Origin of the sequence: Bradyrhizobium arachidis, assembly GCF_015291705.1 — a bacterium.
Taxonomy (GTDB): Bacteria; Pseudomonadota; Alphaproteobacteria; order Rhizobiales; family Xanthobacteraceae; genus Bradyrhizobium; species Bradyrhizobium arachidis.
In genome coordinates this window covers 9285386-9341587 of sequence record NZ_CP030050.1, presented here as the reverse complement: position 1 = coordinate 9341587, position 56202 = coordinate 9285386, and the positions used below count along the sequence as shown (strand labels likewise).

Annotated in this window: 55 protein-coding genes, 1 tRNA gene and 1 pseudogene (2 of these 57 only partly in view); 21 read left to right on the top strand and 36 right to left on the bottom strand. The window is 63.0% G+C overall.

Annotated features, from left to right (window positions below; genetic code table 11):
- From WN72_RS44140 to WN72_RS44120, 5 genes are all read left to right on the top strand, one after another.
- On the top strand, positions 1–1188 hold the 3' portion of the coding sequence (locus tag WN72_RS44140; RefSeq protein WP_027562038.1) for a type I secretion system permease/ATPase. It extends 558 nt beyond the left edge of the window; only the last 1188 of its 1746 coding nucleotides appear in the window; its start codon lies off the left edge, out of view; its stop codon occupies positions 1186–1188.
- Positions 1185–2519 (top strand): HlyD family type I secretion periplasmic adaptor subunit, encoded by a 1335-nt coding sequence (locus WN72_RS44135; RefSeq protein WP_092219702.1) that lies wholly within the window; start codon positions 1185–1187, stop codon positions 2517–2519. The genes WN72_RS44140 and WN72_RS44135 overlap by 4 nt, the downstream gene beginning before the upstream one ends.
- Positions 2520–2818: 299 nt before the next feature.
- Positions 2819–4288, top strand: a complete 1470-nt coding sequence (locus tag WN72_RS44130) for an AMP nucleosidase (protein ID WP_092219700.1) — start codon at positions 2819–2821, stop codon at positions 4286–4288.
- A gap of 120 nt (positions 4289–4408) precedes the next feature.
- Positions 4409–5014, top strand: a complete 606-nt coding sequence (locus WN72_RS44125) for a tetratricopeptide repeat protein (protein ID WP_092219698.1) — start codon at positions 4409–4411, stop codon at positions 5012–5014.
- A 104-nt stretch (positions 5015–5118) separates the two neighbouring features.
- Positions 5119–5394, top strand: coding sequence for a DUF1488 family protein (locus WN72_RS44120; RefSeq protein ID WP_027562042.1), 276 nt, complete (start codon positions 5119–5121; stop codon positions 5392–5394).
- Positions 5395–5590: 196 nt separating this feature from the next.
- Here WN72_RS44120 and WN72_RS44115 read toward each other — a convergent pair whose 3' ends face one another.
- On the bottom strand, positions 5591–6073 hold the full coding sequence (locus WN72_RS44115; protein ID WP_092219696.1) for a CinA family protein: 483 nt from the start codon (positions 6071–6073) through the stop codon (positions 5591–5593).
- 142 nt (positions 6074–6215) lie between these two features.
- On the opposite strand from WN72_RS44115, the gene WN72_RS44110 reads away from it, so the two are divergent.
- Genes WN72_RS44110 through WN72_RS44100 form a run of 3 tightly spaced genes read left to right on the top strand, consistent with a single transcriptional unit; the run spans position 6216 to position 8821 of the window.
- Entirely contained in the window at positions 6216–7274 is a 1059-nt protein-coding gene (locus tag WN72_RS44110; protein ID WP_092219694.1) for an amidohydrolase family protein, read from the top strand.
- A gap of 24 nt (positions 7275–7298) precedes the next feature.
- On the top strand, positions 7299–8408 hold the full coding sequence (locus WN72_RS44105) for an amidohydrolase family protein (RefSeq protein ID WP_092219691.1): 1110 nt from the start codon (positions 7299–7301) through the stop codon (positions 8406–8408).
- The gene (locus tag WN72_RS44100; RefSeq protein ID WP_092219689.1) at positions 8408–8821 is read left to right on the top strand and encodes a Rieske (2Fe-2S) protein; all 414 of its coding nucleotides are present in this window, start codon (positions 8408–8410) and stop codon (positions 8819–8821) included. Before WN72_RS44105 ends, WN72_RS44100 begins: the two co-directional genes overlap by 1 nt.
- A gap of 163 nt (positions 8822–8984) precedes the next feature.
- On the opposite strand, the gene tcuC is transcribed toward WN72_RS44100, so the two are convergent.
- Both tcuC and WN72_RS44090 read right to left on the bottom strand, forming a co-directional pair.
- Positions 8985–10310, bottom strand: coding sequence for an MFS transporter (gene tcuC / locus WN72_RS44095; protein ID WP_027562047.1), 1326 nt, complete (start codon positions 10308–10310; stop codon positions 8985–8987).
- 144 nt (positions 10311–10454) lie between these two features.
- The gene (locus WN72_RS44090; protein WP_092219687.1) at positions 10455–11351 is read right to left on the bottom strand and encodes a transcriptional regulator GcvA; all 897 of its coding nucleotides are present in this window, start codon (positions 11349–11351) and stop codon (positions 10455–10457) included.
- Between the two features lie 110 nt (positions 11352–11461).
- Here WN72_RS44090 and WN72_RS44085 point away from each other — a divergent pair, with 110 nt between their 5' ends.
- Entirely contained in the window at positions 11462–11665 is a 204-nt protein-coding gene (locus WN72_RS44085) for a DUF1127 domain-containing protein (RefSeq protein ID WP_027562049.1), read from the top strand.
- 78 nt (positions 11666–11743) lie between these two features.
- Positions 11744–12367 carry a GNAT family N-acetyltransferase gene (locus WN72_RS44080; RefSeq protein ID WP_092219685.1) on the top strand — a complete coding sequence of 208 codons (624 nt, stop codon included), beginning with the start codon at positions 11744–11746 and terminating at the stop codon, positions 12365–12367.
- A gap of 64 nt (positions 12368–12431) precedes the next feature.
- Here the strand turns inward: WN72_RS44080 and WN72_RS44075 are convergent, their stop codons facing one another.
- A complete protein-coding gene (locus WN72_RS44075) occupies positions 12432–13262 on the bottom strand; it encodes an oxidoreductase (RefSeq protein WP_092219683.1) in 831 nt (276 codons plus the stop codon).
- A 119-nt stretch (positions 13263–13381) separates the two neighbouring features.
- Here WN72_RS44075 and WN72_RS44070 point away from each other — a divergent pair, with 119 nt between their 5' ends.
- Entirely contained in the window at positions 13382–14272 is an 891-nt protein-coding gene (locus WN72_RS44070) for a LysR family transcriptional regulator (RefSeq protein WP_092219681.1), read from the top strand.
- A 216-nt stretch (positions 14273–14488) separates the two neighbouring features.
- Here the strand turns inward: WN72_RS44070 and WN72_RS44065 are convergent, their stop codons facing one another.
- Positions 14489–15319, bottom strand: a complete 831-nt coding sequence (locus WN72_RS44065) for an enoyl-CoA hydratase (protein ID WP_092219679.1) — start codon at positions 15317–15319, stop codon at positions 14489–14491.
- Positions 15320–15433: 114 nt separating this feature from the next.
- Entirely contained in the window at positions 15434–16135 is a 702-nt protein-coding gene (locus WN72_RS44060) for an SDR family NAD(P)-dependent oxidoreductase (protein ID WP_027562054.1), read from the bottom strand.
- Between the two features lie 222 nt (positions 16136–16357).
- Between WN72_RS44060 and WN72_RS44055 the strand changes: the two genes are divergently transcribed.
- Entirely contained in the window at positions 16358–18142 is a 1785-nt protein-coding gene (locus WN72_RS44055) for an acyl-CoA dehydrogenase family protein (protein ID WP_092219677.1), read from the top strand.
- Positions 18143–18186: 44 nt separating this feature from the next.
- Positions 18187–19275, top strand: a complete 1089-nt coding sequence (locus tag WN72_RS44050; protein WP_092219675.1) for a Zn-dependent alcohol dehydrogenase — start codon at positions 18187–18189, stop codon at positions 19273–19275.
- A 62-nt stretch (positions 19276–19337) separates the two neighbouring features.
- On the opposite strand, the gene WN72_RS44045 is transcribed toward WN72_RS44050, so the two are convergent.
- From WN72_RS44045 to WN72_RS44015, 7 genes are all read right to left on the bottom strand, one after another.
- Complete coding sequence (locus tag WN72_RS44045; RefSeq protein WP_092219720.1) at positions 19338–20810, bottom strand: amidase; 1473 nt, start codon at positions 20808–20810, stop codon at positions 19338–19340.
- A gap of 155 nt (positions 20811–20965) precedes the next feature.
- Positions 20966–21937: an iron exporter MbfA gene (mbfA, locus tag WN72_RS44040; protein WP_092219673.1), complete on the bottom strand. Its 972-nt coding sequence runs from the start codon at positions 21935–21937 to the stop codon at positions 20966–20968.
- A gap of 66 nt (positions 21938–22003) precedes the next feature.
- The gene (locus WN72_RS44035) at positions 22004–23152 is read right to left on the bottom strand and encodes an alpha/beta hydrolase (protein WP_167381134.1); all 1149 of its coding nucleotides are present in this window, start codon (positions 23150–23152) and stop codon (positions 22004–22006) included.
- 120 nt (positions 23153–23272) lie between these two features.
- On the bottom strand, positions 23273–24142 hold the full coding sequence (locus WN72_RS44030; protein WP_092219669.1) for an MBL fold metallo-hydrolase: 870 nt from the start codon (positions 24140–24142) through the stop codon (positions 23273–23275).
- A 90-nt stretch (positions 24143–24232) separates the two neighbouring features.
- Positions 24233–24844 (bottom strand): glutathione S-transferase family protein, encoded by a 612-nt coding sequence (locus tag WN72_RS44025; RefSeq protein ID WP_027562061.1) that lies wholly within the window; start codon positions 24842–24844, stop codon positions 24233–24235.
- A gap of 183 nt (positions 24845–25027) precedes the next feature.
- Complete coding sequence (locus tag WN72_RS44020) at positions 25028–25870, bottom strand: fumarylacetoacetate hydrolase family protein (RefSeq protein ID WP_092219667.1); 843 nt, start codon at positions 25868–25870, stop codon at positions 25028–25030.
- Positions 25871–26093: 223 nt separating this feature from the next.
- Positions 26094–26945, bottom strand: a complete 852-nt coding sequence (locus WN72_RS44015) for an MBL fold metallo-hydrolase (protein WP_027562063.1) — start codon at positions 26943–26945, stop codon at positions 26094–26096.
- Between the two features lie 138 nt (positions 26946–27083).
- Here WN72_RS44015 and WN72_RS44010 point away from each other — a divergent pair, with 138 nt between their 5' ends.
- Complete coding sequence (locus WN72_RS44010) at positions 27084–27560, top strand: DUF3775 domain-containing protein (RefSeq protein WP_027562064.1); 477 nt, start codon at positions 27084–27086, stop codon at positions 27558–27560.
- Between the two features lie 156 nt (positions 27561–27716).
- On the opposite strand, the gene WN72_RS44005 is transcribed toward WN72_RS44010, so the two are convergent.
- A complete protein-coding gene (locus WN72_RS44005) occupies positions 27717–28499 on the bottom strand; it encodes an SDR family oxidoreductase (RefSeq protein ID WP_027562065.1) in 783 nt (260 codons plus the stop codon).
- 203 nt (positions 28500–28702) lie between these two features.
- Positions 28703–29215: a CvpA family protein gene (locus WN72_RS44000; protein WP_027562066.1), complete on the bottom strand. Its 513-nt coding sequence runs from the start codon at positions 29213–29215 to the stop codon at positions 28703–28705.
- A gap of 123 nt (positions 29216–29338) precedes the next feature.
- Between WN72_RS44000 and WN72_RS43995 the strand changes: the two genes are divergently transcribed.
- On the top strand, positions 29339–30100 hold the full coding sequence (locus tag WN72_RS43995; RefSeq protein WP_027562067.1) for an SDR family oxidoreductase: 762 nt from the start codon (positions 29339–29341) through the stop codon (positions 30098–30100).
- Positions 30101–30248: 148 nt separating this feature from the next.
- Here WN72_RS43995 and WN72_RS43990 read toward each other — a convergent pair whose 3' ends face one another.
- Positions 30249–31841, bottom strand: coding sequence for a GMC family oxidoreductase (locus WN72_RS43990; protein ID WP_027562068.1), 1593 nt, complete (start codon positions 31839–31841; stop codon positions 30249–30251).
- A 488-nt stretch (positions 31842–32329) separates the two neighbouring features.
- Here WN72_RS43990 and WN72_RS43985 point away from each other — a divergent pair.
- Together WN72_RS43985 and WN72_RS47420 are read left to right on the top strand one after the other, a co-directional pair.
- Positions 32330–32406, top strand: a tRNA-Met gene (locus WN72_RS43985).
- 121 nt (positions 32407–32527) lie between these two features.
- Positions 32528–32956: a hypothetical protein gene (locus tag WN72_RS47420; RefSeq protein ID WP_244553966.1), complete on the top strand. Its 429-nt coding sequence runs from the start codon at positions 32528–32530 to the stop codon at positions 32954–32956.
- Between the two features lie 48 nt (positions 32957–33004).
- On the opposite strand, the pseudogene WN72_RS47415 reads toward WN72_RS47420, so the two are convergent.
- A pseudogene (locus tag WN72_RS47415) lies at positions 33005–34060 on the bottom strand (recombinase family protein); the annotation flags it as partial.
- A gap of 573 nt (positions 34061–34633) precedes the next feature.
- On the opposite strand from WN72_RS47415, the gene WN72_RS43975 reads away from it, so the two are divergent.
- Entirely contained in the window at positions 34634–35050 is a 417-nt protein-coding gene (locus tag WN72_RS43975; RefSeq protein ID WP_167381133.1) for a hypothetical protein, read from the top strand.
- A 1370-nt stretch (positions 35051–36420) separates the two neighbouring features.
- On the opposite strand, the gene glgX is transcribed toward WN72_RS43975, so the two are convergent.
- The 7 genes from glgX to tnpA all read right to left on the bottom strand — a co-directional run bounded on the left by glgX (position 36421) and on the right by tnpA (position 44391).
- Positions 36421–38661: a glycogen debranching protein GlgX gene (gene glgX / locus WN72_RS43970; protein WP_092219665.1), complete on the bottom strand. Its 2241-nt coding sequence runs from the start codon at positions 38659–38661 to the stop codon at positions 36421–36423.
- 23 nt (positions 38662–38684) lie between these two features.
- A complete protein-coding gene (locus tag WN72_RS43965; protein ID WP_092219663.1) occupies positions 38685–38966 on the bottom strand; it encodes a DUF3606 domain-containing protein in 282 nt (93 codons plus the stop codon).
- Positions 38967–38971: 5 nt separating this feature from the next.
- Positions 38972–40171: a glycosyltransferase family 4 protein gene (locus tag WN72_RS43960; protein WP_092219661.1), complete on the bottom strand. Its 1200-nt coding sequence runs from the start codon at positions 40169–40171 to the stop codon at positions 38972–38974.
- 19 nt (positions 40172–40190) lie between these two features.
- On the bottom strand, positions 40191–41600 hold the full coding sequence (gene glgA, locus WN72_RS43955; protein ID WP_092219659.1) for a glycogen synthase GlgA: 1410 nt from the start codon (positions 41598–41600) through the stop codon (positions 40191–40193).
- 343 nt (positions 41601–41943) lie between these two features.
- The gene (tnpC, locus tag WN72_RS43950; protein WP_194482923.1) at positions 41944–43572 is read right to left on the bottom strand and encodes an IS66 family transposase; all 1629 of its coding nucleotides are present in this window, start codon (positions 43570–43572) and stop codon (positions 41944–41946) included.
- Positions 43573–43642: 70 nt separating this feature from the next.
- Positions 43643–43990 carry an IS66 family insertion sequence element accessory protein TnpB gene (gene tnpB, locus WN72_RS43945; RefSeq protein ID WP_080134400.1) on the bottom strand — a complete coding sequence of 116 codons (348 nt, stop codon included), beginning with the start codon at positions 43988–43990 and terminating at the stop codon, positions 43643–43645.
- Positions 43987–44391: an IS66-like element accessory protein TnpA gene (tnpA, locus tag WN72_RS43940; RefSeq protein WP_080134401.1), complete on the bottom strand. Its 405-nt coding sequence runs from the start codon at positions 44389–44391 to the stop codon at positions 43987–43989. The genes tnpB and tnpA overlap by 4 nt, the downstream gene beginning before the upstream one ends.
- A gap of 435 nt (positions 44392–44826) precedes the next feature.
- On the opposite strand from tnpA, the gene WN72_RS43935 reads away from it, so the two are divergent.
- Positions 44827–45114: a hypothetical protein gene (locus WN72_RS43935; protein WP_092220876.1), complete on the top strand. Its 288-nt coding sequence runs from the start codon at positions 44827–44829 to the stop codon at positions 45112–45114.
- Positions 45115–45185: 71 nt separating this feature from the next.
- Here the strand turns inward: WN72_RS43935 and WN72_RS47405 are convergent, their stop codons facing one another.
- The 7 genes from WN72_RS47405 to WN72_RS43905 form a co-directional block, all read right to left on the bottom strand.
- Positions 45186–45527, bottom strand: coding sequence for an aldo-keto reductase family protein (locus tag WN72_RS47405; RefSeq protein ID WP_167381209.1), 342 nt, complete (start codon positions 45525–45527; stop codon positions 45186–45188).
- Positions 45511–45903: an SDR family NAD(P)-dependent oxidoreductase gene (locus tag WN72_RS47400; RefSeq protein WP_167381208.1), complete on the bottom strand. Its 393-nt coding sequence runs from the start codon at positions 45901–45903 to the stop codon at positions 45511–45513. The genes WN72_RS47405 and WN72_RS47400 overlap by 17 nt, the downstream gene beginning before the upstream one ends.
- 218 nt (positions 45904–46121) lie before the next feature.
- Positions 46122–46343 (bottom strand): hypothetical protein, encoded by a 222-nt coding sequence (locus WN72_RS43925; RefSeq protein ID WP_244554020.1) that lies wholly within the window; start codon positions 46341–46343, stop codon positions 46122–46124.
- 907 nt (positions 46344–47250) lie between these two features.
- Entirely contained in the window at positions 47251–47460 is a 210-nt protein-coding gene (locus WN72_RS47395; RefSeq protein WP_244554021.1) for a DUF4142 domain-containing protein, read from the bottom strand.
- A 290-nt stretch (positions 47461–47750) separates the two neighbouring features.
- Positions 47751–48239, bottom strand: coding sequence for a YciE/YciF ferroxidase family protein (locus WN72_RS43915; RefSeq protein WP_092220871.1), 489 nt, complete (start codon positions 48237–48239; stop codon positions 47751–47753).
- A gap of 269 nt (positions 48240–48508) precedes the next feature.
- Entirely contained in the window at positions 48509–48715 is a 207-nt protein-coding gene (locus WN72_RS43910) for a DUF2188 domain-containing protein (RefSeq protein WP_027562079.1), read from the bottom strand.
- Positions 48716–48726: 11 nt separating this feature from the next.
- Complete coding sequence (locus WN72_RS43905) at positions 48727–48900, bottom strand: hypothetical protein (protein ID WP_167381207.1); 174 nt, start codon at positions 48898–48900, stop codon at positions 48727–48729.
- A gap of 101 nt (positions 48901–49001) precedes the next feature.
- On the opposite strand from WN72_RS43905, the gene WN72_RS43900 reads away from it, so the two are divergent.
- The gene (locus WN72_RS43900) at positions 49002–49154 is read left to right on the top strand and encodes a hypothetical protein (RefSeq protein WP_167381206.1); all 153 of its coding nucleotides are present in this window, start codon (positions 49002–49004) and stop codon (positions 49152–49154) included.
- Between the two features lie 302 nt (positions 49155–49456).
- On the top strand, positions 49457–51298 hold the full coding sequence (gene treZ, locus WN72_RS43895; RefSeq protein ID WP_244554019.1) for a malto-oligosyltrehalose trehalohydrolase: 1842 nt from the start codon (positions 49457–49459) through the stop codon (positions 51296–51298).
- A gap of 366 nt (positions 51299–51664) precedes the next feature.
- Here treZ and WN72_RS43890 read toward each other — a convergent pair whose 3' ends face one another.
- From WN72_RS43890 to WN72_RS43870, 5 genes are all read right to left on the bottom strand, one after another.
- On the bottom strand, positions 51665–52186 hold the full coding sequence (locus tag WN72_RS43890) for a serine hydrolase domain-containing protein (RefSeq protein ID WP_167381205.1): 522 nt from the start codon (positions 52184–52186) through the stop codon (positions 51665–51667).
- Positions 52107–52454 (bottom strand): serine hydrolase, encoded by a 348-nt coding sequence (locus tag WN72_RS47945; RefSeq protein ID WP_430644627.1) that lies wholly within the window; start codon positions 52452–52454, stop codon positions 52107–52109. Before WN72_RS47945 ends, WN72_RS43890 begins: the two co-directional genes overlap by 80 nt.
- Positions 52455–52792: 338 nt before the next feature.
- Positions 52793–53053 (bottom strand): MerR family transcriptional regulator, encoded by a 261-nt coding sequence (locus tag WN72_RS43880; protein ID WP_244554018.1) that lies wholly within the window; start codon positions 53051–53053, stop codon positions 52793–52795.
- Positions 53054–53626: 573 nt separating this feature from the next.
- Positions 53627–54154 carry a hypothetical protein gene (locus tag WN72_RS43875; RefSeq protein WP_143130875.1) on the bottom strand — a complete coding sequence of 176 codons (528 nt, stop codon included), beginning with the start codon at positions 54152–54154 and terminating at the stop codon, positions 53627–53629.
- 299 nt (positions 54155–54453) lie between these two features.
- Positions 54454–56202, bottom strand: partial view of a vanadium-dependent haloperoxidase gene (locus tag WN72_RS43870; RefSeq protein ID WP_194482967.1) — the 3' portion only. It continues 39 nt past the right edge of the window; 1749 of the gene's 1788 nt are visible here — the last part of the coding sequence; its start codon lies beyond the right edge, outside the window — the gene reads right to left on this strand; it ends in the stop codon at positions 54454–54456.

Sequence of the window (56202 nt, the reverse complement as noted above, 5' to 3'; positions counted from 1 at the left end):
GAGGCGATGGGCCTTGCCGCGCAGCGCAATGATCTCGCCGCCGCCAGCCGCCGCAACGCCGAAGTCATGGTGTCGATGGGCATGGCCGGCCGCATGAACGCGCGCTGGAGCGAGGCCAACGAAAAATATCTCGCCGGCAATCAGCGTGCGAGCGACGTCGCCGGCGGTCTCGGCGCAGTCGCCAAGGTGCTGCGCATGATGCTGCAATCGGCCGTGCTCGCGGTCGGCGCCTATCTCGTCATCCACCAGGAGGCGACCGCCGGCATCATCATCGCTGGTTCGATCCTGTCGGCCCGCGCGCTGGCGCCGGTCGATCTTGCCATTGCGCACTGGAAATCCTTCGTCGCGGCGCGCCAGAGCTGGCAGCGCCTCACGCGGCTGCTCGAGCAGATGCCGGCGCAGGCGATGCCGACCCAGCTGCAGGCGCCCACCAGCCGCCTGTCGGTCGAAGGCGTCGCCATGGTGCCGCCGGGCGACCAGCGCCTGATCGTGCAGGACGTCACCTTCGCACTCCAGGCCGGCAACGGCCTCGGCGTGATCGGTCCGAGCGGCTCCGGCAAATCCTCGCTGATCCGCGCGTTGGTCGGCGTCTGGCAGCCGGTGCGCGGCAAGGTGCGGCTCGACGGCGCAGCGCTTGACCAATGGTCGTCCGACGCGCTCGGCCGCCACATCGGCTATCTGCCGCAGGACGTCGAGCTGTTCGGCGGCACCATCGCGCAGAACATCTGCCGATTCGATCCCGAGGCGACGTCCGACGCCATCATCGCCGCGGCCAAGGAGGCCGGCGTGCACGAGATGATCATCAAGATGCGCGAGGGCTACAACACCCAGGTCGGCGAGCAGGGCACTGCGCTCTCTGCTGGCCAGGCGCAGCGCGTGGCGCTGGCGCGCGCGCTCTACGGCAATCCGTTCCTGGTCGTGCTCGATGAGCCCAACTCCAACCTCGACACCGAAGGCGACGAGGCGCTGACCCGCGCCATCCGCTCCGCGCGTGAGCGCGGCGCCATCGTCATCGTGGTGGCGCACCGCCCGATCGGCGTCGAGGCGGTCGACCAGATCCTGGTGCTGCGCGACGGCCGCATGCAGGCCTTCGGCCCGAAGGAGCAGGTGCTTGCGCAGGTGCTCCAGCCGCGGGCGGTGCCGACGGCACCGATCAAGGTCGTCAGCGAAGGCGGAGCCAAGGCATGAGCACGATGGCCATTGGCGGGCCAAAGCCCGCTGCGACGAAGACCGTGCGGCAGTCGATCAGATTCCACCTGATCCTCGGGCTCACCATCGTGCTGGTGCTCGTCCTCGGCCTCGGCGGCTGGGCATCCACCGTGCTGATCTCGGGCGCGCTGATCGCGCCCGGTCAGATCGTGGTCGAATCCAACGTCAAGAAGGTACAGCACCCGACCGGCGGTGTGGTCGGCGAGCTGCGCGCCCGCGACGGCGACGTGGTCAAGGCCGGCGACATCGTGGTGCGGCTCGATGACACCGTGACCAAGGCGAACCTTGCCATCGTCACCAAGAATCTCGACGCCGCGCAGGCACGCACGGCGCGGCTGCAGGCCGAGCAGCGCGGCATCGACAAAATCGAGTTTCCGAAGGCCCTGCTTGATCGCGCGGACGACCCCGATGTCAAGGCGCTGCTCTCCGCCGAAACCAAGCTGTTCGACGTCCGCGTCAACGGTCGCGCGGGCCAGAAGGCGCAGCTGCGCGAGCGCGTCCTGCAGCTCAACGAGGAGATCGAGGGTCTGTCCGCGCAGGAGACGGCCAAGGACAAGGAGATCGCGCTGGTCCAGAACGAGCTCACCGGTGTCCGCGACCTCTACGACAAGCGTCTGGTGCAGATTTCGCGTCTGACCCAGCTCGAGCGCGATGCGGCCCGCCTCAATGGCGAGCGCGCGCAATACATCGCTTCGCGCGCGCAGGCCAAGGGCAAGATCACCGAGACCGAGCTTCAGATCATCCAGGTCGACAAGGACATGGTGAGCGAGGTCTCCAAGGATTTGCGCGAGACCAACGACAAGATCGGCGAATTGATCGAGCGCAAGGTCGCCGCCGAGGACCAGCTCCGCCGCGTCGACATCCGCGCGCCGCAGGACGGCATGGTGCTGCAATCGACGGTGCATACCGTCGGCGGCGTCGTCACCGCAGGCGACACCCTGATGCTGATCGTGCCGCAGGCCGACGATCTCCAGGTCGAGGCCAAGGTCAATCCGGTCGACATCGACAAGCTCCAGATCGGCCAGAAGACGCTGCTGCGCCTGTCCGCCTTCAACCAGCGCACCACGCCCGAGCTCAACGGCGTCGTCAGCCGCGTCTCGCCCGACGTCACCACCGACCAGCGCACCGGCCAGAGCTACTACACCATCCGCGTCTCGATGCCGGCCGAAGAGGTCGCCCGCCTCGGCGACGTCAAGCTGATCCCCGGCATGCCCGTCGAGGCCTTCGTCCAGACCGGCGACCGCACCATGCTGTCCTACCTGATGAAGCCGCTGCACGACCAGCTGATGCGGGCCTTCCGCGAGAAGTGACGCGCGACAGCGCGTCATCCCGGAGTCCCGTGCTCGCTGTCATCGCCCGGCTTGACCGGGCGATCCAGTATTCCAGAGACGTCAGTGATTGAACCGAGAGGCCGCGGCGTGCTGGATGTCCCGGTCAAGCCGGGGCATGACAGCGGCGTGATCTCGTAGGGTGGGCAAAGGCGCAACGCTCCGTGCCCGCCATTTCTTACGATGAGCAGGATGGTGGGCACGCTTCGCTTTGCCCACCCTACGGCACCGCCTTCTTTGCTATAGTTCGACTCAAGCCTCAGCAAACCGGCGGTCGACCAATGCAATCTCCCCCCTCCATCGCCACAAAATCCTTCACCGACGCCAGCCTCGCCGTCGCCCGGCTCGAGGAGATCTACGAGCGCAATACAAAATTCCTGCGCGACCGGTTCGAGGCTTACGTCAATGGCGAAGCCGTCACGACACGGGTGCGGGCCTATTATCCCTTCGTCCGCGTCACCACCGCGACGCATGCGCGGCTGGATTCGCGTCTCGCTTACGGCTTCGTCGCCGGACCCGGCGTGCACGAGACCAGCGTGACGCGGCCGGACCTGTTTCGCGCGTACCTGATCGAGCAGATCGGCCTTCTGATCCAAAACCACGGCGTGCCCGTCGAGATCGGCGAATCCGCCGAGCCGATCCCGATCCATTTCGCCTATCGCCGCGACATCAATATCGAAGCCGCCATCACCACCAGCGAGAATTCCACCGTCACGCGATCGCTGCGCGATGCGTTCGACGTGCCCGATCTCGCCACTATGGACGATTCCATCGCTGACGGCACCTTCGAGCTCCAGCCTGGTGCGCCCGAGCCGCTCTCGCTGTTCCGCGCGGCGCGCGTCGATTACTCGCTGCGCCGGCTCTATCACTACACCGGCACCGATCCCGAGCATTTCCAGAACTTTGTCATTTTCACCAACTACCAGTTCTATGTCGATGCCTTCGCGCAGCTCTGCCAGCAGCGGCTTCAGTCGGGTGAGGCTGGCCTCGACTCCTTCGTCGCGCCCGGCAATGTGATCATGCAGAATGGCGGCGCGACCAGCGGGACGGCGCCCGTGCGCGCGCCGCAGATGCCTGCCTTCCATCTTGTCACGCCGGGCTATCGCGGCATCAGCCTGATCAACATCGGCACCGGCCCGTCCAACGCGCGCAACGTCACCGACCATGTCGCGGTGCTGCGGCCGCACGCCTGGCTGATGCTCGGCCATTGCGCGGGCCTGCGCAACACGCAGCGTCTCGGTGACTACGTGCTCGCGCATGGTTATGTGCGTGAGGACCATGTGCTCGACCGCGAGCTGCCGCTCTGGGTGCCGATCCCGGCGCTGGCCGAGATGCAGGTCGCACTCGAACAAGCCGTCGAGGATGTCACCGGGCTTGAGGGGTTCGAGCTCAAGCGCTTGATGCGCACCGGCACAGTAGCGAGTGTCGATAACCGCAATTGGGAGATCTCCGGGCCCGCCGTGATCCGCCGTATGTCGCAATCGCGCGCGGTGGCGCTCGACATGGAATCGGCCGCGATCGCTGCCAACGGCTATCGCTTCCGCGTTCCCTACGGCACGCTGCTCTGCGTCTCCGACAAGCCGCTGCATGGCGAGATCAAGCTCGCCGGCATGGCCAGCGAATTCTACCGTCGCCGCGTCGGCCAGCATCTCGAGATCGGCCTGAAGGCGCTGGAGCGGCTGAAGCAGCAGGAATCCGAGCGGCTGCACTCGCGAAAACTCCGCAGCTTCGCCGAAGTCGCGTTCCAGTAAGGACAACAGACCTGCCGTACGAACGCTGACGTCTCCGTGAGCACAGCGTCCTGGAATATCGCCGCTACGACAGGGTTATCACTTCGTCCGGGGCCGCTCGAAACAGGACAGGAGACCGAGATGCTCACGACGATGATCAGGCTCGTCGCGCTGGGTACGTTTGCGGCAGCCGTGTTGAACGCGCCGGCGCTGGCCGCCGGCGGGGGCGGGGGTGGTGGAGGCGGCGGTGGCACCGATCCCTATGCCGGCGCCTATTCAGCTCAGAAACCGCAACCGACCTATCCGAAGCGCCCGGGCAGCAGGGCAACGCAGAAGGGCAAGAAGCCGAACAACCAGTCCAGCATCGGCGATCCCGCATTCGCGGCCGGCTATCGCGTCGCCTATGACACGATCTACGAGCGCAACGACTATGCGGCCGCGATCGCGCAATTGAAGTCGCTCGGCCATGACGACCATCCGAACGTCGCCAACCTCATCGGCTACTCCTATCGCAAGCTCGGCGATTACGAGCAGTCGCAGGTCTGGTACCAGCGCGCGCTCAAGGCTGATCCGAACCACGTGCTGACCTGGCAGTACTATGGACTCTGGCAGCTCGAGCAGGGCAATCGCGAGCAGGCGATGTATCATCTGAGCCGGATTGCCGCCATTTGCGGGACGGCTTGCGAGGAGTACAAATCCCTGGCTGCGGCACTGGAGAAGCCGACCGGCACGGCACTCGTCTACTGAACGCGCGGAGTGGGTTGGCTGCGAAGCGCAACCCGCTCCAGGCATGGTGACAAGTCGTCAAAATTTCAGCATTGTCCGGCGCGGGGCGCGACCGGGACGACTTGATGCCACTGATGCGCGACAAAATCATCGGCCATGATCTCGAACGGCTGGCCTTTCGCTTCACGATGATGCGTGATGACGAGGTCGTGCAGTGCCAGATCTCTGATGCCGCGATGGACGAGCTCGCGGGCATGCAAGGTACCGAAAGCAGCGCGCGCCAGGCGCAGTTCCTGTCGCTGCGCGAGACCATCGAGCGCATCGCCTCGGACATTTACGACGAGGCGCCGCGGGTGCAGGGCTATGTGGTGCGGATTTTCATGCGGCATTTGGGGAGGTGATGTCGCCGCGAGCAAAAATCCCTCTCCGTCATCCTGAGGTGCGAGACACGTGGCGCAACACGCCGCGTGGAGAGCCTCGAAGGATGAACGGCCGAGATGCAGCCGGGCCGTCGTCCTTCGAGGCTCCCCTTGCGATGCAAGGGGAGCACCTCAGGATGACGGTACGTGGAGCGTGATTGCTGCCAGCACAGCAGGCTCACTCCTCCAGCTTCCTCAACAACAACCTCAGCGCCGTCGCCGCGAACACCTGCATGTTGGCGAACCGGTCGTTGCCACCTGTCTCCAGCGTCATCACCTCGGCCGTGGGCCCTGCGACCGCCATGCAGCTGTGGCCGGCGGCGTCACCGTAGCGGTTGCCGGTGGGGCCGGCTGCGCCGGTCTCGGAGAGGCCCCAGTCGGAGTTAAAGCGGCTGCGCATCCGTTCGGCGAGCAGTGTTGCGTAAGGCTCCGATGAGGAACGAAAGCCCTTCATTCCTTCGTCCGAAATATCCATCAGCACGCGCCTGGCATCGCGGGTATAGACCACGGCGCCACCGAGGAAATAGGCGGAGGCGCCGGGCACCGCGAGCAGGCTGGCCGCGATCAGGCCGCCGGCGGAGGATTCGGCGATAGCAATGGTCTGTTTGCGCGCGATCAGTTTGGCCGCGACCTGTTCCGCAATGCCGACGAGCTCTTTCATCCCTTTGACCCCTTATGCCTTCGCAATTGAGCCCAGCCTTCCTAGCATATGACAGAAGCCTTGGCCGAGTTGCGGGCGACGGGCAGGCCTGCTTGAATGGCGGACAGAGCAAGACGAGACGAGGAAACGCGAAGGAGACGTCATGGCGTCCCTGATCGCCGGCGGGGTGGATTGCGATGTGCATCCAGCCGTGCCGCATCTGACCAGCCTACTGCCGTACCTGAGCGACTATTGGCGCGATCAGGTGACGACGCGCGGCATGGTCGATCTCGTCTCGCAATCCTACCCGAAGAACTCGCCGATCGTGGCGCGCCCTGACTGGCGTCCCGAGACTGGCAAGCCGGGCGAAAGCCTCGAGGACATGCAGCGCCATGTGCTCGATCCCTTCCAGCTCAAGCTTGCCATCTGCAATCCGCTTTACGGCGTGCAGATGGTGTTTTCCGAGGACATGCAGGCCGCCTTCTGCCGCGCGCTGAACGACTGGCTCGTCAAGGAGTGGCTCGATCGCGATTCGCGGCTGCGCGGCTCGATCGTGATCCCGACGCAGAGCGTCGAGAAATCAGTCGCCGAGATCGAGCGCTGCGCGCCGGACAAGCGCTTCGTACAGGTGCTGATGCTCGTGATGGGCGACACCCCGCTCGGCAAGCGCGCGCTGTGGCCGATCTACGAGGCCGCGGAACGGCTGGAACTTGCCGTCGGCATCCATGCCGGTTCCGCCTATCACAATCCGCCGACCTCGGTCGGCTGGGGTTCCTATCACATCGAGGATTATGTCGGTCAGGCCCAGGCGTTCCAGACCCAGCTCACCAGCCTGATCGTCGAGGGCGTGTTCGCAAAGTATCCGCGGCTGAAAATGGTGATGCTGGAATCCGGCGTCTCCTGGATCGCGCCTTATCTCTGGCGCCTGCACAAGTTCTGGCGCGGGGTGCGGATGGAGACGCCCTGGGTCGATCGCGCGCCGCTGGAGATTGTGCGCAGCAACATCCGCTTCTCTTTACAGCCTTTTGATGCGCCGCCGGAGCCTGAGACATTAATTCGCCTGTTTGATCATATGCAGTCCGGCGAATTGGTCCTATTCTCCACGGACTATCCGCACTGGCAGTTCGATGGCCAGGACGCGCTGCCCGAGGGTCTGTCCCCCGATCTCGTGCGCAAGATCATGATCGACAATCCGCATGCAACCTATCCCCGCCTGACGTGAGCCGCTGCCAAAGGAGGCAAGGCGATGAATATCCAGTTCCGCGAGAACCAAGAAGCCGCTTCCCCCCTGACGACGAAAAGCGCGATCGCGGATTGCGACATCCATCCGGCCCGCGCCACCCGCACCGAGCTTTACCCGTATCTCGCCAAACGCTGGCAGCATCATCTCGAAATCTATGGCGTCCATGCCTATCAGGGCATGATGGAAGGCCCGCCCTATCCGAAAGCCCAGCCCAACGCCTCGCGCCGCGATGCCTATCCGCCGGAAGGCGGGCCGCAGGGCTCCTCGCTCTCCTTCATGCAGGAGCAATTGCTCGATCCCAACAATGTGCAGCTGGGCGTGCTCAATCCGCTCAACACCGGGCAGGGCATCCGCAATCACGAGCTTTCGGCCGCGCTGTGCTCGGCGATCAACGACTGGCAGATCGACAAATGGACCAGCAAGGACAAGCGACTGAAGGCGTCGATCGTCGTCGGCAATGAGGACGGCCTGTCGGCCGCCGCGGAAATCCGCGAGCGTGCCGGCGACAAGAATTTCGTGCAGGTTCTCTTACTCAGTCGCAACGTCGAGCCGCTCGGCCAGCGCCGCTATTGGCCGATCTACCAGGCCGCGGAAGAGGCCGGCCTTCCTGTCGGCGTGCACGCCTTCGGCTTCGGCGGCAACCCGATCACGCCGTCGGGCTGGCCGTCCTATTACATCGAGGAGATGGTGGGGCACTCGCAGTGCCAGCAATCGGCGCTGGCGAGCCTCGTGCTGGAAGGCGTGTTCGAACGCTTCCCCAAGCTGAAGATGGTGATGATCGAGGCCGGCTTCGGCTGGGCGCCGTCGCTGGCGTGGCGGCTCGACAAGGCCTGGCAGCGGCTGCGCAGTGAGGTGCCGCATGTGAAGCGGCCGCCGTCCGAATATATCCGCGAGCAGGTGTGGTGGACGACGCAGCCGATGGAGGATCCGGAGCGGCGCGAGGATCTGTTCGATGTCATCAAATGGATCGGTTGGGACCGGCTCTTGTTCGCGACTGACTATCCGCATTGGGATTATGACGAGCCGTCGCGCGTCTTGCCGGCAGGCGTGAGCGAAGCCAACCGCGAGGCGTTCTATCTCGGCAATGCCAAGAAGTTGTACGGGATTAATTGATGGCGCGGCATGTGATCGCCGCGGTCGATGAGCTTCCGCCCGGCACACGAAAATTTCTGGAGATCGACGGCCGGCCGATCGCGGTCTTCAACATCAAGGGCGAATATTTCGGCCTGATGAACCGGTGCCCGCATCAGGGCGCGGCGCTGTGCGAGGGTCCGCTGATCGGCCTCGCGCAGTCGAGCAATCCCGGCGAGATCGAATACACCAAGCTCGGCGAGATCATCCGCTGCCCCTGGCACGGCTGGGAGTTCGATATCCGCACCGGCCAGTCCTATTGCGACCCCCGCCGCTTCCGCGTGAAAGCGTATTCGGCCCATGTCGAGCCCGGCGCGAGCGTGGTGAAGGGGCCGTATGTCGCCGAGACGATTCCGGTGAAGGTCGAGAGCGACTACGTGGTGGTGGAGCTGTAAGCGGCACCGACGGTGCGCCCCCTCGCCCCGTTCTTACGGGGAGAGGGTTGGGGGGAGGGGCTTCCCTCCACACGAGCGGTCGTCGAGAGACCTGTACCCCTCACCCGGATCGCAAGAGCGATCCGACCTCTCCCCGCAAGCGGGGAGAGGTGAAGACAGACCATCAATGCCCCGCAACCGGCTCCACCACCGGATCATATGTAGGCACCGTCTTGCCGCCGCCGCGATAGACGATCAGCGCGGCGATGATGCCGAGCACAGCCGCGAACATCAGCCAGGCGCCCGGCGCGGCCTTGTTGCCGGTCTGCTCGATCAGCCAGGTCGAGGCGAACGGCGTGAAGGTGCCAAACAGCGCGGCGGCGAGCGCGAAGGCCAGCGAGAAGCAGGTGGTGCGCACATGCGCCGGCACGATCTCGACCAGCGCGCCGAGCATGGTGCCGCTGTACATGCCGAAATAGAACGAGAACATCATCTCGACCGCGAGCAACTTGCCGAAGGTCGGCGCGGCCACCAGCCAGCTCAGCGCCGGATAGGCGGTGAGGAGCGAGAGGCTCGCGATGGCGAGCAGCACTGGCTTGCGGCCGATGCGGTCGGACAATGCGCCGCCGACCGGATTCCAGATGAAGTTGGTGACGGCGACGAGCAGCGTCACCAGCAGCGCATCCTGCGTCGACAGCTTCAGCACGGTCTTGCCGAAGGTCGGCGTGTAGACGGTGACGAAATAGAACGTCGTCGTGGTCAGGATCGCGATCATCATGCCGAGGATGACGATGCGCCAATTGGCGAGCGCGGAGGCGAACACCTCGCTCGCGGTCGGGTGCTTCTTCATCGCGAGGAACGCCGGCGTCTCTTCCAGCGTCCGCCGCAGGAAGAAGATCAAGGGAATGATCAGGCAGCCGACGAAGAAGGGAATGCGCCAGCCCCAGGACGCGACGGTATCGGCCGGCATCAGCTCGGAGAGGATGTAGCCGAGGATCGAGGCGACGAAGATCGCGACCTGCTGGCTCGACGACTGGAACGAAGTGTAGAAGCCGCGATTGCCTGGGGTCGAGATCTCCGCGAGATACACCGACACGCCGCCGAGCTCGACGCCGGCGGAAAAGCCCTGCAATAGGCGACCGATCAGCACGATGACAGGTGCTGCGATGCCGATGGTCGCATAGCTCGGGCAGAACGCAATCACGACGGTGCCGATGGCCATGATGCCGAGCGTGACGATCAGGCCCTGACGGCGGCCGATGCGGTCGATGTAGGCGCCAAGCACGATCGCCCCGACGGGCCGCATCAACGCGCCGAGCCAGAACACGCCAAATGTGTTGAGCAGCGAGGCGGTCTCGTTGGTCGAGGGGAAGAACGCCTTGCCGATCGCGGCGGCATAGAAGCCGAACAGGAAGAAGTCGAACTGCTCGAGGAAATTGCCGCTAGTGGCGCGCAGGATCGCGCCGATGCGCGACTTGATTGCGGGCGGGTTGGTTGCTGGTCCAGCCATGGCGTTGCTCCCCTTCAAGACGGTGGCCGGACCGGAACTCATTTCACGGCAAGGCGACAGATTGATGCTGCGACAATCTGTCTTACCCCTTCCCGCGCGGGGCGCTGCGAGTCAATTGAATTTGCCGCGGAAGCTGATGATTTTTCAGGCCTTATTTTGCGTTGCAGCGACCAGCCATTGGCGAAAGGCGGCGAGCTTCGGTGCCTCGCGCCGGCCCTGCGGCGAGACCAGGTAGAAGCCGGCATCGGCCGGCAGCGCAATCCTGAACGGCACCACGAGCCGACCCTTGGCAATGTCATCCTGGACGTAGCTGGTTCGCCCCATCGCCACGCCCATGCCGTCGATCGCCGCCTGCACGGTCATGAAGGTCATGTCGAAGGTGAGGCCGGGCTGCTGCGAAATGTTGGTCGGCAGGCCTGCCGCCGTCAGCCATAGCCGCCAGTCGTCGGTGTTGTTGGTGGTGTGGAGCAGCACATGGTCCTTGAGATCCTCAACCACGTGCAGCGCCCGGTCGCCGCGCAGCAGTGATGGGCTGCACACCGGAAACAGCTCGTCCGCCATCAGCCAGTCCGCGCGCAGGCCCGGCCATTGGCCGCGGCCATAGCGGATCGCGGCATCGACATTGTCGCGCTGGAAGTCGACGAGGCTCGTCGATGTCGTGATCCGGACGTCGATGCCAGGGTGCTGCTCCTGGAAATCGGTCAGCCGCGGCAGCAACCATTTGGCGGCGAGCGAGGCCAGCGTCGAGACCGTCAGCACCTTGTCGTCGTCCTTGCGCAGCAGGCGGTCGGTGGCGAGGCGCAGGTCGTTGAAGGCGGCGCGGACGCCCGGGAGGTAATCGCGGGCCTCCGGCGTCAGCGCCAGCGCGCGGTTCTGCCGGATGAACAGGCGGATGCCGAGCTCCTCCTCGAGCCTGCGGATCTGATGGCTGATCGCGGTCTGGGTCACGTTCAGCTCCGACGCCGCCAGCGTGAAGCTGAGATGGCGCGCGGCGGCCTCGAAGGCCCGCAATCCGTTCAGCGAGGGCAATCTGGCAGTCATCTGGCAGCAGGATGCATGACGTTATTTCATGCGAAAAGGTACAAATTGTCGTTTGTCGCAGCGCACCGGGAGGCAGATGTTAGGGGTCAAGTTAGCTCAAGGAGCTGAACATGTCCACGTTGACCCACAATTCGATGACAAATCATCATGCACCCGGGCTGATCCAGCAGATCGGCGAGACGCTGCACGTCTGGCACGAGCGCTACCGGACCCGGCGCGAGCTCACCAACTGGACCGCCCGCGATCTCCACGATGTCGGGCTGTCGTGGTCGGACATTGCCTACGAGGCTGAGAAACCCTTCTGGCGGGCCTGATTGGCCGCCGGGCCGGCGCCGCCTAATCAGGGGCGCCGGCGGTCCCTTTCGCCTTTGGTCCCTTTGGGGGCATGTGTCATGAGCACCCTTCGCCTGGAAGACCTGAAGCAATATTCGGACACGCTGCGCACGCGCAACGGCGAGGTGGTCAACGTTCGCTTCGTCGAGCCGCGCGACACCGAGGAGCTTCAGCACTATTTCCGCTCGCTCACGACTGGCTCCCGCTACAACCGCTTCTTCGGCGCGATCAGCGAATTGCCGAAGGGCCTGCTGAGCGAATTCCTCGACGTTGGAGCGCGCGAACGATTCACCGTGGTCGCGACCAAGATGGTCGACGGTTTCGAGACCATTGTCGCCGAGGCCCGCTACGCCTTCCATGCCGAGACCTCGACGCTCGAGTTCGGGCTGTCGGTCGATGACCACTGGCAGGGCCACGGCATCGCCACGGCGCTGATGAACAATCTCGGATGCCGCGCCGCTGCGCTCGGCGCCGAGCACATGTTCGGCGACACGCTGCGCTCCAACGAGAGCATGATCTCGCTCGCGCGCAAAGCCGGCTTCGCCTTCGTCAACCATCCCGACGACTGGAAGCTGGTACGCTTCGACAAGGAGATCAACGTTGCGCCAAAGGACATTCCCTGTGCGAGCTGGCGCCTCGCAGCTCTTTCCCGTCAGGCCGATAGCCCCTCAGCCTCGGCCTGACATCACTCCGAGCCCGGCCTGGCCAAGCCAGCGCCGGGCATTTTTTTGTCCTTACGCAGCGCCGTCATTCGGTGAAATCGGTCGAGGTCGCGACCGAGCGCCATCCCGCCAGCTCCCGCGCCACGAAAGTGTTCTTGGCCTCGATCCGCTCCACGGTGTCGCTGCCGAGCGGCAGCCGCAGCGGCGGGTTCTTCGCATCGACCAGCTTCAGGAAGGCCTGCGCCAGCTTGCGCGGGTCGCCGCGCTGGCCGCCATTGACGTCGGCCGCATGCGCGCGGGTCCTGCCGACGCTCTCGTGATAATCGTCGATCACCTGCACGGTGCGCGACAGCGAGCTGTCGTGGAGGAAGTCGGTGCGGAAGAAGCCCGGCTCGACCACGGTGACCTTGATGCCGAGCGGTGCGACTTCGCCCGCCAGCGCTTCGCTGATGCCTTCGACCGCGAACTTGGTCGCGCCATAGACGCCCCAGCCGGGATAGCCGGCGTAGCCGCCGACCGACGAGATGTTGATGACGTGGCCCGAGCGCTGGCGGCGCATATGCGGCAGCACCGCGCGGGTGACGCCGAGCAGGCCGAACACGTTCGTGCCGAACAGCTTTTGCGTTTCCGCGTCGCTGGCTTCCTCGATCGCGCCGAGCAGGCCGTAGCCGGCATTGTTGACGAGGATGTCGATGCGGCCGAACTTCTTCACGGCCTGGCCGGCGGCCTCATGCGCCTCGGCCTCGCTGGTGACGTCGAGCCGGGTCGCGAGCAGCCGCTCGTGGCTGCCGAGCCGGGCGGTGACGGTCGACGGATCGCGGGCGGTCGCGACCACGGCATCGCCGGCCTTCAAGGCTGCTTCTGCGATCAACGCGCCAAATCCGCGGGATGCTCCTGTGATGAACCAGACGCGCATGGTGTTGCCCTTTCCATTTGGGCCCGGCGATTGCCGAAGCCGATGGGCAAGGTGTAGCGGCTCGCCATAGCTGAGATAATCCGCTATATATTTGGTAATCTGTTGAGAAAAATTCATTAATGCGGATCGACCCGTCCGACCTCGCGACCTTCCTCGCCATCGCCCGCCACCGCAGTTTTCGCGCGGCGGCGACCGAGCTCGGCGTCACGCCATCGGCGCTGTCGCACGGCTTGCGCAATATCGAGGAGCGCCTCGGCCTGCGGCTCGTCAACCGCACCACCCGCAGCGTCGCGCTCACTGAGGTCGGCGAGCGCCTGTTCGCCCGCATCACGCCGGCCTTCCGCGATATCGACGACGCGCTGGAAGACCTCAACAATTTCCGCGGCAAGCCCGCCGGGACGCTGCGCTTTACCGCCGCGCGCCAGTCGGCGCAGCTCGTGCTGCTGCCGATCGTGACGCGCTTCCTGAATGAATTCCCCGACGTCAGCGTCGAGATCGTCATCAACGATGCCCTGATCGACATGGTCGCGGCCGGCTTCGATGCCGGCGTGCGTTTTGGTGAGACCATTGCCGCCGACATGATCGCGGTGCCGATCGGCCCGCGGCACCGTTTTGCGGTTGTCGGCGCGCCCGCCTTCTTCAAATCGCGCAAGGCGCCAAGCACGCCGCACGACCTGAAGGGCCTGCCCTGTATCCGCTACCGCTTCACGTCAGGTGCCCTCTATCACTGGGAGTTCGAGCGCGGCGGCATCGAGCTCGCCATCGACGTGACCGGCCCGCTCACGATGAACGACCAGGACCTGATGGTCGATGCCGCGCTCGATGGCATCGGCCTCGCCTACGTCTTCGAGCAGCAGGTCGAAGGGCTGCTGGCCAAGCGCAAGCTGGTGCGCGTGCTCGCCGACTGGTGCCCGGCCTATCCCGGCTTCTTCCTGTACTACCCCAGCCGCCGCCAATTGCCGGCCGCGTTGCGGGCGTTCGTGGATTTTGCGCAGGCGCCTGCCAAGTAGCCGCGTCTCGCATCCCGTCATCCTGAGGTGCGAGGCATGGGACGCAACGCGTCCCATGAGGGGCCTCGAAGGATGAACGGCCCGGCTGCTCGTGACACGCCACTCGCAGCCACAGCCGGGCCGTCGCCCTTCGAGGGCCGCGAAGGGGCGGCCACCCCGAGCGACAACGGCTCCGCCGTTGCGCGGGGGGACGGGAAAAGATGCTCGAATTTGTCGCTACTTCCCCGTGAACACCGCTTTCCGCTTCTCGATGAAGGCCTGCACCGCCTCCTTGTGATCGGCGGTCGTGGTCAGGCGGATCAGCCGTTCGGCCTCGTGATCCCTGGCGGTCTCGAAGTCGAACAGCAGGGCTTCGTCGAGATTATCCTTCATGTAGCGCAGCGCGAGGCGCGGGCCTTCGGCGAGCGATTTGGCCAGCGCGAAAGCTTCGGCCTGCAGCTTGTCGTCGGGCACGACGCGGTTGACGAGGCCGATTGTCTCGGCGCGCGCGGCATCGACGCGGTCGCCGGTGAACATCAATTCGCGCGCCCGCGCGGTGCCGACGAGGCGCGTGAGCAGCCAGGCGATGCCGTAATCGCCTGACAGCGCAACGCGCGCATAGCCGGTGGCGACGAAGGCCGATTCCGCGGCGATGCGGATGTCGCAGGCCATGGCGATGGCGAGCCCGGCGCCGACCGCGGGGCCGGGCAGGGCGGCGATGGTCGGCTTGCGCACCGACACCAGCGCGCCGGTGAGCAGCCGCTGCCGCTCCTGGAGATCGGCGACCTTGTCGTCGAACGACATTTCGAGCTTCTTCGGGTCGCGATGCGCGCCCATGCCCTTGACGTTGCCGCCGGCGCAGAACGCCTCGCCCGCGCCGGTGAGCAGCAGCGCGCCGACATCAGGGCTTTCGCCACAGGTCCGGATCATCGTGCGCAGCGCCGGCGTCAGCGTGTCCGACAGCGAATTGCGCGCATCCGGCCGGTTCAGCGTGATTACGGCGACGCGGTCGCGGATAACGCAGAGGAGTTCATTGGTGCCGGTGTCGATGGTGGTTTCGCTGCTCATTGTTCCTCCCTGCTCTCGTAGGGTGGGCAAAGCGAAGCGTGCCCACCATTGGTTCTTGGGTTCGAGATCGTGGGCACGGCGTGTTGCGCCTTTGCCCACCCTACGGCAGCTTCTTCAAAACTTCTCCACCCAGGGCCGCAGCTCGATCTCCCAGCTCCAGGCGCTGCGCGGTTGCTGCAGCACGCTCCAATAGCTCTCCGCGATCGCATCGGGATCGAGCAGCGAATCCGGCTTGTCGGCCGGCTCGGCGTGCGCTGCACTCCTGATGCCGCCGTCGATGACGAAATGCGCGATGTGGATGCCCTGCGGCGACAATTCGCGCGCCATGCTCTGCGCGAGGCCGCGCAGCGCGAACTTGCCCATCGCGAACGGCGCCGACTGCGCATAACCCTTGACGCTGGCGGACGCGCCCGTGAACAGGATCGCGCCGTGCTTGTTCGGCAGCATGCGTTTTGCCGCCTGCTGCGCCACCAGGAAGCCGCCATAGGCGCTGACCGCGATCGCGTTCGCGACCTCGGCCGGCACGAGGTCGACGAACGGACCGCGCGAGCGGCCAGAGGCATTGTAGACGACGAGGTCGGGCGTGCCGATCTCGCGTTCGACGAGGCCAAACAGGCGCTCGACCTCGTCGGGCTCGGTCGCGTTGCAGGCATAGGCCTTCGCGCCGGTCTCGGTGCAGAGCGCGCCGAGCTTCTCGACCTTGCGCGCGGCCAGCGCGACGCGAATGCCTTGCGCGGAGAGCAGGCGCGCCAGCGAGGCGCTCAAGCCTTCGCCGGCACCGACGATGAGGGCGATCTTGTATTTCGGATGTTCCATGGGTTGATCTCTCGGAGACGGGGTGCCGCTGATCTATGCATGGTCCACGCGGACAACCAGCCGGGTCAATCACAATTCCGCAGAGCGAATTGCTCCTTCACGGCGATCATGCCTCCCTGACATATTGCGGCTTTATCCGCCTTTGCGATGGGAGCATGATCGACATCATCCAAAGCGGCAAGCGATAAGAATTGCCGCCGGGCGGAAACGAAGAGGACGATCATGCACAAGCCGGTCACAGCGCAGCCGAAACATGTCGCGGCCGAGCCATCGGGCCTGCTGGCGCCCGATACCACGGGCATGAATTTCTACCGTGCCGATCCTGCCTTGACTGATCTCTTGCGCATCCATTTGCCCGACAATCTATTTCGCCACATCGAGCCGCATCTCGATCGCCTCGGCGAGCTCGCCGGCGGCCATCTCGACGAATGCGCGCGGCTCGCCGACCGGCACACGCCGGTGCTGCATCAGCGCGACAAGTTCGGCCGCGACGTGCAGTGGATCGAATATCACCCGGCCTACCGCGAGCTGGAGAACGCCGCGTTCGGCGAGTTCGGCATCCACGCGCTCTCGATCGCTAAGGGCATCATGGGCTGGCCGGACAAATATCCTGTCGTCGCAAAACACGCCTTCACCTTCCTTTTCAACCAGACCGAATTCGGCATGGGCTGCCCGATCAACGTCACCGACGGCTGCGCCAAGTTGCTCGCCAATTTCGGTGACGATGCGCTGAAAGCGAAATATCTGGACGGCCTGACCTCGACCGATATGAGCAAGCTGACGCAGGGCGGCCAGTTCATGACCGAGAAGGAGGGCGGCTCCGACGTCGGCACGCTGACCACGCGTGCGGTGCAGGAGGGCGACCATTGGCGGCTCTATGGCGAGAAATGGTTCTGCTCGAATGCCGACGCCAAGGTCGTGATGCTGCTGGCGCGCCCGGAAGGCGCGGGCCCCGGCACGCGCGGCGTCGGCCTGTTCCTGATGCCGCGCTTCCTCGACGACGGCTCGCAGAACCACTACCGGATCGTGCGCCTGAAGGACAAGCTCGGCACCCGTTCGATGGCCTCGGGGGAGATCAAGCTCGAAGGCGCGATCGCCTATGCCGTCGGCAAGCTCGACCGCGGTTTCGTACAGATGGCCGAGATGGTGAACTCGTCGCGGCTCTCCAACGGTGTGAAGTCCACCGCGTTGATGCGCCGCGCCTATCATGACGCCATGACGGTGGCGAAGAACCGCGTGGTGTTCGGCAACCGCATCATCGACCTGCCGCTGGGACGGCGGCAGATGCTGAAGATCATGCTGCCGGTCGAGCAGGCGCTGTCGATGAGCTTTCTCACCGCTGACGCGCTCGACCGCGCGGAAGCCGGCAGCCAGGATGCGGCGGCGCTGCTGCGCATCCTGACACCGACATTGAAATTCCGCGCGACGCGCGATGCGCGAAAGGTCTGCGGCGATGCGCTCGAGATGCGCGGCGGCATCGGCTATATCGAGGAGTTCGCCACGCCGCGCCTGTTGCGCGATGCGCATCTCGGCTCGGTCTGGGAGGGGACCGGCAACATCGTCGCCATCGATGCGCTCCGTCGCGCGGTTGGCCGTCACGGTGCCGAATCGGCGCTCGCCGCGGATCTGCACGCGCGGCTCGATGATAGCGCCTCCGTGCCGCGGGCCTGGCGCGACAATTTGCGCGGGCTCACTGATCGTGCGGTCGGCTTCGCGCGCGAGGTCGCGGGCAAGTCGGAGAACGAGGCCGATGCGCGGCGCGCCACCAGCCTGCTCTATCATGTCGCAAGCGCGGTCGCGCTCGCCTGGGAGGCGCACCGCATCCACGCAATGCGCGGCGATGCACGCCGGCTGCTGCTGTCGCGCCTCGTCATCGACCATCGCGTGACGCCAAGCGATCCGTTCCGGCTGACGGAAAATGCGACGCAAGCGAAGATCGCGGCGCTGCTGCTCGGTGACCGCTCAGCCGGCATGAGTGAGGTTGGCGAACTGGTTCTGGCGGCGTAGGCTGCACGCCACGATCAAACAAAAAACGCGATAGGGAGTGCTCGATGAAGGCCGCCGTCCTCTATGAAGTCAACAAGCCTCTGGTGATCGAGGATGTCAGCCTGCCGAAACCCGGTCCGCGCGAGGTCCTGATCCGCACCGCGGTCGCCGGCCTCTGCCACTCCGACCTGCACTTCATGGAAGGCCTCTATCCGCATCCGCTGCCCGCGGTGCTCGGGCACGAGTCCGCCGGCATCGTCGAGCAGGTCGGCTCCGACGTCACCTACGTGAAGCCGGGCGATCACGTCGTCACGTGCCTGTCAGTGTTCTGCGGTACCTGCGACAATTGCACCACGGGCCGCACCGTGCTCTGCACCGACACCACGGTGAAGATGCTGCCGGGCGCGTCCAACCGGATGCAGTGGAACAGGGCGGAGAAGCTGAACCAGTTCCTCAATCTCTCGTCCTTCGCCGAGCAGATGCTGGTGCACGAGAACGCGATCGTCAAAATCAGGAAGGAAATGCCGCTCGATCTCGCCGCGCTGATCGGCTGCGGCGTCATCACCGGCTACGGCGCGGTGGTGAACACGGCGAAGGTGACGGCCGGCGAGACCGTGGCCGTGATCGGCTGCGGCGGCGTCGGCATGGCCGCGATCAACGGCGCGCAGATCGCCGGTGCTGGCCGCATCATCGCCATCGACACCAATCCGGCAAAGCTCCAGCTCGCGACCAAGCTCGGCGCCACCGACATCATCAATCCCGCCGACGGCGACGTCGTGAAGCAGGTGCGCGACCTCACCAATGGCGGCGTGCAACACTCCTTCGAGGTGCTCGGCCGCAAGGAAACCGCCGAGCAGGCCTTCGGCATGCTCGCTTCGGGCGGCACCGCCACCATCGTCGGCATGATCCCGTTCGGCCAGAAGATCGAGCTGCACGGCTTTGACTTCTTGCGCGAGCGCCGGATCCAGGGCTCCTCGATGGGTTCCAACCATTTCCGCGTCGACATGCCACGCCTGGTCGATTTCTATTTGCGCGGCCGGCTGCACCTCGAGGACTGGATCTCCGCCAAGCTGAAGCTCTCCGAGATCAACGAGGGCTTTGCCAACATGAAAGCGGGCAAGACGCTGCGTAGCGTGATCATGTTTGATAACTGAGCAACGGGCATTGTTCGTAGCCCGGATGGAGCGAAGCGCAATCTCCGCGATGACGGGCGGACCTAGTCATCAAACATCTTCGGCGGCACGAACCCGCCGAACTCGCGCTCGATCAGCTCGGCCAGTCTCAGGGGCGTGCGGTCCTCCAGCCACGGGCCGACGATCTGCACCCCGATCGGTAAGCCGTCCGGCGCGAAGCCCGTGGGGATTGCGGTCGAGGGCAGGCCTGGGAGCGTCGCGATGCCGGGCCAGGCGAGCTGGTCGGTATAGACGTGCTCCTTGCCGTCGATCTTGATCCGGCGCTGTTCCTGGTCCGGCGAATGGTCGTGCGGATAGGCGGCCGTCGGCATCACCGGGCAGATCACCGCGTCGAAGGTCTTGAAAAGCTCGCGCCATTGCGCGCGCAGCCGGGTGCGGCCGGCATTTGCCGCCACCCAGTCGCGATGGCTCAGCGCGATGCCGCGCAGCCGTTCGGCGGCGAGGCTGTTGTCGATTTCCGGCAGCGCCGCCGCGGCCGCCTTGGCGCCGGCATAGACATCGGGCGCAAAACTCGCGGCAAGGAACGACATCAGCATCCGCATATAGAGTCGCGATGACGCCGCGAAATCCGGCAGCAGCGGGCTGCTGCGCGCGATCTTCACGCCTGATTTGGCGAGATTGTCGGCGAGCGTGTTGATGGTCCCCCGCACGGCCGTGTCGGTCGGCAGCACCGGATCGGTGTCGATCACCAGCACGCGGAAATCCTTGAAAGACGTATGCCGCGCGGGCGGCAATTCGAGCCGGTAGGCGATGCCCGCTTCGATCGGATCGGGGCCGGCCATCACGTCGAGCACGAGTGACAGGTCGGTGGCGCTGCGCGCCATCGGGCCGATCACCGAGAGGTCGCGCTCAAACGGCAGTGGCGGCGCCGGCGGTGCGACATGCCCACGCACCGCAACGAGGTTGAAGGTCGGTTTGTGCGCATAGATGCCGCAATGGAACGCCGGCACGCGCAGCGAGCCGCCGATGTCGGAGCCGATCGACAGCGGGCCATAGCCCGCTGCAAGCGCGGCCGACGAACCGCCGGAGGAGCCGCCGGGGGTGCGGCCGAGATCGTAGGGGTTGTTGGTGGTCCCGTAGATGTCGTTGTAGCTCTGCCAGTCGCTGAGCACGACCGGCACATTGGTCTTGCCGAGGACGATGGTGCCGGCGTCCTTTACGCGCGTGACCGGCAGGGCGTCTTCCTTGGCGATGAAATCCTTCTGCGCGGGAATGCCCCAGGTCGTCGGCAGGCCGGCGACGTTGTAGGATTCCTTCACCGTCATGGGCAGGCCGAGCAGCGGCTTGCGCTCGCCGCGTGCCAGCGCGGCGTCCGCCTCGCGCGCGGCGCTGATCGCGCGGTCAAAGTCCCGCACGCAGATCGCGTTGACCTTGCCGTCGTGCCGTTCGATGCGGTTGATTGCGTCCTGCGTGAGCTCGACTGCCGAGACCTTCTTTGCGGTCAACGCGTCCGACAGCTCGACCGCGCTCTTGTAGCTCCATTCCGATTTGGCCAAGGCATGCTCCTGCATTTCACTGACGGGATGATGCGCAGTTTGGCGGAAGGCCGCAACCGCCGTTTGATGGCGATTGATATGTCAGCAGCTGTCATCGCCCGCCCCAGTGCGCAATTGCGCACAAGGCCGGTGATGACACCGAGTGTGACGCGACCTTACGCCGCCCCGATCAATATCCCCACCGCGAGCACGATGGCGCCGCCGAGCACGATCTGGAATACGGCCTGGAGGAATGGTGTGTCCATGTAGCGCGAGCGGATGAACGCGATCGCCCATAGCTCGAAGAACACGACGACGCAGGCGATCGCGGTTGCGATCCAGAACGCGTTGGGCCAGCTGTCGGGCACGAGATAGGGCGCGGTGTGGCCGAGCCCGCCGAGCGTGGTCATCGCGCCGCAGGTGATGCCGCGCAGCCAGGGCGAGCCGCGCCCGGTCAGCGAGCCGTCATCGGACAGCGCTTCGGCAAAGCCCATGCTGATGCCGGCGCCGATCGAGGCGGCAAGGCCGACCAGAAACGTCTGCCAGTTCTGGTGCGTGGCGAAGGCCGCCGCAAACAGCGGCGCCAGGGTCGAGACCGATCCGTCCATCAGGCCGGCGAGGCCCGGCTGCACATATTGCAGCACGAACATCCGCCGCCGCGTGCGATCTTCTTCGGCGCGCACGTCGGGCTTCAGGATCTCGTCGGTGAGTGCGACGGCGCGGTTCTCGTGGTGCTTCTCTTCCTCGGCGAGATCGCCGAGCAGGCGGCGCACGCCGACATCCTCGGCCTGCTCGGCGGCGCGCGCGTAGAAGCGCTCGGCCTCGAGCTCCATGGTCTCGACCTCCTTCCGGATCGTGTCGAGCGGCAGGTTCTTGGTCAGCCAGATCGGGCGCCGGCGCAGAAAGCCTTTGACGTCCTCGCGGCGGATCGGCGGCAGATGCGGGCCGAACCGCTCCTCGTAAAGCTTGAGCAGCCGGTGCCGGTGGCCACGCTCTTCCTCGGCCATCTCCTCGAAGATTTTTGCCGTGTCCGGATAACGCTCGCGCAAATCCTCGGCGAACGTCATGTAGATGCGGCTGTCCTCCTCCTCGGAGGAGATCGCGACCGCAAGCACCTCGCGCTCGGTCAGGTCGGCAAAAGTCTTCACGGCGGCACTGCTATCCAGTTTAGAATAGTTCTAAACTATATAGGGCGCCGTGGTTCCCAGGTCAAATCAGGCCGTGCGGGCCTTTGCGAGGAAGTCGAGCAGCAACCGGCTGACCTCGGCCGGCTGCTCCTGCTGCACCCAATGGCCGGCGCCGTCGACGAGATGGCAGCCGAGCAGCCTGGTGCAGCCCCGGCCCTGCATCGCCTCGAACACGCCGGGGCGCTGATAGGTGCCCCAATCCTGCTTGCCGGAGATGAAGCACGACGGCACGTCGATGCTGCGTCCTGAGAACAGCTGCATCTCCTTGTTGAGCATGCCCGACGTGCCATAGCGGTACCATTGCAGCCCGCCCTGGAATCCGGTGCGGCCATATTCGGCGCTGTAATAAGCAAGGTCGCTGTCCGGCAGCCATCGGTTGGCGGCGATCGCGGCCGGCGAGGGCATCTCTTTCGCGACCGTCTCGGCCATGGTCTCGTTCAGATCCATCACATAGTAGGTCGGCAGTTTCGCCAGTTCATTCGCCGACCACGATTGCAGCGGGTAGGGCTTGTTGTCGGTCCAGTCCGCGCTCTTGTGATGATAATAGGCGCGCAGGAAATCGTGCACACCTTGCGGCGCGTGCTGCATGTCGTCGTTCGCGGGCCGTGTCGAATAGTACCATTGATAGTGCTTGCGCGGCCGTGGCAACGCGGCGAGCCCGCGATGCACGGGATCCTCCACGGCGGGCTTTGCCGGACCATCGACCGTATCGAACGGCAATGTCGGCGCGCCGCCGAACGGCGCACTCATCAGCGTCACCGATCGAAACACGTCGGGCCGGATCAGCGCGCACCACGCTGCGACCGGGCTGCCGAAATCATGCCCGGCAAGATCGACCTGCCTGTAGCCGAACGCCGCCACCAGGGCGAGCACATCGCGCACGAGGTTGAAGAGCGAGAACGGGGTGAGGTCGCCGTCATAATCCGCGGTCCACCCTGTCGTGCGGCCATAGCCGCGCTGGTCCGGCGCGAGCACGTGATAACCCTCGGCAGCCAGCGCCGGCATCACCTTGCGCCAGGAGAAGGCAAGCTCGGGGAAGCCGTGCAGCAAGAGGATGCAGGGCCGCTCCTTGGTCTCGAAGCCGGCTTCCAGCACATGCATCCGCAAGCCGTTGATGCCGTCGACATGACGCGAGCGGATTCCGGCGGGGAGAGGGATGTCGGGGAGTGTTGTCATGGCTTTCTCCACCCGGGAGGAATCGTAGGGTGGGCAAAGCGAAGCGTGCCCACCATAAGGAGTGGTGGGCACGGCGCGCGAGGCGTGCGCCTTTGCCCACCCTACGGCATCTCGGCTAAATCACACCGACTCACACACGAACGCATTACCCTTGCGCTTGATCCTCCCCACCGACGGCGAGGGGAAATGCGCGGTGCAGCACAGTGTGTCGGTGTCGCAATAGCGCTCAAGGACGTTGCGGCGCGTCTTCGCCGCGATGGCCTGATCGACGTCGAACTTCATCGACAGCTCCGGATAGAGCGTCTGCAGCGGCGAATGGATGAGGTCACCGGTGAACACCGCATCGTCCTTGCCGCGCCCCATCGCGAATGCGACATGGCCCGGCGTGTGGCCGGGCGTCGGCACGATGCGGACGTGATCGCCGATCTGATGGTCGTTGCCGACGAGCTCGTGGCGTCCCGCCTCGACCACCGGCAGCACGCTGTCGGCGAAGGGCGGCACCTCGGCCTTCGCGTTCTGCTCGGTCCAGTAATCGAACTCCTGTTTGGCGAAGACGTAGCGCGCCTTGGGGAAGGTCGGCACCCAGCGGCCATTCTCCATCCGCGTGTTCCAGCCGACATGATCGACATGCAGATGCGTGCACATCACGAAGTCGATGTCTTCCACCGAGACGCCCGCGGCGCCGAGCGCGCGCATATAGGTGTCGTCGGTCTTCATGTGCCATTTCGGCCGCTGCGGCCGCGACTTGTCGTTGCCGATGCAGCTGTCGATCAGGATGGTGTGGTGCGGTGTCTTCACCACGTAGGACTGGAAGCACAGGATCAACGTGTCCGCATCGTCCAGCGCCTTGGCATGCCGCATCCACGCGCGGTTCTCGGCCAGGACCTCCGCCGTCAGCCCGGGGATGAACTCCAGCGCTGGAAAGAACGGGGATTCCTGCTCGATGACGCGATGGATCGTGAGATCGCCGACCGAATATTTGAGGCTCATGAGAACTCCCGCGGTTACGGCATGATCCGAACCCGGAGGGCCGCGTCAGCGCAAAGTGTGCAGCGGCTCTCCGAAAAGATCATGCTCAAACTACGCCGGAGGCGGCACCGAGATCTTCACGGAGGGCCGCTCCAGCATCTTCTGATGGAAGGCGTCGAGCTTCGGATAGGCCTTGCGCCAGCCGCAATCGGCGAAGCGGAAATCGGCATAGCCGAGCACGCAAACGAGGCCGATCTGCGAAATGTCGAACGGGCCGTTCAAAACCTCGGGCATGTTCTCGAAGCGCGCCATGCCGGTCCAGGCCCGATTCCAGTGGTCGTCGGACCACGCCTGCCATTGCAGGCCCTGCGGCCGCACCATCTTCTCGTAGCGGCACAGCAGCATGGAATCGAGCATGCCGTTGATCAGCGAATGATTGGTCTTGGCCTTCCAGCGCCGCGGGCCGTAATCCGGGATCAGGCTGCCGCCGGCCATCTCGTTGAGATATTCGACGATCACGTAGGAATCCAGGATGACGTCGCCGTCATTGGTGATCAGCACCGGCAGCTTCTTCAGCGGCGTGATGCGCGAATAGTCCTCATTCGCGGTGCCCGGCGCGACGGTTGCGGGCATCAGCTCGATCTTGTCGATCAGCCCAAGCTCGATCGCGGCGATGCGCACCTTGCGGGCGAAGGGCGAGGCGGCGGAGAAGGAGAGTTTCATGGAAAATAACCTCTATCCAGGCACACAGTCCTCATCCTGAGGAGCGCGCCCTCGGCGCGCGTCTCGAAGGATGGATAACGAGGGAGGGTCTCTCGTCACCCGGCGCGAACGCCGGGCGACCGTGCTTGTGGCGCATCCTTCGAGACGCGCGTTGCGCGCTCCTCAGGATGACGGCGGAGGCCCTTACGCCGCGATGATCTCCTGGCGCTGCTCGCCGAGGCCTTCGATGCCGAGCGACACGACGTCGCCGACATTGAGGAAGGTCGGCGGCTTCATGCCGAGGCCGACGCCGGGCGGGGTGCCCGTGGTGATGATGTCGCCGGGCAGCAGCGTCATGAACTGCGAGACATAGGAGACGCACTTGGCCATCGAGAAGATCATGGTCGCGGTCGAGCCGGTCTGGCGGCGCTGGCCGTTGACGTCGAGCCACATCGACAGGTTCTGCACGTCCTTGATCTCGTCCTTGGTGGCGAGCCACGGCCCGAGCGGGCCGAACGTGTCGTGCGACTTGCCCTTGGTCCACTGTCCCAGGCGCTCGGTCTGGAAGTTGCGCTCGGAGACGTCGTTGCAGACGCAATAGCCGGCGACGTAGTTCAGCGCATCGGCTTCCGAGACGTATTTGGCGCGGGTGCCGATGATGGCGGCGATCTCGACCTCCCAGTCGAGCTTGGTCGAGCCGCGCGGCTTCTCGACCGCATCGTTCGGGCCGGACAGCGAGGTGTTGGCCTTCATGAAGATGATCGGCTCGGTCGGGATCGCCGCGCCGGTCTCCTTGGCGTGGTCGCTGTAGTTGAGCCCGATGGCGACGAATTTCGAGATGCCGGTCACCGGCGAGCCGAAGCGCGGCTTGCCGGAGACGGCGGGCAGCGAGGCGGGATCGAGGCCTGCCAGCTTCTTCAGGCTCTCCGGCGAATAGGTATCGCCCGTGAGGTCCTTCAGATGCGCGGACAGGTCGCGCAGCTGGCCGGATTTGTCGATCAGGCCGGGCTTTTCCGCACCCTTTTCGCCATAACGAACAAGCTTCATTCTCGTTTCTCCCTGGAGATGGACCGATCGGTTAAATAGCTTCATGGAACAGGGCGGCGGGAAATTCAACCGCTCAAACAGCGGTGCATTGCAGCCCCTCCTTGCAGGGTGGGCAAAGGCGCGAAGCGCCGTGCCCACGAGCTGTTTCCAATAGCCCGGACAGGTGGGCACGCGAAGCCTGTCATCGGGCGCGCGTTCGCGCGACCCGGTGGCTCTGCCCACCCTACGATTGCAGCGCCTCGAACCTGAACGCATCTCCCTCGCGCTTGATATGCCCCGCGGAAAAATGCCCGCCGATCACCAGCGTCGGCGTATCGGCAAACCGCCCGAACAATTCGCGCCGCGTTGCGGCCGATTGCGCCTGGTCGGAATCCGCCGTCGAGGACCAATCGAGATGCGCCATCTGGCAGGGATGGTGGGCGACGTCGCCGGTCAGCAGTCCCTGTTCGCCGCCCGACTGGATCAAAATGCTCATATGCCCGGGGCTGTGGCCCGGAGTCGGGATCACGCTGATCTCCTCCGACAGGCGATGATCGCTCGGAATGAGATCGGCTTTGCCGGCATCGACGATCGGCTGCACGGAATCGCCAAATACCGCCGCCTTGTCCGGCTCGGTGGAATGATCGCGCCAGTGCTCGTATTCGGTGCGGCCGAAGACGTAACGCGCGTTCGGGAAGGTCGGCACCCATTTGCCGCCGACCAGCTTCGTATTCCAGCCGACATGATCGACGTGAAGATGCGTGCACAGCACGGTGTCGATGGTCTCAGGCGCAAAGCCCGCTGCCGTCATCGTCTGAAGGAACGGCGTGCTGCGGTTATTCCAGGTCGGGACGCCGCGGCCCTGCTTGTCGTTGCCAAGACCGGTGTCGACCACGATGCGGCGCGTCGGCGTCTCGACCACCAGCGAATGGATCGACATCTTCAGCCGGCCCTCTTCGGTGGCGAAATGCGGGATCAGCCAGGGCAGCTTCCGGATTTCATCATTGCTCGCCAGCGGCAGGATGAAGCGGGTCGAGCCGACCGTCTCCAACTCCACGACCTCAGTGATTCTGACGCTGCCGACCCTCCAGTGCATGCGGTATGCCCCCATTTTCTTGCTTTGGTGCCGAAAGATGCGCATTTTCCGTCACGGAGCGCAATGGATCATCTGTCGTGATGTTGCGTTATCGAGGGGAACCTGGAACCAGCCCAACGATGCGCCCGAGGGGAGCCCATGCCAGAGCTTGCGATTTCCGCCGAGAAGGTCGCCTTCATCATCGAGAAGGCGCGCGAATTCGACGTCAAGGAAGGGGATACCGATCCGGATTCGGGCTCGAATCCGAGCGATGACGATTCGGTTGATGTCCTCGGGGATGACGGCTCCGATCCCGTCGGCAGCGAGCTCGGGAGTTTCATCGCTGCCCTGAACGAGGACGAGCAGGTCGATCTCGTCGCACTGACGTGGCTCGGTCGCGGCGAGGGCACGATCGACGAGTGGGACGATTTGCGCGCCCGCGCCGTGGAGGCGCGGGGCGAATATCGCAGGCCCCGGCACGAGACCGTGCAATATCTGCTCGGCGATCCCATGCTGGGCGATCTGCTCGCGGACGGGCTCGACGAGTTCGGCATCGACTGGACCGACGAGCGTCTCACCGCCGATTCCTCCGATCCCAGCGAGCGCGACGAAGACGAGCCGACGAAGCAGCGGTGATCCGTCTTCGCCTCTCCCCGCTTGCGGGGAGAGGCCGGGATTGCATCGGAGATGCAATCCGGGTGAGGGGGAGTCTCCGCGAGTCCAATCGCTATCGTCTTTGCCGAAGCAGCCCCTCACCCCTCCCCGTAAGAACGGGGAGAGGGAGAGGGCAGATCACAGCGTGCCCGGGAACGCACCGCCATCGAGCAAAATGTTCTGCCCGGTGATGAAGCCGGCCTTGGCGCCGCACAGGAAGGCGCAGGCATAGCCGAACTCGTCGGGCTGGCCGAAGCGCCCCGCGGGATTGAGCTTGGCGCGCTCGGCCAGGATCTGCTCGGCGGAGACGCCGCGCTTGTCGGCTTCGGCCTTGGCGGTGCCGGTCAGGCGATCGGTCTCGAACGGGCCCGGCAACAGGCCGTTGATGGTGACGTTGTTGATCACGGTCTTGCGCGACAGGCCGGCGATGAAGCCGGTGAGACCGGCGCGCGCGCCGTTGGAGAGGCCGAGAATGTCGATCGGCGCCTTCACCGCGGCCGAGGTGATGTTGACGATGCGGCCGAACTTGCGCGCCATCATGCCGTCGACGGTCGCCTTGATCAGCTCGATCGGGGTCAGCATGTTGGCGTCGATCGCCTTGATCCAGTCGTCGCGGGTCCAGTTGCGGAAATCGCCGGGCGGCGGGCCGCCGGCATTGTTGATCAGGATATCGGGCTCGGGGCAGGCCTTCAGCACGGCCTCGCGGCCCGCCGGCGTCGTGATGTCGCCGACGATCTCGGTGACGGTCACATCGGGATAGGCCTTGCGGATCTCGTCGGCCGTCTTCTTCAGCGCTTCGGCGCCGCGCGCGGTCAGCGTGACGTGAACGCCGGCGTCCGCCAGCGAGATGGCGCAAGCGCGGCCGAGGCCCTTGCTGGATGCGCAGACGATGGCGCGGCGACCTTTGATCCCAAGATCCACTGTTTCACTCCCGAAAATAGCACGCAGGTTTTGGATGGCCGCTACTCTAGCCAACTGCGGCGCCGCTGATAAGGGAGAGGCCCGCGTCAAAATGCATGGCGAGGGCCGCGGCGATGCAAACGGGCATGATTCGGAAAAGTGCGTAGCGGTTTTCCGAAAAGATCATGCCCAGACAATAAGCTGGAGCGCGATCTTATCGCGCTCTAGATGCGACGCTCCTGCTTGAGGCGGTCGATCGCGTCGGCGGCCTCGGGCGGCAGCGATTTGAATCCCATCTGCCCGGCCGCCGAGAACAGCGGCCGCAGATGCGAGCCGGCGAGGAAGGGCGGCTGGCGGTTGGCCGGCACGATCTGGTCGAACACGAGAACCAGCGTGGTGGCGACGAGGCCGACCCTGACGGCGCCGAGCGCGGCGCCGCCGAGGCGGTCGCCGATGCCGGCCTCGCCAAGGGTGTCGTTCAGCGCGACGCGGCCGATATGGCCGAGCAGCATGCCGACCACCACGAAGATGGCGAAGAACCAGATCCAGTTCTGGAGCAGCGGCGCGTTGGGATTGCCGGCGATCTGCGGCGCGATCATCGGCATCAGCGCCACCGCCATGGGCGCGGCGAGGAGATAGGCCAGGATGGTCATGGCGCTGCGCAGCAGGCCGGTCCGAAAGCCGAGGCCGACGGCCATGGCAAGCGCCGCATAGACCGCGAGATCGAAACTGTTCATCACTGCGAGCCCCTGCCTCAGGTGGAACGAATGAACGCCGAACCGATCATTCCGGTTTCAGATCGTTAAAATCGTCGGTATTGATGGCTCCAAAGCCCAGGGAAATCGCGCAAGGACAACGTCATGTCAGACCTATTCGACGTCAGTAAAGAAACCATCCTCGTAACAGGCGCGAGCCAGGGGCTGGGGCGGCAGTTTGCCCGGGTGCTGGCGGCACATGGCGCGGCGGTCGCGCTCGCGGCGCGACAGACCGACAAGCTGAGGAGTCTCGAGGAGGAGATCCGCGGCAAGGGCGGCCGCGCAGCTGCGATCGCGCTCGACGTCACCGACACCGCATCGATCGCGAAAGCCGTGGATGACGCGGAATCAGCGCTCGGCCCGGTCACGGTGCTGATCAACAATGCCGGCATCGCCATCGAGAAGCTCGCGACCGAGCAGACCGAGGCCGACTGGGACGCGGTGATCGGCGCCAATCTGAAGGGCGCTTATTTCCTCGCGACCGAAATCGCCCGCCGCATGATTGCGCGCAAGCAGGAAGGCAACATCGTCAACATCGCTTCCGTGCTCGGCACCGGCGTGCTCAAGGCGGTCTCGCCCTATGCCATCTCCAAGGCCGGCATCATCCAGGCGACCAAAGCGATGGCGCTGGAGCTCGCGGGGCAAAACATCCGCATCAACGCGCTCGCGCCCGGCTATATCGATACCGAGATGAACCACGCCTTCTGGTCGACGCCCGCCGGCGAGCGCCTCGCCAAACGCATCCCCCAGCGCCGCGTCGGCGCCGAGTCCGATCTCGACGGCGCGATTTTGCTGCTGGCCTCGAAGGCGTCGCGGTACATGACGGGGAGTGTGGTAACGGTGGACGGCGGGTTCTTGCTGAATTGAGCGTGTCTTCGCCTCTCCCCGCGTGCGGGGAGAGGCCGGAATTTGCGAAAGCAAATTCCGGGTAAGGGGAGTTTCCGCGAGTCGAGCTATCACCGTCCTCGTGGAGACACCCCAACCCTCTCCCCGCAAGCGGGGAGAGGGAGAAGAGCTACCGCACGTCTCCCCGGATCATATCCGCCGCCTTCTCCCCGATCATGATGGTCGGCGCATTGGTGTTGCCGCCGATCAGCGTCGGCATGATCGAGGCATCGACGACGCGCAAACCTTGCACACCGTGCACCTTCAGCTTCGGATCGACCACGGCCATCGCATCCGTGCCCATCTTGCAGGTGCCCACCGGGTGATAGACGGTGTCGACGCGATTGCGCAGGATCGCGCGGATGTCGTCGTCGGTTCGCACGTCGGATGTGAATATGTCCTTCTTCTGCAACGCGCGCAGCGCCGGTGTCTCCATCAGCCGTCGCGTGGTCTTGAAGCCGGCGACCATCGCCTCGAGATCCCAGTCCTCGCCGAGAAAGTTCGGATCGATCATTGGAGCTGCGAGCGGATCGGCGCTTCTCAGCCAGACGCTGCCGCGGCTCTTCGGTCTGAGCAGGCAGACATGGCATGAGAAGCCTGCCTCCTTGTGCTTCTTGCGGCCGTGATCGTCGAGCATCGCGACGACGAAGTGCAGCTGGATGTCCGGCACGTCGAGATGGGCCTGCGTCTTCAAGAAGCCGCCGCACTCGGCGAAATTGGTGGTCATCAGGCCGCGCCGCTCCCTACGGTACCGCTGGATGGCGCGGAGCAAGGATGGCAGCCGGCCAAGCGAGGAGTGAACGAAGTGCGGATAATCGGAGGCGTAGACGAAGACGAAATCCGGATGGTCCTGCAGATTGCGCCCGACCCCCGGCAGGTGATGGGTGACGCCGATGCCGTGCGCGCGAAGCGCCTCGCCATCGCCGACGCCCGACAGCATCAGCAGCTGCGGCGACTGGAAGGCGCCGGCGGCGAGGATCACCTCGCGCCGGGCGCGCAGCTGCTTCTTTTGCTTGCCCTGCACATATTCGATTCCGACCGCGCGCTTGCCCTCGAACAAAATGCGCGTGGCCTGCGCCCCCGTCTCGACGCGCAGATTCGCGCGCTTGTCCATGTGGGGCTGCAGATAGGCGCGCGCCGCGCTCCAGCGCTCGCCATTGTGCTGCGTCACCTGATAGCTGCCGAGCCCTTCATGATCCGCTTCATTGAAGTCGTCGCGGATGCGGAACTGCGCCTCGCGCGCGGCCTGATGGAAGACCTCATGGATCGGATTGTCCGAGCGGAGCCTGTTGACATGCAGCGGGCCACCCTTGCCGTGATACTCGCCGTCGAAATCGCGGTTGTTCTCCGCGCGCTTGAAGTAGGGCAGCACGTCCGCGTACGACCAGCCTGCGTTGCCGAGCTCGGCCCAGTGGTCGTAGTCCCATTTGTGGCCGCGGATGTAGACCATGGCATTGATCGCCGAGGATCCGCCGAGACCCTTGCCGCGCGGCTGATAGCCGATGCGGCCGTTCAATCCCTTCTGCGGCACGGTATCGAAGGCCCAGTTGGCCGCGGGGTAGGGCAAGGCGAGCCCGAACGGCGTGGTGATCCGCCAAGTGTCGTTGCGCCCGCCGGCATCGAGCAACGCCACGGATGTCGCCGCATCCTCCGACAGCCGCCCCGCCACGGCGCAGCCGCCGGAGCCCGCGCCCACGACGACGAAATCGAATATGTCAGTCACCGATGTTTCCCCCTGCGCGCCTTTTTGTAGGCGTCAATCCAGGGCGCGACGAAGTCGCGAACCCGGAATCCATTGGCCCGCAGGTGATGCGGATCGATGGATTCCGGGCTCGCGCAGCACGCGCCCCGGAATGACGGCAGCTTCTCCAGCCGCGCGATCCCGCCGCCATCAGGCGGGGCAGGTCAGCGGGTGGTCCATGGCGTTCCCCCGTTATCTTGTTGCCGCAAGCTGGCCCGTTGTGGAACTTCTGGCAAGAGCGCGCCAAACCGGCCGAAAACCGGCCCACCGCGTTGTCATAAAGTCGAAAAAAACGTCCCGGCGGCCCTTTCCAAAGCCACCCCGCCTTGATACATACGCCCCGCACCCGACGGGCTTTGCCCGGGGTTGCCTTCCAAGGAAGCCTTTGGGACGGACGAGCAAGCCACGCGAACAGCGTCGGCCTTAACCTCACCGTCCCCGGGATTTGCTGAAGGCGCGCAACGGTTTAACGCGGGGTGGAGCAGCCCGGTAGCTCGTCAGGCTCATAACCTGAAGGTCATAGGTTCAAATCCTATCCCCGCAACCACTGATACCGACACTCCCGTAGCTGACGCTGCGGGAGTTTTGGTTTGTGCTGCCTTTTCGGCGTTACGCGCAGAAGTCCAGCTCAGTATTGTGCCCAAATCACCATAGAGGGTGGCGTCGATTTGGCCGCGCTTGGCACCCGGGCGGAGAACGATACGTTCGATCAGGCCACGAAGAGCCTGGGCGGCCTCGGCCCGGTCTTCCGGACGGTTCAAAGCCTCGGTGAGGTGGGCGACCTTCTTGGCGTAGAGTTGCGACGCGCTCGGGAGAGCGTCCGGGGTATCCGCAGGGGCTTCGGCGAGCAGGGCAGAAAGCTCGGCTTTGCGAGCCTCCAGCGCGTCCATCGCTGCGATCATCGAATGCTGGAACATGCCCTCCTTGATCGCTTCGACCATTCCGTGGATTTGTTTTTCTACCTTGGCCAGTTCAGCGCGCCAGGCATTGTCGTGGGCCCGCCGCTCGCGGTTCAGCCGGTTCATCTCCTCGGCATAGGCGAGCGTTGCTTCTGCGATGACGTCTGGCGCCAGCAACCGGTCCTTCAGCCCGCTTAACACGCGTTGTTCGAGTTCGCTCCGCGCCAAAGTACGGCCGTTCGAACAGGACCCGTTGCTGACATGTGCCGAGCAGACGAAGCGATCGGCTCCGCGCAGCGAACATGGGCCATCGCATAAGCCGCAGAGCACAAGTCCCGAGAACAACGACTTTGGGCGGCGAGCACTGTTAAGTCGTTTGTTCGAATGGTGCTCGCGGACAGCTGCTGTCACATTGATGAATCTTTCGGCGATCTCACTTTGCTTGGCTTTCACCAAATCCCAGAGTTCGTCCTCGATGATGCGAAGCTCTGGAACTTTGGTGACGATCCATTCGGCCTCTGGATTGAGACGCGAGATGCGTTTCCCCGTCGAAGGATTCTTAAGGTAATGCAGCCGATTCCAAACGAGGCGTCCCACGTAAAGCTCGTTATTGATGATCCCGGTGCCGCGCTTGACATGGCCTCGGATCGTCGTGTCATTCCACAGCTTGGTTTCAGGGCCGGCTATGCCTTCGGCGTTGAACTTCACGGCGATCGCTCGCGGGCTGATGCCAGCGGCGAAGTCCCGAAAGATGCGCCGGATTACGGCGGCCTGGGCCGGATCGATCTCTCGGTCTCCTCGGATACGATCTCCGCGCTCATCCAGCCGTTTGATAACGCGGTATCCGTAGCAAAGCCCGCCACCTGACTTTCCACCCTCTACCCGACCTCGCAAGCCACGGTGCGTCTTCGCAGCGAGGTCCTTCAGAAATAGAGCATTCATAGTCCCTTTCAGACCGACGTGAAGCTCAGTGATTTCCCCTTCGGCCAAGGTGACGATCGGAACACCGACAAAGCGCAGTTGCTTGAACAGGGTCGCCACGTCCGCTTGGTCGCGGCTGATGCGATCGAGCGCCTCAGCCAGCACGATATCGAACGCACGGCTCTGAGCATCCTGCAACAGGGCTTGGATGCCCGGACGAAGAATCATGCTCGCACCGGAAATTCCGGCATCCTTGTAAGAATTGATGATCGTCCATTTTTCGCGCATCGCGCGCTCTTTGCAAATACGAAATTGGTCTTCGATCGAGGTGTCACGTTGATTGTCAGACGAGTATCGGGCATAGAGCGCAACTCGCGTCATTGACTTGTCCTTGCATTCCACTTGCGTCGGCACATGGCGCCGTGAAAAAAATATCGAATGAACGCGGCATTTATATGCCGTGCACACCCGGATGCGTTTGATGCAAGGAAAGGCATATCGCGGCGCTCTGGAGTGAACTAGAAGACGCTGCGCCGTGTGCGTCTTTGCTCATATCCCATTTGCTGCGTACTCGAGAGATCCAACTACACAATGGCGATGTGCCATGACGCGGCTAGATTGGGGTGGTTTCTTTCTCGGGCGCGGCACAAGGTGATCGACGATCCTTGATATCGTCACGGGCCATTTGTCGTCCGATAAGGCGGGCGAGGCGAAGGATTGCGTGCTCGGAAGGCTTCGCCCGATTGACTGCTTCCGCTTTGGTTGGAAGTCTTAAATTTTCGATTCTCTTGATTTTCAACACTGTGCCTCCGCTGCGGACAGTCAAAACAAAGCATCCGTGGACTTGGAAGTGCGCGAGGACGTCGAGGCGGTTTTCGGATACATCTGCGTATAAGTGGGCCGCTTGGTGCCCATCGGAGCCGAATCCTCGAGCATTGCCTTCGGAAGGCAAGGGTGAGCAGCGCAGACGATCTCTGGGTCACGGCGCATGTACGCGGCGTTTTATCTCAGGCGGCCAAGCGCAACGCGTCGCAAAGGCGCGGCGAAATCGATCCGCTTTCCGGAACGTCATGCACAAGCGTCGACAACTATCACATGAGCTTGCCGCGGGTTGAATTGGACAACATCAACCAGCCTGATGATAGGAGACCCAAGCCTGTCGGCATCGCCTTCTTGAGATCGAGCCAATGGTCGATCCGATCAGCCCAATGCTGCATCAGCCTTGTGCGCGAGACGAAAAGCGCGAGCGGTCCGTCGCCCATTTCAAATTCAGTCGCGCGGCGCGGCAGTCGACGTCGGTCAGATCTGTTTTGGGTTGGTGCCCGCGCCATCGTTCTTGCGGGCCTTTGCTCGTTCCATCGTTCGAACTAACGAAATTCGCCGCTCGTTAATATCCTGATGCCAACAAAAATACCAACAAACTGGATGGCTGAGCCTAATTTATTTACCAGTGTCTTCAACGAGTCTCGAAATGAAAATGCGGAGAAGAGGAATTAGCGGAAGTGGCAGCATTCGGCGATTGCGCTCGCGAGCGCCGCCGCTACGAAAGTACAATACCTTGCTAAAACAGCAAAGGTGACCGGATCGGGGCGTACCAGTTCGTCTACGATGTGACAAGACGTATCCGAGAACAGGAGCGCCTTTCCCGGGCGGAAGAGCAGCTCCGCCAGGGGCAGAAAATGGAAGCGATGGGCCAGTTGACCGGCGGCGCCGCCCACGACTTCAATAACCTGTTGACGCCAATCGTCGGGCCCTCGATGCGTCGCAACGGAGTGGTGTAGGTGGGGAGCGCGAGCAACGGTTGATCGCCGGAGCGATGCAGTCTGCCGAGAGAGCAAAGGCGCTTGTTCAGCGGTTGCTTGCATTCGCACGGCGACAACCACTTCAAGCCAAGCCAACACAGGTGGTGACCTGATTAATGGAATGGCCAACCTGATTGCGAGTACATCCGGTCCGCAGGTCAAGGTGTCGGTCGAGATCGAGAAGGCTTTGCCTTTCGCAAGGTCGATGAAAGCCAGCTTGAGATGGCTCTCCTCAATCTTGCAGTTAATGCACGTGATGCGATGCCTGAGGGTGGTACGTTACGCATCGGGCCCAACACGTTGAGGCAGGACACCGCACCAATTTGAAGCCCGGACGTTACGTCAGGCTATCTGTTGCGGACAACGGAGCCGGCATGGAGATTCGGTGAAGGCTCGGGCCATCGAGCCATTCTTCTCGACCAAGGGGAATCGGAAAGGGAACGGGTCTCGGTTTATCGATGGCTCACGGCCTTGCATTGCCGTTGGGCGGCGCTCTGACCATTCAGAGCCGCCCAGGGCTGGGTACAAATATAGAGATTTGGCTTCCTTCCACCGACGAGCCCGTGCAGGCGGGGAGCCAGCAACCTGCATCGGTGCCGAACGGTGGTTCTCTTGGAACAGTACTTCTCGTCGATGACGAGCCGCTCGTACGTGCAGCAGCCGCGGACATGCTAACGGACCCAGGCTATTCGGTTCTCGAAGGTGCTTCGGCGGAAGAGAAAGACCAGCTTCACAGGACTAGCGAGTTGGGGCACAAGTCACCTTGTGACCTGGGATCACGAACCCAGGCTATCGGGAAAACTTGGCACGCCCTCCCTCGTTCCGCACCCAGAATACGGCCCTGGCTCGTCGGGCATAGAGGTATCGATCGGGCCCCTCCGCCAAGTTCCGTTGGCAAGTCAGCTTCCTCGGGCCATCGCAGTCGCTCGCATGGCATGGTCAAGCCTGCCCGAGGGGCGCCTCGGCGACGTCCAGCAGTGCACCGAGGCCTTGCCGCAAGCGGCGCGTGGCGACGTTCTCGGTCGACAGACCAAAAGCCACGAGAGAACGTCCGATCACCGCGTAAGTCTGTCCGAATTCGAATGCAGGCATCTGCGTTTCCGGCTGATTGGTATCGACCAGCCCTAACCAAGTTCTTCCATCCGCGACGGCCGGCAAGGTGAAGTTCACGACATCATAATGCGCATTGTAGACCAGCAGCATGGTCGCGTCCGAGCCGCGGCGCTTGATCCCGGTCTCCTGTGCACGTCCGTCGAGTAGCATGCCAAAGCATCTGGCGTTGGCGTCCTGCCATTGCTCTGTGGTCATCTCCTCGCCGGATGGCGAGAGCCATGTGACGTCCTTGACGTCGAGCTCTTCATTGTGGGAGCCCACCAGGAAGCGGCTGCGATAGAGGATCGGGAAGGCCTTGCGCGTAGCGATCAGCTTGCGTGCGAATTCACGAAGGCTGCGGCCGTTTGCCGTGATACCCATCCAATCGAGCCACGTGGTCTCATTATCCTGTGCATAGGCATTGTTGTTGCCGTTCTGAGTGTGTCCAAATTCGTCACCGGCGAGCAACATCGGCGTGCCGTGGGACAGCAGCATTGTTGCGAGCAGGTTCCGCTTCTGGCGTTCGCGCAGCGCAGTGATCTCGGGATCGTCGGTCGGACCCTCGGTCCCGCAATTCCAGGAATGATTATTGCTGTGACCGTCGCGATTGTCCTCGCCGTTCGCCTCGTTGTGCTTATCGTTGTATGAAACGAGATCGTTGAGGTTGAAGCCGTCATGGGCGGTGACGAAGTTGACGCTGGCCCAGGGGCGGCGTCCGCGTTTGTTGAACAGGTCGCCGGAGCCCGACACGCGCTTGGCGAAGTCCGCGATCGATCCTTCGTCGCCCTTCCAGAAGGCGCGGACCGTGTCCCTGAACTTGTCATTCCATTCGGCCCATCCCGGCGGGAACTGTCCGACTTGATAACCGCCCGGGCCGATGTCCCACGGCTCTGCGATCAGCTTGACGCCGGACAGCACCGGATCCTGACGGCAAGCGTCGAGGAAGCCGCCGCCCTCGTCGAAGCCATAGGGCTCCCGCGCCAGGATGGTGGCGAGGTCGAAGCGAAAGCCGTCGACTCGCATCTCGGTTGCCCAATAGCGCAAGGAATCCGCAACCAGCTGCAATACCCGCGGATGGGACAGGTTCACCGTATTTCCGGTGCCGGTATCGTTGATGTAGTAGCGCTTCTGGTCCGGCAGCAGGCGGTAATAGCTGGCGTTGTCGATGCCCTTGAACGACAGCGTGGGCCCGAGTTCGTTGCCTTCGGCGGTGTGATTGTAGACAACGTCCAGAATGACTTCGATGCCGTGGGCGTGGAACTGGTTCACCATTTCTTTGAATTCGTTCGCGAATGGCGTCTTCAAGTAGCGCGGCTCAGGCGCGAAGAACGCGATGGAATTATAACCCCAGTAGTTGCGAAGGCCTTTCTCGACAAGGTAGCTGTCGTCGACGAAGGCATGGATCGGCAACAGCTCCGCGCTGGTGATGCCGAGCGAGCGCAGATAGCCGGGGATTTCAGAATGCGCGAGCCCCGAGAAGGTGCCGCGGTCTGCCTCCGGCACTAGCGGGTGCAGCTGGGTAAAGCCCTTCACGTGCATCTCGTAGACGATCGTCCGTTCCCACGGCACTTCGGGCTTGCGCGCCGCGCCCCAGGTGAAGGCGGGATCGATGACGCGACACTTCTGCATCAGCGGCGCGCTATTGCGCTCGTCATAGGAGAGGTCCTTGTCGGCGTGATCGAGCTGGTAGCCGAACAGCTCGGGTCCCCAGCGCAGTTGCCCGACCAACTGCTTGGCGTAGGGATCGAGCAGGAGCTTGTTGGGATTGAAGCGGTGACCGGCGTCAGGCTCGTAAGGACCGTGGACGCGATAGCCGTAGACGGTGCCGGGACGGGCCGAGGGCAGATAGCCGTGCCAGACCTCGTCGGTAAATTCCGGCAGCTCAATGCGCTCGAGTTCGGTTTCACCCGCGTCGTCGAACAGGCAGAGCTCGACCTTGGTGGCGTGGGCCGAGAATAGCGCGAAGTTGACGCCAAGGCCGTCCCAGGTAGCGCCAAGCGGAAACGGCTTGCCTTCGGTGATCCGCGAGCGGCGCAGGCTCGCCGCCGCCCGCGTCAGGGCGTCGTCTGATCGCGCTTCTTGGTCCATGTATGCCCCCGATAAAAATCCGGTTAGGATGTCGGCGCTGATGCGGGTATCTCGGCCGCGGCCTGCTCGATGGCCACAGCTGAGGCGATCACTGCCGCGGGAGGCACGTGAGCCGGCTTGGCCAGCGCGTTGGCCCGCTGTTTGGCGGCTTCCTTGCTGATCGCGGCGATCGAGTTTCCAATCCGCCCGACGATGGCGGTCAGCTCGGCATCGGAAAGGCCAAGACGTTTTCTGACGAGCCGCATCTGAACGCGATCGGTCAGGTCGAGCTTGTTGCGGATGGGCTTAGGGATCGAGCGGCGCATGGCGGCTACTCCTGTGTGTTGTCGTAACCGCCGCTCGCGCGTTCCGTTCCGACACGGACTAAGGATCTCGAGCCAGCGGCGACGGCAGCTATTTCCAACTCGGCAGACGGTATCGGCATCCGGATTGCGCTCTTGCTTTCCAGCGTCGCGAGAACGTCCAGCTGCGATGTTTGCCGAAGGGCCGGTAACCGGCGATAGGCGGCCAAATAGTCGCTCGCCATCCGCTCCGCCGTGAAGCGTTGTTCGAACCGTTTGCGGATCGCCGCTCGATCCAATGTCCCGGCTGCGTTGGCCGCCGCGATCGCCTCCTCGACAGAGTTCACGACGAATCCGCTGAGGCCGTGGTCGATGACCTCCGGCACTGAGCCGTGGGAAAGCGCAACCACTGGCGTGCCGCAAGCCATCGCCTCGATCATGACGAGACCGAAGGGCTCAGGCCAGCAGATCGGAAAGAGCAGCGCGCGCGCATTGCCGAGGAAGTCGGCTTTCTGGAGCTCATTGATCTCGCCAATGAACTCGACGTTTGGATGAGCCGCGACCATCGGCGCGATCACCTGATCCCAATAGCGCTGATCTGCGGCATCGATCTTGGCGGCCATCTTCAGGGGAACGCCGGTCTTGGCAGCGATCTCGATGGCCTTGTCCGGTCCTTTTTGGGGGGAGATGCGTCCAAGGAACGCAAAATAGTCCCCGGACGGCGCTGGCCGATAGGAGAGGATGTTCTCGGGCAATCCATGAAGCACGGTGCCAAGCCAGTTGACCGGTGGCATTGGGCGGCGTTGTGCGTCCGAAATCGAGACCACGGGAGGCTCAGGGAAGGCCAAGTAAAACGGCTTCAGATCGGGTAGATCGAGCCGCCCATGCAATGTCGTGACGATCCGGTCCGCATAGCGCCGCATCAAGGGATAATGCAGATGATCGATATGGAAGTGCAGGACGTCGAATTCGTTCGCTCGCCTTGCAACTTGGTCCAGCATCATGACGTGGTATGGCGTCATATCCTTCACGGAAGGATCCAGCCGCAGGGCCATCTTCGAGCACGGCACCAGCTCCGCAGATGTGACGGAGTCACCGCTTGCGAACAGGGTGACCTCATGGCCCTGGCGGACCAGCTCTTCGGTCAAATACGAGACGATGCGCTCGGTGCCGCCGTAGAGCCGTGGCGGGCAGCTCTCCGCAAGCGGAGCGATTTGAGCGATTTTCATGGTCCGTGCTCGATATCTTCTAGATCGATGATCGGTAGAGATCCGCGTATGACTTGGCCGACTGCCTCCAGCTGAAGGCCTGCGCCATGGCGGCCCTGCGCATTTGGTCGAGGCGGTCCTTCATGCCGAAAGTAGAGAATGCTCGGCAAAGACTGCCGAGAAAGCCCGGCGCCGATGCACGATCGAACAGGAAGCCGGTCTCGCCGTCGACGATAGTCTCGGCAAGACCGCCGGTGCGATGGCCGATCGGCAAAGAGCCGAAGCGCTGGGCATACATCTGGCTCAGTCCGCAAGGCTCGAAGCGCGAAGGCATCAGCGTGAAGTCGCTGCCAGCGAAGATCTTCCGCGCCTCGGCATCGTCGAAGCCGATCTTGACGGCAATCGACTGCGGGGCTCGTGCCTGTGCCTGGAGCAGGGCTTCCTCGAAGCGGGGCTCGCCCTTGCCCGTGACGACGATCTGGCCGCCGGCATCGACGATCGCTTGCGCGCTGTCGATCACGAGGTCGACGCCCTTCTGATGAACGAGACGCGCGACGAGGGCGAACAGCGGGCCGCGACAGACCGCGAGGCCGAACTGATCCCTGACATCGTCGGCGTTCAGCGAGCGCTCGGCCCAATCGCCAGCCCCGAACGGCTGGAGCAGCGACGAACAGGTCCGCGGGTCCCAACTCTCGTCGATACCGTTCAGGATGCCGGACAGCTGGTTGCGGTCAGCCCTTTGCTTAAGGAGCCCTTCGAGGCCGCACCCGAATTCCGCGGTCGTGATCTCCCGCGCATAGGTCTGGCTGACCGTCGTCAGGTGCGAGGCATAGACGAGGCCCGCCTTAATGAAGGACAGGCGATTGTAGAATTCGACACCGTCGATGTTGAAGCTGGTCTCGGGAATTCCGAGCGGAGCCAGCGAGCTGCGGTCGAAGACCCCTTGATAGGCGAGATTGTGGATGGTGAAGACGGTCGGAATGTGCGCGTAGTGCCATTCGAGATAGCCCGGGATCAGCGCACATTGCCAGTCGTTGGCGTGAACCAGGTCGGCCGACCATTCCTTGTCGACCAATCCCCTGGCGAGCTGGGCGGCGGCATAGGAGAATGTGGCGAACCGTACATTATTGTCGGCCCAATCCGCCCCGCGGCCATCGGCATAGGGCGTGCCGTCCCGCTCGTACAGCTCCGGACAGCGCACGACGTAATATGTCAGGCCGTCCGTGGTATGGCCGAGATCGACCTCGAAGGCGGGCAGGGCTGCGTAGGACGGGCATCTACCCACGGCCTTGAGGTCACTCATGCCGCGCAAGACCGCCGGATAGCCTGGGATGATGACGCGTACGTCAGCAAAATCGCGTAGGGCACGCGGCAAAGCCGCAGAGACGGCGGCCAGACCGCCTACTTGTATGAAGTCTGATACTTCGGGCGTGGCGAACAGAATCCGCATCGCTATGCCCAGCCGCGGGAAAAATTGTGGCCTTTGCCAACCATCTTTTGCATTCCGGGAGCGCTTCCTCAGCAAAACGCTGTCCCTAAATCCCGCGACGCCAGCAATGGTTCCTAAGGCTGCGACACGTCCGGGTCTTCAGATCGCCGGCTAAGGCGATCCGCATGAGAAGCGATGTCGATCCCAAAGTACCTATGGGGTCAGCCGCCGGCGTCGATGAGGGGTGCCGTTCCAAAGCCGAGGGCATCGTTAGATTGGCGGCTTTGCTTCGAGATTCGGCGATCGCATCGAGCGAACTCGTCCTTCATGCGTAAGCATCCGGTGAGGACCGCGTAGCGGTCACTCAGGCTGCTTGGTTGACTTGCTTATTTCGGTCGCGCCAATTCCAGGGCAAAAGTTCGTCGAGCCGTTGTACGGGATGTGCAGCGATGCGTGCCAGGACGTCGGCGAGCCAAGCTTGTGGATCCACGTCGTTCATTTTGGCTGTGACGATCAGGCTGTACATCATCGCGGCACGGTCGCCGCCGCGGTCGGAGCCACAGAACAGCCAAGACTTCCGCCCCAGGGCGATGCCGCGCAGGGCTCGCTCGGCGGCGTTGTTCGACAGGCAGATGCGGCCATCGTCGAGGAAGCGGGTAAACGCATCCCAGCGCTTGAGCATGTAGTCCATCGCCTTGGCAACGTCGTTGCGCCGGGAGAGCTTGGCGCGTTGTTCACGCATCCAGACTTTCAGATCGGCCATCAGCGGCGCGCTCAGCTCCTGGCGGACGGCCCGGCGCCGTTCGGGCGTCTCGCCGTTGATGCCTCGCTCGATCTCGAACAAGGCGTCGATCCGACGGACTGCTTCCAGTGCCAGAGGCGAGATCACCGCTGGCTTTTTGCCTTGTACCTTGCGGCGCGCATTCTCCGCCAGATCAGCCATCACGAAGAACGGTCGTCGGGCATGGACCCAACACGCCGCTTCCAGGATCGGACCTACGTTGCGGCTCGGGTCGTAAAGCTTGCCATAGCCGCCATAGGCATCGGCCTGGAAGATGCCGTTGTAGCCGGCCAGATGGGCCTGGGGATGCTCGCCCGCGCGATCGCGCGAGTAATAAAACACTGCTCCCGGCGGGGCCTGCCCGCCAAAAGGCTTGTCGTCGCGTACATAGACCCAGATGCGGCCGGTGTCGGTCTTGCCTTTGGCCAGGACCGGCACCGTCGTGTCATCCCCGTGCAATCGCTCGGCACTCAGCACATGGGCCTCGAGGCGCCGGAACAAGGGCGTCAGCGCAACAGTGCAGCCACCAACCTGGTCGGCGAGGGTCGACAGGCTGATCGGCACGCCTTCCTTGCCATAGCGTTCGGCCTGACGGTTCAGCGGCTGGTGCTGGCCGAACTTCTCGAACAGCACCATCGCCAGTAAGCTGGGGCCGGCCCAACCACGGTCGATGACGTGGAACGGCGCCGGGGACTGGCTGATCTTCTCGCAATCACGGCAGCTGAACTTCTCCCGGACGTGCTGGATCACCTTCCAGGACTTCGGGATCACCTCCAGCGTCTCGGTGATGTCCTCCCCGAGCTTGGACAACCTCGCTCCGCCGCAGCAGGCGCACGCCACAGGTCCCGGCACGAGCACCCGCTCGCGAGGCAGATGGTCCGGGAACGGCTGGCGCGACGGCCTCTTGCGCGTGAACGAGGCCACCTTCGTCGTCTTGGCCGCGGCCATTTCGGCAGCGAGTTCGTCCTCAGTCGCTGAGGCCTCGAGCTCCTCCAGCGTCAGTTCGAGCTGATCCAGCAGCCTTGCGGTACGCTCCGAGCGAGGGCCATAACGATCACGGTTCAGCTTTTCGATCTGCAGCTTCAGGTGAGCGATCAGAGCATGGTCGTCGGACTGCTGGGCGCGAACGCTGGCGAGTTCGGCGCGCGTCGCCAGCAACGCCGCTTGCAGCGCCTCAATGTCTTCCGGCAGCTTCTGGGGACCGTCACCCATGCACCGATGGAATCACAAAAGCGACGATTTGGCGTGCGCTTTTTGCAATCTCACGGGACTATTGCGCAACCTATCCTGCGCTCTGCGGCCGCCAGCTGTGTTGGGGATTGCGCCAGTCGATCGCCTCCAGCAAATAGCCCATCTGAGCTGCGGTCAGCGATACCACGCCATCCACCGTCGCCGGCCAGATGAAGCGGCCACGGTCCAGTCGCTTGGCGTAGAGCGACAGCCCGATCCCGTCGTGCCAAAGGGCTTTGATCAGGGTGCCAGCACGACCACGGAACACAAAGACGTCGCCGGCAAAAGGATCCCGCCCCAGCCCCTCCTGCACCAGCAATGCCAGACCCTGCATGCCTTTGCGCATGTCAGTGTGACCGGTTGCGATCCAGATCCTCGCCCCTGCCGCGATCGGGATCATCGCCGCTCCAGCAGATCCAATACGCGAGACAACGCGGTCATATCAACGCCGGCGTCCACGATCACCCGACAGGCCTTGCCGACGACAATCTCCATGCGTCCGCTCGCTGGCCCCGCTAAAGTTACTGGCGGCGCCGGCGGTTGGTCCGGCATCACCATCGCTGGCACAAACGCTGGCTGAGGTTGTTCAGTATTGCTCGTCCGCGTCCCAAACGATCGTCGCCAAGTCAACAGGAGCGAGCGCGAGATGCCGTATCGTCGTGCTGTCGACGAGACCGCGCGCGGGGCCTGCAAACTCTCCAGAACGATCTTGAGTTTCTCATCATCGGTCCAGCGACGGCGACGGCCAGTCTCGACAACCTCGAACCGTTCAATCTGAGCACTGAACTTATTGCTGTCCATAAGGGCTGTTACACAGCACTGGTATTAACCCGACAAGGCGGCCCTCACCGGAGGGAGACCTTCATGCTGACAAGCTTGCCGAAGGTTCGTTATCCATTTCGCCCGCATCTACAGACAGAAACGGCCTCAGCTCTGCGAGGGTCTTGGGAGCTGAGGCCGCTTTGGCTCCGGAACGGAGGCGAATCCAACCGACGCTGGTCAGTTATAGGTTGGGCCTCTCCTGTCTTGGGTCCACTCGTGAACATTGCGCCGGCATTCTTCATGCACATGCTTTACGTCCTGTGAACGGAGCAGCCACGATTTTCTTCCGAGACGTTTGATTGGCCCATATCTCAAGAGGCTCCTGGGCGGGAACGTGGGTTGCCCGGCCCGGTTTCCCAATAGCGGAACATTTAGCGCCTTATACCGTTCTAGGCGCAAATCTGAGGGAGACACATGAGCGAAGTTAGCAGAATCGAGACAATGGGCGGGGGCGAAGAATTCAATCTCGACCACGAGGTGGCCGCCTGGCGCAGCAAGCGCCTGCGAAGAGCGGCATCAACGATAGGTAAGATCCAGGTCGTTCGTATTTCGAGGCGCGTAGGCGCACTGCATGCGCGAACGGAGCAAGGCGCCAATGGCGTGGCCGCGAAGGTGAAGTGGCGGCCGCGCCAGATGGACGTAAAGCCCGCCGACCTGCCGGCTCAGCAAGGGCAACCAACGTTCGATCCGTTGTCACCATGAACACAGCTCAGTGCCTCTCTTCCTGCGGACGCGCCGACCAAGCGATCGAATAGCTTGACATATAAGCCGTTCTACAGCGCCGGGAGGAAGGCTCCTGGTTCGATCAGGCCTTCGCTCTTCAGGTCGTCCCAAAACGAATTCGGGATCTTGGCTTGCAACGAATTCCAATCCTCTTCAATCTGCTGAGCGCTCCGTGCGCCCACCACTAGTGCGACAGCAACATCTGCGGCCGCGGAAAACTGTAGGGCCGCGGTCCGAAGATCTACGCCGTAGCGGGCCGCCACCGCCCTGAGCCTGCCGCGCTTTTCGATCGTATTCACGCCGATGCCCCAGGCGCGAATCATTCCTTCGTCGCGCATCTTCGAGAGTGCGGGGAACGCGCCTTTGCGGGCGGTGTCATATTGCTCCTCCATCCAGCGCTGGATCGCCGCGTTGGCAACGACGATGTCGATCTTGCCGTAGTCCCGCTCGACACGATCCGCGACCTCCCGTAAAGCGCCGATGTCGCGAATCGGCCTCGATCCCTTCGCTGCGCCTTCCGTATTGCTTGATCATCCGCACGGTCGCGTCGAGTTCTTCCGGCGTCGCAGGCGCGGCGTTCGAGGCGGGAGAAACCGGCCCCACGATGTCCAAAGCGATCACGTCCGCACCGTTGGCCGCCATCTCCACCGCAATCGCGCGTCCGATGCCTCGTGTGGCTCCGGTGACGACGGCGACTTTTTCCAGCAGCAAGGAGCCCCGCCCAGCACTGATCGGCCCGGCACTGCGTTCTGCGGGCGGTTCAGGCATCGGCTGTCCTTCCAGCTCTCTCGGGCCATCATCTGTCCGTTTTGAGCCGCAGCGGATGCAGCGACCGCAAACGCAGTCACTACGGCGGCGCCCTTCATGAATCCGCGTCGTACATGGTCGGCCATCAACATCTCCCGTGCTGGACGTGCCCAACTGGCAAGCATGAACGCCGTTCCTGAGGCTGCAGCGTTCCGTCCTTGAGGCGTCACCGCTCTGAACTAACAGCCTCGGCAGATGCTCTTGATCTTCTTTTCCAAAGCGATGTCTGCCGGATCGCGCGGCTGCGCGTGGGTCGACTGACCCGTGCTCCGTTGCTCTGCCGCTGGCGTCACCGAGTGATGGCCGTGTCGCTTGCCTTTGGCCTCTGCAGCATGACCTGCGACGAGCGCTGCTGCGACGACAACGGATATCAAGGCGAGTCCTTTCAGCAATTTTTGCAAATCTTCCCCACAGTCTTGTCCGCCCTATTGTTCTCTTGATCGATCTTGGCGTCGCTTTCCTGTTCGTTCGTCGTAGTCGGCCTGCCGATGCCGCCGGCAGGAGCAGTGTTTTGTGCGTTGGCGCCAGGAGAGCCCGACGGCGCCGCCGTTCCGGCCGTATTTGTCCCCAGCGTGGATCCCGCGCTAAGCCCATTGCCATTGCCCGTCTGCTGATTGGGGATCTGGCCGGTAGCTTGGCCATTTGTGTCGGGCCGGTTGTTCGAATTCCCGGTTGCGGCATTACCGCTCGGTCCTGGGCTTCCGGTCGTTCCTGTCGCGGACGACGTATTTCCGATCGTACCGGCGGACGCGTCACCTGCCGACCCTGTGCCCGCAGATGTCGAACCTATTCCTGCGCCACCTGAAGTGGCGCCGCCGCCGGTACCACCACCAGCGGATCCGCCACCCCCTCCACCTCCGCCGCCGCCTCCTTGGGCGAATGCGGCGACGGGAAAGAGAACAGCGGCGATGAGAGCAAATCGGGAGAGCTTCATGTTGGTCACTCCTTTTGCGACCAAGCCGTCTCCGGATGTTTCGTTCCTGTGGTCCTCATATCCAATAAGAAACCATAGTTCGCCTCGTTTCAGGTCGGATCATGCGCAGCGATGAAGCGCAGCGATGTTTTCGATCACGCAGACCGGCTGCGGCTTGATGATCCAGCAAATCATCGGGCGCGTGGCGGCATTAGCCGCGTTGATTTTTCGATGCGCGACGTCTGGCGCATCGTAGTTGTGCCCAGTGGATTCAGAAGGAACGTTGTGTGTGGCGGCGCTGTCTGGGGATCTGCCTGGCCGGAAATGGTTGGGGGCAGACTGATGCAGCTCCTTTCAAAGCGAACTTGCGAACGCGCACGATCTGCGGTTCCGATTTACGCCATGGCCGAGATGAAGCTGAAGCGAGGGATCCCGCCCAATCCTTCAAACTTGGCATCAGCGCCACCATCCGCAGAGCGCTGGAAAAGGGAGACGGAGTCCTTGTGAGCGCTAACCTGCATGGCAACGTATTGGTTGTCTTCCGGCTTCGCATCTCGGAGTTTTTTGAGCTTCTTCTGTGAGTTCTCATCGGGCTTTTCCGGAATTACCGTCTAGGCATCGGAATAAATTCGCTGCTGATTTTGGCGTGATCGGCGATCATTTGGTCGGGAACTCTTTTTCGTCTGGATCGCCTTTTTGTCACGCGATCTTGGCGGCCTCGATCTCGAGCATATCGCTCATGGCCGCCTCTTTGACGAAGTCCTCTGTCATGGGCGCGATGCCGAGCGCTGGTTTACGCCCGGCCCGTCTTTTCGCCAACCGACTGCGCCACGGCCGGTCCATTGACGGCCGTGGCGAGCGCTATTGCGAGAATAATCTGTCTGATGCTCCCGCCTCACGCCGCTTCCGCATTGACAGCGGAGATTGCCAGTTTTGACAGCGCATCATCGGTTTTCTTCTCTTCCGCCAGCGTCGCATCGAGCAGCTTGACGGCATCCTTGTGCCCCAGCTTGTCGGCCCAGGTTCTTAGCGTACCGTAACGCGAAATCTCGTAATGCTCGACAGCTTGCGCCGCCGCCAATAGGCCGGCATCGAGCGCAGGCGTGTCCTCATATTCCTCCATGACTTCCTTGCCTTCGTCGAGAATGCCTTCGATGGCATCGCACTTCTTGCCGCGGGCCGGCTTGCCGATCAGCTCAAAAATCTGTTCAAGCCGTCCAATCTGACCTTCGGTCTCGTCATGATGCTTTTCGAAGGCGGCGCGCAATTCCTCCGACGAAACGGCTTTGGCCATTTTCGGCAGCGATTTGTAGATCTGCTTTTCCGCATAATAAATGTCCTTGAGAGTGTCGACGAACAGGCTACTGAGGTCTTTCTCAGACATGGTTGGTCTCCTGGTGTGTTGAAAAGGCCTCCTTCAACAAAGCACGTGGAGCGCGGTTCCTCGCCGCCAGGAGTGCGGTGCGTTGGCTGGATGGCTTCAAAGTACCAAAGTGCACAGAGCGAGTTGATTGTTTCGTGCGAGGAACGTCCGTAATATGTGGGTTTAGGCCTTTGACAGGGCTGTCCTCCTCCCCCCGCCACCTCCCCAGGCCCCCGGGGTATCAGCAGCTCCGGGGGCGAGCGCGTGAGCTGCCGCACCGGCGCCTTGAATTAGCCGTCGTGGGCAGCCCCGACAGCGTTTCCACTTTCCGGCACCGTCAACCGTACGGCATGGCCCTGCCGCATCGCAAGCGAGGCGGCCGCCACCGCCGCTTCGAATGCAGCTTCCTTCGTCTGGTACGTATTGCGGCTCACGCCGTCATGCTCGACATGCCAAGCGCCGTCGCGCCCTATGATGTCATAGGCTGCCAATCCCATAGCTCTCTCCATTAACCGTCGCGTGTTGCTTTCGACCCCTGAGTGCTGCTGACCGGATCGGAAGCAGGGAACGTTCCCTTGAGACCTTTCTCAAGCTCATCATCCTTCTTCCTGTCCTCTTTCACGCTCTGCTTGGGGTCTTCGGCATGTTTGTCCGGTGGCGCCGGGTTGAATTTCTCAGTCATGTTTAGCTCCCTTCAGGAGGCCGAACGCAGGACACCCCTGCGCGTTCCCTCGTGAGGAACAATCCTGCTGCCGCCGCTTTCTCATCGAAACGGAGGAAATCATGTACAGCCTGCGTGAACGACGAATAGTCGCGCCCTCTTCCGAAGCCCGTCAGGCCGAGCCCGGCGGAAGCGTTCTAGCCCTGCTCATCTTCAGCTTGGCGCTGGCCGCCGTGACCATCGTCGCCATCTGGACCTTCTTCTTTCATCCCTGATGAGCTCGTCGGTCTCAGCAATTCTCATGGCACCCTCATCGCCGACCGCGAGGGGGGCTTCCCCGATGATCGATGAGAGGCGAAGGCATGGGTCGACAGGCGCCCTGGCACGAGAGCAATCCGCGAAAGAGGGCGGGCAGGAAATCAAAAAATGTCACCCACAGAGAAGACTGCTGCAAAGCGGTCGGCCAAGAAAGCAGGCCGGCCCTATCCGAATCTGGTCGACAACATGCGGGCCGCACGCGGGAAAACGGGCAAGAGAAAACCTCGGACAAGCACGTAAACAAGAAGGCGAGAAAGCGTTGACCGACAAGCTTGGGGCGGCCAATCAACCGCGGTGTCATGGCCCGCTGATCACCGCACAAGGTGTGGTGTTCAACCTTTGGGCGCCTAGCGCGCTATCGATTGAGCTTCTCGAGGTCGGTCAACCGCCGCGCAACATGCCAAAGGATACGGATGGTTGGTATCAACTGTTCAGTCCGCCAGCGCGAGTTGGCTCGCGCTACCAGTTTCGCATTAACGGCGCCCTTGTCGTGCCTGATCCGGCATCACGATTTCAGCCGGACGACGTGGGCGAGCCGAGCGAAGTCGTCGACACCACTGCCCTACGTGATCCCATACTTTATACCGGCCGCCCCTGGGCAGAAGCCGCCATTTACGAGCTTCATGTCGGCACATTTTCGCCGGAGGGCACTTATGCCGGTGTTGAGAGAAAGCTCGATTATCTGCGCGATCTCGGCATCACGGCGATCGAGCTCATGCCGCTCAACGATGTGCCTGGCCGATACAGTTGGGGATATGACGGCGTTCTGCTCAACGCGCCGAATGCGCGCTATGGGCGGCCTGAAGACTTGAAGCGCCTTCTGCATGCCGCGCACGAGCGTGACATGATGGTCTATCTTGATGTCGTCTATAACCACTTCGGTCCTCAGCTCAACTATTTACACAGCTACGCAGAAAACTTCTTCACAAAACGCCATTCGACCGGCTGGGGGCCGGCTGTCAATTTGGAAGGCAAGGATGGCGCGTTCGTTCGTCAGTTTTTGATCGACAACGCACTGATGTGGCTGCGTGACTATGGCTTCGATGGGCTTCGCTTAGATGCCGTTCATGCCCTGAAAGACGATTCAAAGAAGCACTTTCTCGTCGAACTTGCTGAGACTGTGCGCAGCAGCTTGGTCGGCCGGCACGTTCATCTCATGCTCGAAAACGAAGCCAACCAGGCACACCTTCTTGAGAGGCCACGGGGACGCACAAGGCTGTATAACGCGCAATGGGGCGATGATTTTCACAATGCGCTCCATGTGCTGCTGACCGGCGAAGATGAAGGCTACTACAAGGCATTTGCCGACAAGCCTCTGCAGCACCTTGCGCGTGCGCTCACCGAGGGCTTCGCTTATCAAGGCGAAATCTTTCCACTGCATGACGAACCGCGCGGCGAACCCAGTGCTCATTTACAGCCGGACGCCACCATCTTCTTCGCGCAGAACCATGATCAAATCGGGAACCGTGCTTTGGGTGAACGGTTCACGCAACTTGTCGGCAAGGGAAAACTCCGCCAGGCCATGGTGCTTCTGACGCTCAATCCGCACATTCCTCTGCTGTTCATGGGCGAGGAGGCTGCCGCCGCCACGCCTTTCCTGTTCTTTGCGGACTGGACAGGCGAGGCCGCCAGTCTGACACGGGAAGGACGCCGCAAGGAGTTTGCGCACTTTCAAGCCTTCTCCACTCCTGAGATGCGGGACCGAATTCCAGATCCTTGCCAGGTCAAGACCTTTGAAGCCTCGCGGCTCGACTGGAACAGCATCATGCACGCGCCAATCAGCGCCGAGTTTCGTGCCTTGACGAAGGAACTGCTCGCCATCCGGCGCGAAAAGGTTGTGCCGCTCCTCAAGGCCGGCTTCAAGGCGGCACGCGCCGAACTGCTGGGCGCAAAGCGCAATCTTGGCGGCCTCAACGTGGTTTGGCGAAGCGCTAACAACGATTTGTTGCAGATCGTGGCCAATTTTTCCGGACAGCCCTTGCCGCGGCCGCCGCTCATCGAGGGCGAAAACCTATGGGGCTCCGATCCCGCGCGGGGGCATCTCTATTTGCATCCGGCCGAAATAATTGTACGCCGCGGCTTCGACGCCGCAGCCGGTTGACGCCAGGTCTCAATTGAAGGGAGCGAACGATTGAGCTGATGCGATAGTGGATCCACGGCCATGTTTTGAATGCGTTGATCCTCTCGCGGACGGTCAGTTCATAAGCCTTCGTCTTTTCGAACTCTTATAGCGCAAGTCGTCCGTGGTCACCATCGTCTGGACCACGGTGCCCGACCTCTATAGCCAATTGACCCCATCCCAAAATCTGCGATAGAGCGCAGGGTACTCCGGCGAGTCGATGAGACATTGCGATAGAACGATGCGAAGAACTCCGTCTCGGCGTCCCAATAGGCGCAAACCCCGTAGCCGCCTTCCCAACCGAAGCCGCGGCGCTGCTGCCCTCGTACGGGCTTTTGCACTGTCGACCTAGCCCCAACCACGATTGTCCCAAAAACCAGGGCTGAACGGTGACCGTGCCTTCACCTCTACCGGCACCTTGTCGCTCATCATGGCGTGGACGGACGCCTCGGACAGGACCTGCCTGCCACTCGGCCCTTTGCCCGAGTTCATCATCATTCGCGCGAAGCTGAGATAGTCGTCAGCGGTAGAAACGAGTCCTCCGTGACCACCGGGAAACTCTGGTTCACTGGCCCAGAAGCTGCTGGGCCCAGCAGGGTCCCAGATATCGGCGGTCCCGGCCTCGCGGTTCGGACGATAACATGGCGGAAACCGGTCCAACTTGTCAGCAGGAACGGTAAATCCCCTATCCTTCATCCCGAGCGGATCGAAAATTCGCGTGGCCATCACGTCCCCCAACGGCTGGTCTGTCACTCGCATGATCAGCGCGCCGAGCACCGTCATGGAGAGATCATATCGCCAGACGTCGCCGGGATGATCCATGAGAGGCAGGCGCGACAAACGCGCCAACCACTCGTCGAGTGACAGCACGGGCATTCGGTAGGAACGAGCAGATCGGCCTCCATAAAGGCCGTCTGGATCGGGTAATCGCCAGCCACCATGATCCACCCCGCCCCATCCGCATGGTCAGCAGATCGCTGACGAGAACCGGACGCCGTGCTGAGACCGTCTCGTTGACCTGACCACTCAAGGTTTTCACCACGCGACGACTTGCCAGTTCGGGAAGCCGGCGGTCCACCGGTTCGTCCAGTCGAAGCTTTCCTTCCTCGACAAGGGCAAGCGTGGTCGCTGCGACCATCGGCTTTGTAGCGGAGGCGATCCGGAAGATGGTCTCGCTGCAGTAGGGCTGCCACCACCGAACTCATGTGTACCAACGGCGTCGACAGGGACTTCGCGTCCACGAGCGACAAGAGTGACGATGCCCGGTCGGTCCATCGTGGTGACTAAATCCGCCATAGCGTCACGGAGTTGCTGTAAACCGGCCGCATCAAAACTTTGATTTTCCATTACGCGCTTCTATCGGTCTTCGCAGGATGGTGCGATGAGATATATTGAGCCGAGTGCAGTATCCCATACTGGATCTATAGCATGGTGGATCGGCTCGACAGCTTAGGCGACAGTGCGTCTGCTATCTCGCTAAGGAGATTCGGTGCCGGGACTCGCCCTCGCTTCAAGCCTGGGCAACGAAGCGTGATATTCATCCACACTGTCCAGGTCGATGAGGGTCTTGCCGCCCATCTTGTACGCCCTAATTCTCTCGTGGGCGATTAGTTCATAAGCCTTCGTTTTCCCGAACCTGCCATAGCGGCAACCATTCTTGAATTCGACGAGTCGGCGCCGCTTCTTGTCATCATTGTCAATCATGGTTCCTGAATATAATTCGGTGATTTCCACCACGATGGATCGAGCCCGTTAGCGGATGGCCGTCTCCGTAGCGCGACCTTGGTGTCGACGCGCATAGCAGGATGGCGCTACTCTTGGGAAAGCTGACAAACTTCCTGCTGCTTGTTTCGATATTGGGTCTAGCCAACGCTCGAACTATACACTACTTGGCGCCAAGCAAAAAGATCTCTGCTGCCGCGGCAAAGTCCAGCGCGTTGTAGCGTACAATTCGGACAGACCGGAAGGCAGTCGAGGCCTTCGACGGCAAAACTCAGAAGCGACTTATCCTGACCTTTAGCGGTCTTAGCGGCACTCATTAGACGTAGCTGCTCGTGCTTTGACGGCCTCTCCGTCGAGCACACGATGGTGATTTCAACCTTAGGCATGCGTGGCCACCTCGCTAGCGCGACAACGTGCAATCAGTAATTGTGATCGGCCATCTACCGCAACGAAATGAGCCGTCCGATGAGCGCTGCGCCAACGACCAGGAGGCCTTTGCCGATGAAGATTTTCTCGAGCTCGGCAGGCCTTGCCGCCGGTCGCCTCCGCTTCACGCTCTATCCCGTCCCTACGGAGATCACTGCCGCGCTAAAGCAGGTCTTTCAGCCATTGTGGGACATTCACATTCGCCTTGATGCGGCCGGCAAGTCCGGGATCGTCGACGGCAGTCATCGGTTCGATGGTGAGAGGGTCTACGTCCGCAGGGCCCGGCAGCGTGGGGGCCGCGAACATTGGCCCAACGGGCCGGTCATCGTAATCCGGGACTGCACGCCAATGGTCGTGGGCGCCGGACAACGCGGGCGCAAGGGCATGAGCTTCTCTCGCCACCTCAGGTAAGTTCGCAGCGTAGGTTAGAGTTGCGATCGCGCTACTAAGCGATGTGCCGCCGAGCGGATGATCTGCCGATTCGATGATGTCGAGCACGAGATTCTGCTGGGCAATTCGGATGAGCTCTACTCCCTGCGAATTGGGATCGACGATCGAGGCCCGGCCAGCTCGAGGTCGTCCCTTGATCACGACAGCAATAATTTTGGATTCGTCTGCGGCGATCAAACTCGCGTATGGGCCACCCTCGGTACCCTCAACGATAAGAAGATCGGCAGCTCTGTCCAACATAACCTACATCCAATCATAGCGGCCGAACGCGCGTGACGGCATCGACCAGCTCTTGATCGCTAAATAAGCCGCCTTCGTGATCGCTTACCAGTTTGGCGATCTTCACGGATGCGACTGGGCTCCCAGCGGGACAAAGAATCTGTTGGGTGAATTGCTTCGCAAGATGTCAGAACGAGGCCGCCATCGGGACACGTCAGTTTAGCAGGCGAGGCGCTGGGCCTTCACCGACAGGCCATCGAGCATAAACGCTTCCGCTTATGTGCACCGGCCCTCAGGGCATGGACGCCGCCTGTCTGCTGTCAAATCGTCACGCGGCTGCCGTCGAAACGCGTGAAGGAGAAGCCGTCGAACGGCTCGCGAAGGGTGGCACGCTCGTCCCGCAACATGCAGATTGCCACTTCCTCACCGATTGCCATCGAGGCTGAGGCGTCGGAACGCCAGTGGATGCCCGCCCAGTTCCGTCCGAAACCAAAATTCACGGCGAGCTTGTTCAACTCTCCGCCGACCGTGAGCGGTGAGCCGTTATAGGGCACGAGCCTTGTCGGGTCAGCCGGATCAGGCTGCACCGGGTTGGCGATGACGCGGCTCTCGTCGAAGAACGCCTTCAATATGGTCGCTGTAACGGCACCAACGCTCGTGGCCCCGCCGGGATACGTGGAGTGCAAGGGCGCGCCTTCCGGATAGGTTTGCGACAACAGATGGGTGCTGTATTTGGCCTTGCTGCGAGCGAGGGCTTCCGATTTCAGGAAATCATCATGCAGCGGGTAGTCGCTCACGCCATTGGCGAGGCGATGGTGCGCCAGAGCACCGTAGGCTTCCGGTCTCACAGCCCTGTGCACGAAATACTTCTGCCAGTAGGCGGCGCGGACGGAGTTACTGATCCCCGTGGCGAGCAGTGCCTGCACATATTGCAACCCGAAGGTGGCGCCCGCCGGGGCTTGGGTTTTCGATTTCCGATACGGGTTCGAGGGGTAGGACACGGGCTCTGCCGGTGGATAGATCCCGGAGTAGCGCTTGTCTGCCCCGCCTCCTGGGGTTGCGAGGAGCAGCGCTGCCGCCCACCCGAGTGCCGGACCAGTGTGGATATACTCTGCGAGATCTCTTCCTGTCGTGATGTATCGCGGTGTCGCGTCGAACTGCAACTGGCGCTTCGGTGCGGCGCCATTCTGGATCGCCAGCCACTCCTCGTAGTCAGTCAGGAATTCGCTGGCGGGCAACGCGGTACGAATTTGAGCACTGATCCACTGTGAGGCATAGGGCGCGTCCCTGAGCAGGAACTGCGAGATCAGCGGACCGTCCAAAACGCCTGGAGGCGTGACGGAGCGGCCCTTCGGGTCGCCTGCGTCGAAATAAAGCGCATTGGCGCGGAACAGTGTGCCGGGCGTGACCCGCCCACCAGACTTCGGCCCTCGGAAATCGGCAAGCTTGTTGATCTCCTCGGTTGCTACAAGCACGTCCCGATTGGAGGTGTCGTCGCGCAACTCGGTAAGCGGAACATCACGAAGCAGGGATTGCCAATATACCTCGACCGCCTCGCCGCCGCGCTCCGCACTTGCAAGAGCCGGTGCCGGGGGTATTCCAATCTGAGTTGCGTTTATGCCGCTGAGACTGACTGCCAGCGTGCCCAAGGGATTGACCAGCTTGCGAGTGCCGCCAAGCGGGATCTTTTCGAAATCGGCGGGATCGCCCGACTGGCAGGCGGCATAGAGAGCCTGCCAAGCCTCCTGTGTCACTTCGCCGCGTTTGTCGTGCGGCAGGCCACGTGAATCGGAGCCGATCTTGTTACTGTAGCGCGCCTCGTCGCCATTCGCGGGGTGGGGCGCGATGGGAATTTTCTCGTTGTTGCTCGCACAGACCCCGCGGACTTCAAAGGCCCGGTGTTTGAATGCCTCGTCGAGCGGTCGGGCGTTTGCGCTCGCAGGCTGCGCCAGCGCCGGGGCGAACCCGGGCATGCTCGGCGGAGACGCAAGCACGGCGGCACCAACCGCAATGCCGGTCCCGCCAAGCAGCGAGCGGCGAGTGATCGCGGTCGACGAGCCCGGCGAGGC

What these genes read in the sequence shown, in the direction of transcription:
- WN72_RS44135 (WP_092219702.1), top strand. Translation starts at nt 1,185, where the DNA reads ATGAGCACGATGGCCATTGGCGGGCCAAAGCCCGCTGCGACGAAGACC.
- WN72_RS44130 (WP_092219700.1), top strand. Translation starts at nt 2,819, where the DNA reads ATGCAATCTCCCCCCTCCATCGCCACAAAATCCTTCACCGACGCCAGC.
- WN72_RS44125 (WP_092219698.1), top strand. Translation starts at nt 4,409, where the DNA reads ATGCTCACGACGATGATCAGGCTCGTCGCGCTGGGTACGTTTGCGGCA.
- WN72_RS44120 (WP_027562042.1), top strand. Translation starts at nt 5,119, where the DNA reads ATGCCACTGATGCGCGACAAAATCATCGGCCATGATCTCGAACGGCTG.
- WN72_RS44115 (WP_092219696.1), bottom strand. Translation starts at nt 6,073, where the DNA reads ATGAAAGAGCTCGTCGGCATTGCGGAACAGGTCGCGGCCAAACTGATC.
- WN72_RS44110 (WP_092219694.1), top strand. Translation starts at nt 6,216, where the DNA reads ATGGCGTCCCTGATCGCCGGCGGGGTGGATTGCGATGTGCATCCAGCC.
- WN72_RS44105 (WP_092219691.1), top strand. Translation starts at nt 7,299, where the DNA reads ATGAATATCCAGTTCCGCGAGAACCAAGAAGCCGCTTCCCCCCTGACG.
- WN72_RS44100 (WP_092219689.1), top strand. Translation starts at nt 8,408, where the DNA reads ATGGCGCGGCATGTGATCGCCGCGGTCGATGAGCTTCCGCCCGGCACA.
- tcuC (WP_027562047.1), bottom strand. Translation starts at nt 10,310, where the DNA reads ATGGCTGGACCAGCAACCAACCCGCCCGCAATCAAGTCGCGCATCGGC.
- WN72_RS44090 (WP_092219687.1), bottom strand. Translation starts at nt 11,351, where the DNA reads ATGACTGCCAGATTGCCCTCGCTGAACGGATTGCGGGCCTTCGAGGCC.
- WN72_RS44085 (WP_027562049.1), top strand. Translation starts at nt 11,462, where the DNA reads ATGTCCACGTTGACCCACAATTCGATGACAAATCATCATGCACCCGGG.
- WN72_RS44080 (WP_092219685.1), top strand. Translation starts at nt 11,744, where the DNA reads ATGAGCACCCTTCGCCTGGAAGACCTGAAGCAATATTCGGACACGCTG.
- WN72_RS44075 (WP_092219683.1), bottom strand. Translation starts at nt 13,262, where the DNA reads ATGCGCGTCTGGTTCATCACAGGAGCATCCCGCGGATTTGGCGCGTTG.
- WN72_RS44070 (WP_092219681.1), top strand. Translation starts at nt 13,382, where the DNA reads ATGCGGATCGACCCGTCCGACCTCGCGACCTTCCTCGCCATCGCCCGC.
- WN72_RS44065 (WP_092219679.1), bottom strand. Translation starts at nt 15,319, where the DNA reads ATGAGCAGCGAAACCACCATCGACACCGGCACCAATGAACTCCTCTGC.
- WN72_RS44060 (WP_027562054.1), bottom strand. Translation starts at nt 16,135, where the DNA reads ATGGAACATCCGAAATACAAGATCGCCCTCATCGTCGGTGCCGGCGAA.
- WN72_RS44055 (WP_092219677.1), top strand. Translation starts at nt 16,358, where the DNA reads ATGCACAAGCCGGTCACAGCGCAGCCGAAACATGTCGCGGCCGAGCCA.
- WN72_RS44050 (WP_092219675.1), top strand. Translation starts at nt 18,187, where the DNA reads ATGAAGGCCGCCGTCCTCTATGAAGTCAACAAGCCTCTGGTGATCGAG.
- WN72_RS44035 (WP_167381134.1), bottom strand. Translation starts at nt 23,152, where the DNA reads ATGACAACACTCCCCGACATCCCTCTCCCCGCCGGAATCCGCTCGCGT.
- WN72_RS44030 (WP_092219669.1), bottom strand. Translation starts at nt 24,142, where the DNA reads ATGAGCCTCAAATATTCGGTCGGCGATCTCACGATCCATCGCGTCATC.
- WN72_RS44025 (WP_027562061.1), bottom strand. Translation starts at nt 24,844, where the DNA reads ATGAAACTCTCCTTCTCCGCCGCCTCGCCCTTCGCCCGCAAGGTGCGC.
- WN72_RS44020 (WP_092219667.1), bottom strand. Translation starts at nt 25,870, where the DNA reads ATGAAGCTTGTTCGTTATGGCGAAAAGGGTGCGGAAAAGCCCGGCCTG.
- WN72_RS44015 (WP_027562063.1), bottom strand. Translation starts at nt 26,945, where the DNA reads ATGCACTGGAGGGTCGGCAGCGTCAGAATCACTGAGGTCGTGGAGTTG.
- WN72_RS44010 (WP_027562064.1), top strand. Translation starts at nt 27,084, where the DNA reads ATGCCAGAGCTTGCGATTTCCGCCGAGAAGGTCGCCTTCATCATCGAG.
- WN72_RS44000 (WP_027562066.1), bottom strand. Translation starts at nt 29,215, where the DNA reads ATGAACAGTTTCGATCTCGCGGTCTATGCGGCGCTTGCCATGGCCGTC.
- WN72_RS43995 (WP_027562067.1), top strand. Translation starts at nt 29,339, where the DNA reads ATGTCAGACCTATTCGACGTCAGTAAAGAAACCATCCTCGTAACAGGC.
- glgX (WP_092219665.1), bottom strand. Translation starts at nt 38,661, where the DNA reads ATGGACCAAGAAGCGCGATCAGACGACGCCCTGACGCGGGCGGCGGCG.
- WN72_RS43965 (WP_092219663.1), bottom strand. Translation starts at nt 38,966, where the DNA reads ATGCGCCGCTCGATCCCTAAGCCCATCCGCAACAAGCTCGACCTGACC.
- WN72_RS43960 (WP_092219661.1), bottom strand. Translation starts at nt 40,171, where the DNA reads ATGAAAATCGCTCAAATCGCTCCGCTTGCGGAGAGCTGCCCGCCACGG.
- glgA (WP_092219659.1), bottom strand. Translation starts at nt 41,600, where the DNA reads ATGCGGATTCTGTTCGCCACGCCCGAAGTATCAGACTTCATACAAGTA.
- tnpC (WP_194482923.1), bottom strand. Translation starts at nt 43,572, where the DNA reads ATGGGTGACGGTCCCCAGAAGCTGCCGGAAGACATTGAGGCGCTGCAA.
- tnpB (WP_080134400.1), bottom strand. Translation starts at nt 43,990, where the DNA reads ATGATCCCGATCGCGGCAGGGGCGAGGATCTGGATCGCAACCGGTCAC.
- tnpA (WP_080134401.1), bottom strand. Translation starts at nt 44,391, where the DNA reads ATGGACAGCAATAAGTTCAGTGCTCAGATTGAACGGTTCGAGGTTGTC.
- WN72_RS43935 (WP_092220876.1), top strand. Translation starts at nt 44,827, where the DNA reads ATGAGCGAAGTTAGCAGAATCGAGACAATGGGCGGGGGCGAAGAATTC.
- WN72_RS47405 (WP_167381209.1), bottom strand. Translation starts at nt 45,527, where the DNA reads ATGGAGGAGCAATATGACACCGCCCGCAAAGGCGCGTTCCCCGCACTC.
- WN72_RS47400 (WP_167381208.1), bottom strand. Translation starts at nt 45,903, where the DNA reads ATGCCTGAACCGCCCGCAGAACGCAGTGCCGGGCCGATCAGTGCTGGG.
- WN72_RS43915 (WP_092220871.1), bottom strand. Translation starts at nt 48,239, where the DNA reads ATGTCTGAGAAAGACCTCAGTAGCCTGTTCGTCGACACTCTCAAGGAC.
- WN72_RS43910 (WP_027562079.1), bottom strand. Translation starts at nt 48,715, where the DNA reads ATGGGATTGGCAGCCTATGACATCATAGGGCGCGACGGCGCTTGGCAT.
- WN72_RS43905 (WP_167381207.1), bottom strand. Translation starts at nt 48,900, where the DNA reads ATGACTGAGAAATTCAACCCGGCGCCACCGGACAAACATGCCGAAGAC.
- WN72_RS43900 (WP_167381206.1), top strand. Translation starts at nt 49,002, where the DNA reads ATGTACAGCCTGCGTGAACGACGAATAGTCGCGCCCTCTTCCGAAGCC.
- WN72_RS47945 (WP_430644627.1), bottom strand. Translation starts at nt 52,454, where the DNA reads ATGGTCGCAGCGACCACGCTTGCCCTTGTCGAGGAAGGAAAGCTTCGA.
- WN72_RS43875 (WP_143130875.1), bottom strand. Translation starts at nt 54,154, where the DNA reads ATGTTGGACAGAGCTGCCGATCTTCTTATCGTTGAGGGTACCGAGGGT.